This is a genomic window from Pseudooctadecabacter jejudonensis, from assembly GCF_900172275.1.
Classification (GTDB): Bacteria; Pseudomonadota; Alphaproteobacteria; order Rhodobacterales; family Rhodobacteraceae; genus Octadecabacter; species Octadecabacter jejudonensis.
This window is the reverse complement of sequence record NZ_FWFT01000004.1, coordinates 224191-274677: the sequence shown is the minus strand read 5'-3', so window position 1 is coordinate 274677 and position 50487 is coordinate 224191. Positions and strand designations below refer to the sequence as shown.

Sequence of the window (50487 nt, the reverse complement as noted above, 5' to 3'; positions counted from 1 at the left end):
AGCCCAGCAGCGCGCCCAGCTCACCGCCGTGGTAGGCGTAAACTTCGACCACACCGTCAGCAGCAGCGCGGACTGTGCCCAGCTCAACCTGGGTGTCACGGGACTGGCTTTCCACGAAGTTGGAGATATAGCTTTCAGCGGAAGCGATGGAAGCAGTTGCGGCAACGGCGGCGGCGGCGAGTGTAAGTGTCTTGAACATGATATTTCCTTTCGGTGCCCGTCTGGGGCGGTGTATGATGTGCCCCGTTTGTGGGGCGGTGTGTTGGTTGCCCGTGGTAGGGCGGCTTGTGTGTTGCAGCGTGTCTGCTGCGTTTCGATGAGATGAATTTGCGCCTTGCACCGGCCGATTGCGAGTAACGCTTTTTCACGTGCTTCTGTGCGCAAATGCACGGAACCTTATTTTTTGGTGAATACCTGCGAATCCATGCAGGTTTTGCGCAAAGCTGCACAGATCAGCCCCCTTATCTGTGCGCAAACGGACCGCAGTCTGTTGCATTCGATCACAACGCTTGTGAACAGAAAAATTTCGGCCGTGGATTTGTTACACGTCCCTCTCACCCGGGTGAGCAATATGTCTTGTTTTCAAAGGGTTTTGTCACATAGCACACGCGCCCGTTGCCTATTGCTACAGGTACGGGGGTGTTTGGGGCGCGAACGTGGTGTTTTAGGTGATCGCTTCGAGTCGCTCTTTGGACATGTCGCCCGGAACAATGGTGATGGGAATCGTCAGATCACCTGCGGACTTGGTCAATTGCGTGACCAAGGGGCCGGGGCCCTTTTTGTCGGTGCCCGCGCCCAAGACCAGCACGCCGACGTCTGGGTCGGCCTCAACCTGTGCGAGGATCTCTGTCACGGGGACGCCTTCGCGGATCACCAGTTCCGGATCAATGCCTTGTTTGTCGCGCATCCACTTTGCGAAGACTTCGAAGTGCACTTCGATCCGTTCACGGGCTTCGGCGCGCATGATGTCAGCCACCCCGATCCAGTGATTGAATTCATCGGGGGGGATGATCGACAAGACTTCAACCCCGCCGCCGGTCTTGGCCGCCCGCATTGCGGCGAACCGCATGGCGTTCAGGCATTCACGGCTGTCATCCAGAATGACGAGGAATTTGCGCATGTCGTTCTCCCATCAGAGGGCCGTTGGCCCGCCCGTGATTAGCAATGACCAAGTGATCCGCGCCGTGCAACCTATATCTGACGCGGCATCCGCCTGCGCAGGGACCTGATGCAAAGGTTGCAGCCCTGTTGGCCGCAAAAGATCAGGACCTGAAGGACCGCCAGATAAAGGGCCGCGGCGGCACCAATGGCCAGATTGCTGATCCGAACGGTGGCTCGCAACACGCGGGATTTGCCAAGCACCTCAATCGCGCCCCGTGTGCGCGGCCCGATGGCGTCGGTGACACGGGCCAGACGGGCGGCCTCTTGCGGGGTGTCGACAAAGCGCAGCAGGGTCATGGCCTCCGCCACGGATGTGGTGTCGGCCATGCGGCCCAATGATCTGCCCAAACCCGTCAGCTCCTCCATCTTTGCGGTGACGATCAGATCCTGGGGGGCCGCGCGCCCGCGGGCCAGATCGCCCAGCCTGTCCCAGCGCACCGCATCGCCCACCAGCGATGTCAGTCGTGCGGCCAACGCCGGGGTCACCATGCCCAACCGCCGCGCCGCCCGCAGCACCGACGCCCCCGCCTTCACCGAATAGCTGGACCCGCCGGTGGCGAGGACGGCGCCCGTCGCCCCCAGCCCGATGACAGCCAACCCCACATCAAGTCGGTCGATGTCCCCGCCTGACAGGTAATCCACCCCCGCACGGCGCAGGGCATTCACATCGCCCGCAGGCGTCAATTCAAACGGAATGGCACACAGGCTAATCTGGGACAGGGTTTCACAGGCAGTGATGTCCACGGCACAAGCCCCGCAGCCGGTGGTTCGCGCGACAAAGCCCGACGTCGCCGCATCTAGGGCCGCGATATCCTCGATCAGTTCGCGGGGCAGCACGACGCCATGGTCATTGGCCAACCCCAACAACAGATCCAACCGCATCAGATCCTCAGCCAGCAACGCGTCTTGCACCCGTGGCAAAAGCCACGCGCGATCCACGTCGCGGGCCATGGCACGGGTCAGCGTCCGGTCAATCTGTGCTGTGGTGGCCTGAACCATGGGGGCCGAAAACGGCGACTGCGCCAAAAACCACGCGACCGCCGTCAGTGTCAGGACAAATGGCAGCAGATGCAGCCCCGTCAACACCGCCCCCCTCATGCGGAGCGTTTGGCCCACTCCCAATACAGATCACGCGCGCGCCGCGTGATCGGACCCACTTGATAGTGAATGTCGTCAAAGGCGGTGATCGGCGTGACCTTGGCCATGTTGCCACTCAGAAACATCTCATCTGCTGCGCGTGCATCGTCCAACGTCAGGACCTGTTCGTGCACCGTCACGCCATCGGCCCGAAGATTGGCAATATGGCGCGCGCGGGTGATGCCCGCCAGAAAGGTGCCATTCGGGATGGGGGTAAACACCTCCCCGTTTTTGACAAGAAAGACATTGGCCGTGGCGCTTTCGGCCAGATTGCCCATGGCATCGCAGGCCAGCGCATTGCCAAACCCCTTCGCCCTCGCCTCTGCCAACATGCGGGCGTTGTTTGGATAGAGGCAGGCGGCCTTGGCATTGCAGACCGCGTCCTCCATCACGGGACGCCGGAACCGCGTGGTCGTGACGGTGGTGGTCGCGTCTTCGGGGGGCATGGGGATTTCTTCAAGACAAATTGCGAAGCCGGCTTTGTCCTCCCCCGGGACAATGGCGGAATATCCGGTATCGCGGCCCCAGTACATGGGCCGGATGTAAACAGCGCGGTCGCCATAGGGCGCCAACCCCTCACGGATAATGGCGACCATATCTTCGGTGCTCACCCAGGGTGTCAGCATCAAAGCCTCGGCTGATCGATTGACACGCGCGCAGTGCAAATCCAGATCGGGGACCATCCCGCCAACGGCCCGCGCGCCGTCAAACACGCCCGATCCCAACCACATGCCATGATCCGCCGCCCGCATCAGCGGCACATCGCCGTCATGCCACTGGCCTTCGAAATACGTACGAATGTTGGTGCCTGTCGCCATTCTATCCTCCGGAGTTTGGCAAACCCTATCAGGCCCGCGCCAGCGGTCCAGTCAGCCAGACGAAAAAACGCCGAAAGCCAGGGACGGGCTTTCGGCGCTTTGCTATGCCCACACGAGGGACAAGAGTGCGGCACGTGCCGCCATCTAGGCGGCAATAGGTATCAAAATTATGAACGTGAGGCCAAAAGATCGGCCATATCCAGTTGCGCATTCACCATCGCCAAATTTCCCTTCGCATCGCGTGGCCAAAGGGCAGGGTCACGATCCACATAAAGCTCAACCCCGTTGCCGTCTGGGTCGCGCAGATACACAGCTTCGCTCACCCCGTGATCGGCCGCGCCATCCAGCGAAACGCCAGCTTCAAGCACGCGGGTCACCACATCGGCCAAAGCCGCGCGGGTGGGATACAAAAACGCCGCATGATACAGACCGGTGTACCCAGCAGGCGCAGGCGCAGCCCCCTGACTTTCCCAGGTGTTCAGCCCGATATGATGGTGATAGCCGCCCGCACCAAGAAATGCGGCGTGACGCCCCATGCGGGCGGTGACCTCAAACCCAAGAACATCGCGGTAGAACGCAACGGCGCGCTCAAGGTCGGCGACCTTTAAATGAATGTGCCCAACAGTCGGGGCGGCAGTAAGGGTTTCAAGATCTTTCATGGGGCATTCCTTTCACCCCACCGATCTATAGCCAGCAGTTGGTGCACAAAACACCCACCACTGCTCACCCTATGTGCGAAAATGCGCGGACACATCTGCGTGTGCCTTTGCTTCATCTGACCAGACAAACTCCCCCCGGAGGGCCGCTCTCAACACTCGCGCCCCTCACAAGGTCAAATGTCAGACCTCAGCCGCGCAGCAAGCCCACAATATCATAAGTCTTCTCAAGGATCGGCGTCGCAATGGCCCGCGCCTTGTCCGCCCCTTGGGCCAGTTTGCGGTCGATCTCCGCCGGATCATCCATCAGACGTTTCATCTCATCTGAAATCGGGGCGAGCTTCGCGACCGCCAGATCGGCCAGCGCCGGTTTGAACGTGCCCCATCCCGCACCTGCATATTCGGCCACAACCTCAGCCGGTGTCATGTCAGACAGGCCCGAATAAATATCAACAAGGTTCTTCGCCTCAGGCCGTCCCGCCAATCCGTCCAGATCCATGGGGATCCCGTCAGGGTCTGTTTTGGCCTTCTTGAACTTCTTGGCGATGGTGTCCGCATCATCCAGCATGTTGATGCGCTCCATGTCGCTTTCACCGGATTTCGACATCTTCTTGGTGCCGTCGCGCAGGTTCATCACGCGGGTGCCAGGGCCCTCAATGACCGGTTCGGTCACCGGAAAGAAATCAACGCCGAAATCGTTGTTGAACTTGTTGGCAATATCGCGCGTCAACTCAACATGCTGCTTTTGGTCTTCGCCCACGGGCACGTGGGTGGCATGGTAAATCAGGATATCGGCGGCCATCAGCGACGGATAGGCATAAAGCCCCAGCGACGCCTTCTCGGCGTTCTTGCCCGCCTTGTCCTTGAACTGCGTCATGCGGTTCATCCAGCCCACGCGGGCCACGCAGTTGAAAATCCACGCAAGCTCGGTGTGTTCCTTGACCTGTGACTGGTTGAACAGGATCGAATGCTCAGGATCAATACCCGCAGCCAGCAATCCGGCGGCAATCTCACGCGTGCCCCCTTTGAGGCCCTTGGGGTCCTGCCACACGGTGATCGCATGCAGATCCACCGCGCAATAGATCGTCTCCATGTCGGGGCTTTGCATGTCCACCCAGCGTTTGATCGCACCCAGATAGTTGCCCAAAGTCAAACCGCCAGACGGTTTGATGCCGGAGAAAACGCGCGGGGTGAAGGTGCTGGCACTCATGGAACGCTCCAAAGCCTAGATTTCAGGGTGAGGCTGGCTTACCCATGCCCTATTGTCCCGTCAACCAAATGGAACCCGCCTATGCGCGAAGAAAGCCCCTTTAATTCCGTTCCGCCAGTGCCGCTGATTTTGGCTTTGGTACTGGCGGGGATCGAACTGACGCTGTCAGCGGCCGCCATGGGGTATGTCGGCGGGGCCGCGGGCGTGGGCTGGCGGGCGCAGGCCTTTCAGGACTACGCCTTCGCGCCCTCCGTCTGGACGCAGATTTTTGAGCGTGGCGATTGGTCGTTGGATATGGCAGGCCGGTTGATCACCTACACCTTCATCCACGTCAATTTCACCCACGCCCTATGGGCCGTCGTTCTTTTACTGGCACTGGGCAAATTCGTGGGCGAGAAATTCCACCCCCTCAATTTTATCCTGCTGTTTGGGGTGTCCTCAGTGGGGGGCGCTGTGGTCTACGGCGGGCTGTCGTGGCAAAACACAGCACTTGTGGGCGCATACCCTGGGGTCTACGGGCTCATTGGGGCGTATACCTACATGATGTGGCTCGCGCTGGAACGGATCGGGGAAAACCAGCTCAAGGCCTTCCAGCTGATCGGGATCTTGCTGGGGATCATGTTGATCTACTCCATGATCTTCGGATCCTCCCCCACTTGGATCGCCGAGGTCGCAGGCTTCCTGATCGGCCTCTTCGCCTCCCCCCTTCTGGCGCCGGGCGGCTGGGCGGCCTTCGTCACCCGCATGCGCAACCGCAGGTGAGCAATATGGCCCTGACAACAGGATTAAATCACCTTGGGCTGACCGTCCGTGATCTCGATCAGACCACGTCGTTCTTCGTAGACGTCTTGGGTTGGGACGTGACCGCCCGTGACGCCAGCTATCCGCGCACGACGGTCACCGATGGTGTCCTGCGGCTGACGCTGTGGCAGGTCCAAACGGATCAAGCGGCCCCCTTTGATCGCAAAGGCGTGCTGGGCCTGCACCACCTTGCCCTTCAGGTGCCCGACATGAACACGCTCACGTCACTTGCAGATGTGTTGACCAAAACAAAGGGGGTGGTCGTTGAATTCATGCCCGAACCGATGGGGGCCGGACCGCGTGTGCATATGATGTTTGCCGAACCGGGCGGCCTTCGGATTGAGCTGCTCTACAACCCGGCCTGAAACGGCGCGCAACCTTCGCTTCTTTGGGTCAAAAATACCTATTCCGACGGCCCTAAAATTCCGGAATTTTAGGACATGCCACCCGACCGGCGGAGCGAGGATTTGAACTCTGACAGGCGGAACGCCCCCAAAAGCTGCCCCAGCGCGAAATAGCCCGCGATACCCACTACCACGACAAAGGCCAACGCGCCGTAGCGCACCCCCGCGATGCCCAATGCGGGGCCCACCAGCAGCACAGCCACCATCAAAAGCCCGCCCATCAGCAATGCGGCAAAGACAATCCGCCAGAACCGGTACTTGAACCGCGCATCAAACCGCGCAGCGGTTCCCATCGTCCGGCTGCCGCGCCACAGTTGCCACACCATGACCCAGCCTGCGACGGTCGTGGCGATCGCAGCGGCGATATAGCCTATGTAGACCGACAGACCGATCGCCAGAACGGCATTCACACCCATGGCCACCACCGCATAGCCAAAGGGCCGACGCGTGTCCTCACGGGCGAAAAACACCGGCTGCAACGCCTTTTGCATCACAAACGCGGGCAGGCCGAGGCCATAGACCGTCACGGCCAGCGCCGTGGCCGCCGTGTCGTCACTGTCAAAGGCGCCGCGTTCAAACAACACGCTGACCAACGGCAGCGGGATCACAACCAAGGCCACCGCCGCAGGGATCGTCAGCGCCAGCGAAAACTCCGCTGCGCGGTTAAACGCATCGCGTCCGCCCACATCGTCGCCTGCCTGCAATTTGCGCGACAAATCCGGCAGCAACACCACGCCGATAGCGATGCCCACGACACCCAAGGGCAGTTGATAAAGCCGGTCCGCATAGCTGAGCCACGCCACCGCCCCGTCAAAATAACTGGCCACCTGTCGGCCCACCAACAAATTGATTTGCACCACGCCGCCTGCCAGCGCGGCGGGGCCCGCAATGATAAACAATTTGCGCAAGTCCGGCGTCCAGCTGGGCAGGCCAAACCGCAAGCCAAAGCCCGCACGGCGGGCCGCCCACCAGACCAGCGCCAGCTGTACAACACCGCCCACGGGCACGGCCCAAGCCAGATGCGCGCCGGTCCACTCTGCGCCGGTCGATTGGGCGGCGTCCGCCGGCGCGTCTGCCCCGCCCATGGTGCTGATCAACAGGGCGGCCACGAACACCACGTTCAGCAACACAGGGGCCGCCGCCGCTGCCACAAACCGCCCCGTCGCGTTCAAAACACCCGACAACAGGGCCGCCAGCGAGATCAGCAAGATATACGGAAACGCGATCCGCCCATAAAGCACCGCCAGATCAAACCTCTCATCGCCGCGAAACCCAGACGCCATGGCCGTCACCAGCCAGGGCATGGCCAAAATGCAGACAACCGAAAACACCGACAGCGCCACGGCCATGAAGGCAAAGGCATCCTGCGCGAAGGCCTTTGGGTCGTCCCCGCTTTCGACCTTTTTGGAAAACATCGGAACGAAAGCCATATTAAATGCGCCTTCGGCGAAAAACCGGCGGAACATGTTGGGCAGGGAAAACGCAATCAAGAACGCCTGCGCCACCGGCCCCGTGCCCAGATAGCCCGCAATCATGATGTCGCGCACAAAGCCCATGATCCGGCTGAGTAACGTCCAGACGCCCACGGTGAGAAAGCCTGAGATCAGTCGGATGGGTTTCATGTGATTGCCTGTGTCGTTTTGCGCATCTTATCGCGGCCTCCGGGCAATCACTATGCAGAAGTTGTGCACGGGCGAGGGGGAGGATTTTGAGTTTTTTGGGTCAGATGAAGGCAGACGCGTCGCACTGCGAAAACGCCTGTTGGTCAGTCAGCAGGCGGTGGGGTGGCGCCCATGACCTCAATAGTGTCGCCGTGGGTCAACGCGCGCAACTGATCCAGCACCGCTGCGCTGTCATCGTCTACCTGATGGGCGACCTGGACCAATAGATCGCTGGCCTGCTGCCTTAGATCCGCGTCCATGTCGTCACGCCAGACGGCCCAGACGGGATAGGGAAAACGTGGGGCGTCCGCGACAAGATGCATTTTACCCCCGTCAATCATCCGTTTGACATAGCGCGCGGGCAGATAGGCAGAGGCCTGTCGGTTCACGATATACTCCCCCGCCATCGCGCCAAGGGCAAAGGTCAGGCCTGGGTTGGTCAGATGCGGCAAGGCCTGTGCATGAGCGCCTACGAATTCGGGCCCCCAATCCACAAAGACGTAACTGTCGCCCACGGTGTCAAGGGTGACGTCCGGCACGGTCGAGACCAGAACCAGATCTTCGTCGGTTACTTTTTCGGCCTCAAGGCCGGGGCGCAGCTGAGGCATGTAGAGCAAGCCCACCTGCACAACGCCTTCGATGAGAAATCGTGTCAATCGGTCGGGCATGCCCAGTTCTGCGCGAATGCTGAGATCGGGCATATTTTGGCGCAGGGCGTCGATCCACCCAAACCCCAAGCGCGGCCACAGCGAGTATTGCGCGCCAATGGTCAGCGACCGGTCAAAGCCTTCGGGGATGGCGACTTGTTGGCGGGCTTCTTCCCAGACACGGATGATCGAGAGCGCATAACGTTCAAATTCCCGTCCCGCAGGTGTCATTTCGGCCCCCGCGCGGGACCGGGTGAACAAGGGCTTTCCCAAGGTCTCTTCAAGCCGCTGCACGCGCAGGGAGACGGCGGATTGTGTGACGAACAGGCGGTCGGCTGCATTCACGAAAGATCCCGTGGCCGCGACCTCAAGGAAGGTTTTCAAAAGGGCGATATCCATCCGCTAATATATAAGCAAAAGTTGCTTTAAACACAATTATTTTGAATTTCACTAATGTATTGAAAGGCCCTAAATCCAGTTCACCGGCCCATGGTGGGCTGGCTTCGAAAGGAGATCTGACAATGAAAACGACACTGATCAAAGCCCCACTCGCCATTCTGGCCCTCGTGATGATGACCGCTTGTGGCACCGCCCAAGGGATCGCAAGCGACGCGTGGGGTGCGACCAAATTTGTCGCCGGTCAGGTCTCTGGCGAATAACATCCGGCGTTCAGGTCGGGTTCGCGCCCGACATGGTCCCCCGATTGCGCTGGCAGGGAAGCCTGAAAGAGGGGGGCATGCGGCCCGAAGCCATTCCACCCCGCGCACGTCATCCATCCGGTTTGGTGTTTCACCGGACAGCAGGATGGGGGCGGCGCGGGGGACTGCCTCAACCTCCGGCACGCCCGTCGTGCCGGATTTTTTACGTCAGGCCCGCGCCCGTTCCACGCCTTGGGTGATCGCCTCACGCAGTTTGCGTTCGATGGTCTTTTGTTTGCTCTCTGCGTGGAATTTCAGGCCGAACATGTCTTTGACATAGAAGGTGTCGACAACCTGTTCGCCGTAGGTCGCGATGACGGCGCTGGCGATGTAGATGTTCATATTGGCCAAGGTGCGCGTCAAATCGTGCAGCAGGCCGGGGCGGTCGCGGGTATCGACCTCGATGATCGTGTAAATCTCGGAGCCCTCGTTATCAAAGGTGATGTGGGTGGGCACGCGAAACGCCTTTTCGCGTTTCTTCATCTTGTCTTTGTCGGCCAGCTTGTCGCGGGCCACGATGTCGCCCTGCAATGTCTTTTCGATCATCTGACGCAGGCGGGGCAGGCGGGCCTCATCGTAGGGGCTGCCGTCGGCGTCCTGCACCCAAAAGGCGGCTGTGGCAAAGCCGTCTTTGCTGGTGAAGGTGCGGGCGTCCACCACATTGGCCCCCACAAGGCTCAGCGCGCCACACATGCGGCTGAAAATGCCCGGATGGTCGGCCATGGCGAAACACACGCGAGTGGCGTCGCGGTCATCATCCGGGGTCAGCTCTATGCGGACCTCGTCCGTGCCAATGCCGTGCAGCAGGTTGGCGAAATCCACATGGGCTGTCACGTGCAGGCCCTGCCAATAGGGCGCGTAATGTCGCCCGAGTTCGGCGCGGATGTCTTTTTCGGACCAACCTGCCTGTGTCTGGGCGTTGAGGGCCGCGCGCAGATTGCGCCGCGCCTCGACCCCGCGTTCTTCGCGGTTCAGTGCCTCCATCCCGTTTTCAAGCGCGAACTTGGTCTGCCGATAAAGCGCGCGGATCAGAACCGCCTTCCAGTTGTTCCAGGTGCCCGGTCCCACGCCGCGAATGTCGCAGACGGTCAGCACGCACAGCAGGTTCAACCGGTCCACAGATTTCACCGCATTGGCAAAGCCGCGCACCGTGCGTGGATCGGCAATGTCGCGTTTCTGCGCCATGTCGGACATGAACAGATGGTAGCGCACCAGCCATTCGACCGTTTCACACTCCTTTTTGTTCAGCCCCAGCCGCGGTGCCACTTTGCGCGCAATCCGTGCGCCAAGGATCGAATGATCCTCATCACGGCCCTTGCCGATGTCATGCAGCAACAACGCCACATACAGCACCTTGCGGTTGATCCCATTTTTGAGGATTTCGGCAGAGACGGGCAGTTCATCATCCAACTCCGCCCGTTCGATCTGCGCCAGATGGCTGATCGTCTGGATCGTGTGTTCGTCCACGGTGTAGTGGTGATACATGTTGAATTGCATCATCGCGACGATGGGTTCGAATTCGGGGATAAACGCGGCCAGCACCCCCAATTCGTTCATCCGGCGCAGGCCCCGTTCGGGGTTGCCGTGCTTCAACAAGGTATCCAGAAAAATGCGTTGCGCCTCTTTTGAGGCGCGCACGTCATCGTCGATCAGATCAAGGTTGGCCTTGATCAGCCGCATTGCATCAGGGTGCAGCAAGGTGCCCGTGCGCAACGCCTCTTCGAAGATGCGCAGCAGGTTCAATGGATCCTTCAAAAACGTCGCAGGTTTGTCTACCGTCAGACGGTTCTGTTTGATCGCATAGGGCGGTTTGGCGGTTTTGCGGCGGGTGAACAGACGTTGCAACATCGGTTCCGATTTCAGGTGCGCGTCTTCTTGGGCCGTCAAAAAGATCCGCGTCAGTTCGCCAACATCCGTGGCATGGCGAAAGTAATCCTGCATGAAATGTTCGACGGCCCGCCGGCCGGTGTCATCGGCGTAATGCATCCTTGCGGCGACCTCGACCTGCAGATCAAACGTCAACTGGTCTGCGGCACGGCCCGTGATCAGATGCAGATGACACCGCACAGCCCACAAAAATTCATGGGCGTCCTTGAATTCCTCATATTCGGCTTGGGTGAAAACGCGGTGTTTCACCAACTCTGAGGCGTCTTTGACCCCGTGAACGTATTTACCGATCCAATACAGGGATTGCAGATCGCGCAGCCCGCCTTTGCCCTCTTTCACGTTTGGCTCAACCATATATCGTTGGCCACCCTGTTTGCGGTGCCGTTCGGCGCGTTCTTCCAGCTTGGCTTCGATGAAATCAGGCACGGTGCCTGCAAAAAGGTCAGACCGCAGTTTTGTCGTCAGCTCCGCAGCCAAGGCCCGGTCGCCGGTCAGATAACGTTCTTCGACCAGTGACGTGCGGATCGTGTAATCCTCTCGCGCCAGTCGGATACACTCCTTCACCGTGCGGCTGGCATGTCCCACCTTCAGCTTCAGATCCCACAGGATATAGAGCATCGATTCAATCGCGCTTTCCGCCCAGGGGGTGACTTTGTAGGGGGCCAGAAACAGCAGATCGACGTCGGAATGGGGTGCCATTTCCCCGCGTCCTGATCCGCCGACGGCAATCAAGGCCAGCCGCTCCGCCTCTGTGGGGTTGCCCACAGGGTGCAGCAGGGTTGTGGCAAGATGATAGACCTCAATCACCACGGCATCCGTCAGATAGGCATAGGCCCGCGTGGTGGGGGTGGCCTCAAACGGAGATTTGGCAAAAGCCTCAGCGATCCGCGCGCGTCCAGTGACCAAGGCTTCTTTCAGAAGGGCCACGATCTGGCTGCGCGGGGCTTGGTGGTCGGATGTGATCAAATCCGTCAACGCAATGCGAAGCGCCCTGCGGTCGATAATATCGTCCGCAGGGCATATCAGGTCGTCGGGGATGTCCGTCTCTGTCAGGTTAGGATCCGCCTGTTCCAAAAGCCCTTGGCGCGGCCTCAAGGATGGTGATTTCGTTGTTCACGATCGTGGCGATGGCCAAGGCGCGTTGGTTGGACCCGTCAGGGCGCAGCCGGAAGGGGCCTGTCGCACCGGCGAAACCCGCCGCACGTGTCAACGAACCGCGTGTCAGGGCATTGCGGTCGCCCGATGCGGCCAGTGCGCCAATCGCTGCAATCCCATCATACGCGATAGAGGCCAACGGATGCGGGCGGTTGCCGTAGGTTGTTTCATACCGGTTGCGGAACGCGGCCTCGCGGCCCGCATCCCCAATCGCGAACAGGCCATTCTGTAGGCCCGGCAAGTCGCGCGCTTGCGGGGTCGTGTCCCACCGGGTCAGGCCGATCAGCGGCGTGCGGGATGTATCAAGGCCGGACTGGACCAGCGAAGTGGCAAGGATCGGCAGGCCTCCGGCAACATTGTCGGTCGTGAACACCGCCTGCGCGCCATTGCCTTGGGCCGCAGCCGCAATCGCGGGGGACCGTTCAAAAATACCGGCTTGATTGAAGGGGTAGGCCTCAATGCCCACGACAGACCCACCTGCCGACCGGATGGAGGTTGCGATGGCGTCGCGCCCCACCGCGCCGGCCAGATCATCCTGATGGGCGATCATATATTGTGTGATCCCCTGCCGTCCGGCGTAATCCACCAACCGGTCTGAGATGTTGCCGAACGTATTGCCCAGCACAAAGACATTGCCACCCGCCACAGCGGTGTTGTTTGAAAACGCCAGCACATTCACATTGGCCGGTCCCGCGACCAGACCCACCGCATTGGCGCTTTCCGCGTCCAGCGGGCCCAGAATGATCTGCGCCCCGTCCGCCAAAGCCGCCGCTGCCATCTGGCTCGCCTGGGCGGGGTTTCGGGCCGTGTTGTAAACCCGCAGATTCAATTCGGCCCCGTTCAGGTCGGCCATGGCCATGCGCGCGGCGTTCTCAAGGCTGGCGGCAATGGCGTCGAATTCCGCCTGACCTGTGCCACCTGGCACCAGCAGGGCCACTTGAACCGGCGCCGAGGGGTCAATCTGCTGGCCGGAGTTGCCCCCGCCGACGCCGGGAACAGGCAGATCGCAGGCCGCAAGAAAGGCAAGACTGATCAGGGCAAACACACGGGCGGCGGCGCGGCGGATCATCGTATCCGCAAGGCTGGGCAAATAGGCTGACATGGATTAATTCACTCCCTCTGGGCAGCGCAGGTGAACGCTGCAATATTGGCCGTTAGCATAGTGCGCCGGTCGGGAGGGTCTAGGTATGAATCATCGCAACATTCCCCTCTCGGCGGGTCTTTACTTGTGCGCGGTCCCCATTGGCAATGCGCGCGATGTGACGTTGCGCACCCTCGATATCCTTGCAAGTGCCGATGTTGTGGCCGCCGAAGACACGCGCACGGCGCGCAAATTGATGGACATTCACGGCATCAGCATTGGCGATCGTCCGATGGTCGCCTACCACGATCATTCGGGTGAAAACGTGCGTGCACGTCTTATGACGTTGGTGAAAGACGGCAAATCAGTCGCCTATGTCTCTGAGGCCGGAACGCCGCTGGTCGCGGACCCCGGCTATAAACTGGCCGCAGACATGCGCACGGCCGGTCTGCCCCTCACAGCCGCCCCGGGGGCGTCGGCTGTTCTGGCGGCGCTGACCATTTCAGGCCTGCCAAGCGATGCCTTTCACTTTGCCGGATTTTTGCCAAACGCGTCGGCCGCGCGCCGCACATCTCTCGAACATCTACGCGAATTGCAGGCGACAGTGGTGCTCTACGAATCTCCCAAACGCATTGCCGCGTTGGTGTCGGACATCGCACAGACGATGGGCGGCGACCGTCAGATCGTGATCTGCCGCGAGTTGACCAAGAAATTCGAAGACGTCCTGCGCGGCACGGCGGACGACCTGATCGATGTGCTGGCTGACCGCACGTTGAAGGGCGAAATCGTCGTCTTGATCGATCGGGGGGCGGATCAGCAGACCGACATTGCCGACGTTAAAGCCGCTTTAACGACTGCCTTGCTATCCATGCGCATCAAGGACGCCGCCACAGCCGTCGCAGGGGCCACCGGTTTGCCCCGCCGCGACGTGTATCAAATGGCGCTGGATATGAAGAAAGACGATACATGACCCGACAAATACGCGGATCGACAAATTACCATGCAGGCCATGCGGCAGAAGACATTGTTGCCCTGAAATACGCCCGCGCCGGTCAGCCGACTTTGGCGCGCCGTTGGCGGGGGCAATCGGGCGAAATCGATCTGGTCGCGCAAGACGGGGACGCCATCGTGTTCATCGAAGTCAAGAAAAGCCGCACCCATGCCCAAGCCGCTGAACGTCTCAGCGCGCGACAGCTCAATCGCATCTATGGCGCCAGTGTCGAATTTCTGGAAACCCAACCCAAGGGTCAGTTGACCGATATGCGCATTGATCTGGCGCTGGTCGATGGTGCGGGTCGCGTCGACGTGATCGAAAACATCTCGATGGCGGCGTAACTGCGCCATCGCCCATTGCACCGCGACGTCTACGGGTCCATGTCTGTAGGGACTTTTCTGATACGGACAGACCCATGACTTCGCCAAAGCCTTTGACAGTTGCCTTTCAAATGGACCCCATCGGGGGCATCGACATCAACGCCGACAGCTCGTTTCGATTGGCCGAAGAGGCGCAGGCGCGGGGACATCAGCTGTTTTACTACACGCCAGATCAGCTCAGCTACCAAGAGGGGCGGGTTCTGGCCCGCGGGCAGGATCTTGTCGTCCGCCGTGAGGTTGGCAATCATTTCGATGTCGGTGAAATGCGAGAGCAGGATCTGGCAGAGGTTGATGTGATCTGGCTGCGTCAGGATCCCCCCTTTGACATGGGCTATATCACCACGACCCATATCCTTGACCGGATCCATCCGGACACGCTGGTCGTGAATGACCCGTTTTGGGTCCGCAACTATCCGGAAAAACTCCTCGTCCTCGATTTTCCTGACCTCACACCGCCCACCGCCATCGCCCGCGATCTGGGCACCCTCAAGGCGTTCCGCGACCGGCATGGCGATGTGATCCTCAAACCGCTTTACGGGAACGGCGGGGCGGGGGTGTTCAAACTCAGCCAAGGCGACAGCAATCTCGCGTCCCTGCATGAGCTGTTCTCGGGCATCAATCGTGAGCCGTTGATCATGCAAAAGTTTCTGCCTGCCGTCAGCGCGGGCGACAAACGGGTGATCTTGGTCGATGGCCGTCCCGTCGGTGCGATCAACCGCGTTCCGGCCAAGGGTGAGACGCGGTCCAACATGCACGTCGGCGGACGGCCTGAGAAAGTGGCCCTGACCGATCGGGATCGCGAAATTTGTGACCGGATCGGCCCACTGTTGCGCGAAAAGGGGCAGGTTTTCGTCGGCATCGATGTTATTGGCGATTATCTGACCGAAATCAACGTGACCTCGCCCACCGGCATTCAGGAACTGGAACGGTTTGACGACGTCAACATCGCCGCCAAAATCTGGGAGGCGATCGAGGCAAAACGTCCGTGACGCGGCCCTCCTTTCGTCTGCGGGCGCTGCGGTTGGGAATGCGGCTTTTTGAAAAGCCCAAACTGGCCAAACGCGGCACGCCGGAAAGTGCGAACCGGGATTTCGAACGGGCCGCGCCCTATCTTTTCAGCGTGCCCAAGGGCACAGTGGTTCAGGATGAACCCGCCTTTGCGCGCATCACCTGCGGCACAGTGCGGCCCGACGCGGCGATCCTCTATCTGCACGGTGGCGCCTTCGTCACCGGATCGCGCCGCAGTTACCGTGCCATGGCCGCACGACTTGCCAAACGCACGGGCGTCGCGGTCTATTTGCCGGATTACCCCAAATTGCAGCAGGCCCCGTTTCCAGCGGCCCCAGACGCGGTTCAGGCGGCATGGGACGCGCTGCTAGCGCAGGGATTTGCGCCCCATTCCATCGTTCTTGCCGGTGACAGCGCGGGGGGCAACCTGCTGTTTGGGCTGTTGGCCACCCTTTTGCAACGTGGGGAAAAACCGGCAGCTGTGCTGGCATTTTCGCCGTGGACGGACATGACCCTATCGGGCGAAAGCCTGATCTTGAACAAGGACAAAGACCCGCTTTTGCCTGTGTCCCGCATGCAAGAGGCCGTCGATTTGTACCTTGGCCCAGCAGACCGGCGCGATCCTCGCGCCAGCCCGCTGTTCGCGGACTTTCCCGACCCGCCGCCCGCGCTGATCCAAGTGGGTCGCGATGAGGTGCTGTTCAGCGACGCGGCACGTATGGCGGACAAGTTGGGCGGCACATTAGACGTATGGGCCGATGTTTTTCACGTCTGGCAGATGTTTGATGGCCGCCTGCCAGAGGCCAATGCCGCCATGCGCCGCGCCGCAGCCTTCGTTCAAACCTCTTTGGACAGGGCTAAACGGTAACCCACGGCCTCGGCCACGTGGGGTTTGCGCACGGTGTCCGACCCGTCCAGATCGGCGATGGTGCGCGCCACGCGCAGCACGCGGTGATAGCCGCGCGCGCTCAGCCCGAACCGGTCCGCGACCTTCAACAACATGTCTTTGCCCTCGGCGTCCGGTGTCGCCACGTCTTCAAGCGCGCCGCCTTCCAGATCTGCATTGACCCGCATGGACGTGCCCGCGAACCGCGCCGATTGCACGGCGCGACCCGCGGCCACACGCGCGGCGATGTCTGCGGAGGTTTCGCCCGCGGCCGGCAGATCAAGATCCTGCAACGCCACAGGGGGCACTTCGATCCGCAGATCGAAGCGGTCCATCAAGGGCCCCGATATTCGCTGCATGTACTCTTCCCCGCAAATGGGCACGCGAGCACAGGCGCGGGCCGGATCGCTCAGGTAGCCGCATTTGCAGGGGTTCGCGGCGGCCACCAGCATGAAGCGGCACGGATAGCGCACGTGGGCATTGGCCCGCGCCACCACGACCTCACCCGTCTCAATGGGTTGGCGCAGGGTTTCCAGCACGGTGCGCGGGTATTCGGGGAATTCATCCATGAACAACACGCCATTGTGTGCCAGCGAAATTTCCCCCGGTTTGGCGCCACGCCCGCCGCCCACAATCGCGGCCATAGAGGCCGTGTGGTGGGGTTCGCGAAAGGGCCGCGCGCGGTTGATCCCGCCATCGCTGAGCAAACCAGCCAATGAATGGATCATCGACGTCTCCAATGCCTCCGTTGGGGACAGCGGCGGCAGGATGCCGGACAGCCGCGCGGCCAACATGGATTTTCCCGACCCCGGCGTGCCCACCATCAGCGCGTGGTGCCGCCCCGTGGCTGCAATTTCCAACGCGCGTTTGGCTTTCTCCTGGCCTTTGACATCGGCGAAATCGCGGTGGCTTGTGGGGCTTTTAACCTCACCGGGGTGGGCTGTGGGCAGGGGCGCCTGGCCGGTGAAATGCCGCAACGCCTCGGCGAGGGAGGCAGGGGCATAGACGGCCGCAGCCTCAACCCAGGCGGCCTCTGGCCCGCAGGGGGCGGGGCACACCAGCGTTTTGCCTTCTGCGGCGGCGGCCATGGCGGCGGGCAAAGCGCCCAATACGGGCACCAAAGTGCCGTCCAGCGACAATTCCCCAAGGGCCACGGTGTTGGCGCAGGTGTCCTGCGGCACCGTGCCCATAGCCGCCATGAGGGCCAGCGCGATGGGCAAATCGAAATGCGATCCTTCTTTGGGCAGGTCCGCAGGCGACAGGTTGACGGTGATTTTCTTGGCCGGCAGCGCCAGGGACAGCGCACCCAGGGCCGCGCGCACGCGGTCACGCGCCTCTGACACGGCCTTGTCGGGCAGGCCCACGATCGAAAAGGACGGCAACCCAGGCGAGGTCGCGCACTGAACCTCAACCATGCGGGCATCCACGCCCTCAAACGCCACCGTATAGGCCCGCGCAACCATCCTTCACCCCGTCGTTATGGTTAACACCACCCGCGAAGACTGCGATGACAAGGGTTTAGGAAAGGTTAACGCAAGACGAGGCTTCGGGGTGCGCGTCTTCAGGGCATGGGGAACGGAATGCGTGTGTGCGGTTGATCGTATTGGGACAGTTCAACATCACGGTCCAGCCCTTCGGTGCGCCACCGCAGGATCGCAGGGTGGGACAGTTGGGCTTGAACATAGGCCTGCGTCACGTCCGACACAGACAGACCATAGCCCGCAATGCGAATGGCCACGGGTGCGAAATAGGCGTCAGCCAACCCATAGTCGCCAAACAAGAACGGGCCGTCAGATGCTGCCAACGCATCCCCCCACACCGCCTCGATCCGCGCCACATCTGCGCGCACCGCGGCGTCGGGGGCAAACCCATCCCATGCGGTCGCAAGGTTCATCGGACAGGCAGAGCGCAGAGCCATGAAACCGCTGTGCATTTCGCAGATCATGTTCATCGCCTTGGCGCGCTGGGCGGGGCCTGCGGGCAGCAAACCGCGATCTGGGAACGCCTCGGCCAGATGCCACGCGATCGACAGGCTGTCGGTCAACAGGCCGCCATCCGGCGTTTTCACCACAGGCACGGTGCGGTGCCCGCCAAAGGCTGCGACATCGTCATAAAACGCGTCGCCATAAATCAGGGTGTCCTGAACCCGCACAGGGATGTCATGGACAATAAACGGAAGCCATCCCCGCAGGGACCAGCTTGAGTACAGGCGTTGGCCGATAAGTAAATCATAAGTCATAACGGCACGTTAGGGCAGATATGCCTCCTCACGCAAATCGTGATGTGTGGGGCGCTTCATCACGGCAAATGATTGATCCGCGCCACGCCCGGCGTCGGACGCATCTGAATTTCGGTGATCGAAAAGTTGTCGATCCGGTGCGCCAAGGCGCGGTAGGGCGTGATGCCTGCCGCCTTGGCCACCTGAGTTAAAATCGCACCGAAATGCGCCACCGCGATGATATCGCGGCGGGGGTTTTCCGCGATAACGGCGGCGATCTCTGCGCTGACGCGGGCCTCTGCCATGTTCCAGCTTTCTCCGTCGGGGGCTGCCACATCGCCAGGGGTTTCCCAGTAGGCGCGGCTGAGATCCGGCCATTTTTCAGCGACTTGCGCAAAATGCAGCCCGTCCCATGCGCCAAAATCAAACTCTCGCAGACCCGCGCAGTGGGGCAGGCGGGGGCGATCGCCCCCGATGGCTGTGGCCGTGTCGATGGATCGCCTGAGGTCGGAGGACACCACCACGGCGCGCCGGGGCAGGGCTTTGTCGACCCGCGCGATCATCGCGCGATCCGACAAATCTGCGGCCACATCACGGTGGCCGACGAACGTCTTTTCATGGGTGGGCCCATGCCGGACCCAATAGACGACGGTCATATCTGCCCCTTCAGAACCTGCGGCAATCCCACGATCACCTGCACCACTGTGTCCGCCTGCGCCGCTAGTTTCTGGTTCAACCGGCCTTGGGCGTTGCGGAACTGACGGGCCAGCGCGTTGTCTGGCACAACGCCTTGGCCCACCTCATTGGACACCACGATGACCTGTGCGGGGCAGGTGGCAATGGCCCCCAACAGGGCGTCCCCGTCCGCGTCCAGATCACGGTCCGCCAACAGCAGATTGCTTAGCCACAAGGTCGCACAATCGAGCAGGACAACATCGTCCGCCGTGCAAGTCGCAAGCGCCGCGGCGGCCTCCAGCGGGGCCTCCAACGTGCGCCAATCGTCGCCCCGTTGTGCCTGGTGCAAAGAAATTTTTGCACGCATTTCATCATCGAATGCCTGCGCCGTTGCGATATAAACGCGCGGCTTTTTCGTTTGAAAACAAAGGCTTTCCGCGTATGCGGATTTTCCCGACGCAGTGCCACCTATGACAAAAGTAAACGAAGACAAGGGCAATTTCGGAACTTCCTGTGATCCAGATGCTTTCGTGTCACGTAACCACACTAAGACAAAAAGCAAAATACGTTCGGGGAGAAGACCAATGGCGTTTGATGGCCGCTACGACCAAAGTCTTTCACGCACTGCCATGAAGGCGGAGCTTTTGGACGCGGAAACTGAACTGAAACTTGCCTATGCTTGGCGCGATGAGCGATGCGAAGAATCGTTGCACCGCCTGATCACGGCGTACATGCGTCTCGCGATTTCCATGGCGTCGAAATTCAAACGTTATGGCGCCTCCATGAATGACCTGATCCAAGAGGCGTCGCTGGGTCTGATGAAGGCGGCCGACAAATTCGACCCTGACCGCGGCGTGCGTTTTTCGACATATGCCGTGTGGTGGATCAAGGCATCGATTCAGGATCACGTGATGCGCAACTGGTCGATGGTGCGCACCGGGTCCACGTCGTCTCAGAAATCACTGTTCTTCAACATGCGCCGCGTGCAGGCCCGTTTGGAACGTGAAGCCCTGGCGCGGGGTGAAGTCCTCGACCGGCACGAAATGCGCCAGATGATCGCCACGGAAGTGGGTGTGCCCCTGCATGACGTAGAGATGATGGAAGGCCGCCTCAGCGGGTCCGACTTTTCGTTGAACGCGACCCAATCCACCGAAGATGAAGGCCGCGAATGGATTGACGCTCTCGAAGACGATGGCGCGCAGGCCGCCGAAACCGTTGAAAACGATCACGACACGGACACGTTGCGTCAGTGGTTGTTGACAGCACTGACAAGCCTGAATGACCGCGAACAATTCATCGTCCGCGAACGCAAATTGCGGGATGATCCACGGACCCTTGAAAGCCTTGGCGTCGAACTCGGCCTGAGCAAGGAACGCGTTCGCCAGTTGGAGGCCGCAGCCTTTGGTAAGATGCGCAAAAGCCTCGAAGGTCAATCCAAAGAGGTGATGCATTTCCTCGTCTGATACGATTGTTCCCTCGTATCAGTATTAACCGCCCGCCGACCCCCAGTCGGTGGGCGGTTTTCATTCTGGCCCTTTGTGTGCGTACCACCTAATCTGGTGGGCGAAACGAAAGGGACATCATGACAGGCAAAACCATCCTTTTGGTGATCGGCGGTGGCATTGCGGCCTTCAAGTCGCTTGATCTGATCCGACGGTTGCGGGAACGCGGATACCGTGTTGTCCCTGTGCTGACCCCGGCGGCGACTGAATTTGTGACACCGCTCAGCACCTCGGCGCTTGCGGGCGAAAAGGTCTATCAGAATCTGTTCGATCTGAACGATGAGGCCGAGATGGGTCATATTGAACTCAGCCGGGCCGCCGATCTTGTGGTCGTGGCCCCTGCCACGGCAGATTTGATGGCAAAAATGGCCAACGGTCATGCAAACGATCTGGCTTCGACCCTCTTGATGGCGACAGACAAACGGGTCCTGATCGCGCCTGCCATGAACGTCCGCATGTGGGAACATCCAGCAACGCAGCGCAATCTGCGGACTCTACAAAATGATGGTATTTTGACATGCGGCCCAGATCAGGGCGATATGGCGTGTGGTGAATTTGGATTTGGCCGAATGGCGGAGCCGCTGGCGATTGCCGACGCGGTGGATGCCGCCCTTGGGGATGGGCCTTTGCGGGGTAAACATATCCTCGTGACGTCCGGCCCGACCCATGAGCCGATTGATCCTGTCCGCTACATCGCCAACAGATCTTCCGGCGCGCAAGGCACAGCCATCGCGCGCGCACTTTTGAGCCTGGGCGCGCGGGTGACATTTGTGACAGGCCCCGCCGACGTGCCGCCGCCTGTGGGTGCGGATGTGGTCGCCGTCCAGACGGCGGACGAGATGTTGGACGCCGTGCGATCTGCCCAAGATGTGGACGCCGGTGTATTTGCCGCAGCCGTGGCGGATTGGCGCGTGGCGTCAGCCTCGGATCAGAAGATCAAGAAGGACGGCAAGGGCCTGCCGGTTTTGGAATTTGCGGAAAACCCTGACATTCTTGCAACCGTCTGCGCGTCAAAGGCCCGCCCCGCCTTGGTCGTGGGGTTTGCGGCGGAAACCCAAGATGTGATCGCCCACGCGACCGCCAAGCGGGCCCGAAAGGGATGCGACTGGATCGTTGCCAACGACGTTTCACCCGCCACCGGCATCATGGGCGGGACGGAGAACGACGTGGTGCTGATCACCGAAACCGGCGCCGAGGATTGGCCGCGCATGGGCAAGGACGCCGTGGCCGCCCGACTGGCGCAGAAAATAGCCGAAGTTTTGAATGGATAGCGGCCCTCCGGGGGGAGTTTTTCGGGTCAGATGAAGGGGGGGCGTTGGTGATTAACATTCAAGTGGAGTGGATGGACGGGGCGGATCAGGCTTTGGGCCTGCCGTGCTATGAAACTGCAGGTGCGGCGGGGGCTGATCTGCGGGCGAATTTTGAAGACCGTCGCGCGGTGATATTGGACCCCGGGGCGCGGGCTTTGATCCCCACGGGGCTGCGGTTGGCCATTCCTGAGGGCTATGAAGTCCAGATCAGGCCGCGGTCCGGTCTGGCGTTGAAACACGGGATCACCCTGCCCAACAGCCCCGGCACCATCGACAGTGATTATCGAGGGCCGTTGGGTGTGATCGTGCAGAATGGGGGCGCGGATCGGTTTGAGATCACCCATGGGATGCGCATCGCGCAGATGGTGGCCGCCCCGGTGGTGCGGGCTACGTTCCAGATTGGCCCGTTGGACGCCACGACCCGTGGCGCTGGCGGCTTTGGATCCACCGGAACGGAGTAGCGCGCGATGATGGTTGTCCTTGTGTTGGCCGCAAGCCTCTGGGGCATCGGCTGGGCGATGAACCTGCCGCACTCGGCCCGGGTGACGATGGTCGGGCTTTTGCTGATTGCGGTGACCGCCATCCACATTATTCTGCCCGATGGTCACGTGCTGCGCGACACCACCGGCGGAGAGCCTGCGCTGTGGATATTTATCATCTGTGTCAGCCTGATCGTTTGGGGATATTCTTTTTTGCTGTCTCGCGTGCGTCAGCGCGCCAGTGGGGCACCGTCGTTTCATTATGAGGCCCCTGCCGATGCGGGGCCCTTTACCTCAACCGAGCTTGACCGCTACGCCCGCCACATCGTCCTGCGTGAGATCGGCGGGCCGGGGCAAAAGGATCTGAAGGACGCGAAGGTGCTGGTCATCGGGGCAGGGGGGCTGGGCGCGCCTGCCCTGCAATATCTGGGGGCCGCTGGGGTGGGCACGCTGGGTGTGATCGACGACGACGTGGTCGACAATTCCAACCTGCAGCGGCAAGTGATCCATACGGATGCGCGCATCGGCATGCCCAAGGTCCATTCTGCGGCTGAAGGCATCGGCGCGCTAAACCCTTTTGTCACCGTACGCCCTTACCACCGGCGCCTGACCGAAGAGATCGCGCGGGATTTGATCGATGACTATGATCTGGTTCTGGACGGGTCTGACAATTTCGATACGCGCTATCTGGTCAACCGCATCTGCGCCGAGACAAAGACGCCCCTGATCGCCGCCGCCCTGACCCAGTGGGAGGGACAGATCAGCCTCTATGACCCTGCGCACGGCACGCCCTGCTATGAATGTGTTTTCCCCGAACGCCCCGCCGCAGGGCTTGTGCCCAGTTGCGCCGAGGGTGGCGTTTTGGGCCCTTTGCCCGGCGTTCTTGGCGCGATGATGGCGGTGGAGGCCGTGAAGGCCATCACCGGCGCGGGCGAGGGGTTGCGGAACCGCATGCTGATCTATGACGCGCTTTATGCTGAAACGCGCAGCATTTCCGCGAAGCCACGGGCCGAATGTCCCGTCTGCGGTCATTAACCTATTGCCCCTACGGCAGGCCGCGCCATACTCGCCCCATATCAAAAACGGAGCCTGCCATGAAGATGACGTCCCTGATTGCGGCCACAGCCGCACTATTTGCCACGACCGCCCTTGCCGATGGGCATCTGCCCGATCTGGACGGGCGCGAAATTGTTGTAGTGACCGAAAACGCCTATCCGCCGCTGCAATTTATTGACGGCGACGGCAATGCCGTGGGCTGGGAATATGATGCCATGGCCGAGGTGGCCCAGCGGTTGAACGCCACCGTGACCTACGAGAACATCTCATGGGATGCCATGATACCCGCAGTGTCCGAAGGCCAGTTCGATATGGGCATGACGGGCATCACCATCCGCGAAGACCGTGCGGAAATCGTTGATTTCTCAGACAAATACATGACGTCGGAAATGGTCATGCTGGTGCGTGGCGACGAAGACCGGTTCAGCGATGCCGCGTCCTTTGCCGCCGATGACGACCTGTTGGTCGCAGCCCAGCCCGGCACCACGCCGTTCTATGTAGCCGTCTATGACGTGCTGGACGGGGACGAGGCCAATGCCCGCATCCAGTTGTTCGAAACCTTCGGCGCGGGTGTGCAGGCCTTGCGCAACGGCGATGTCGACCTTGTGTTGACCGATGGGACCGCTGGCAACGGCTATGTCGATGCGTCGGATGGCGGCCTCAAGATCGTGGGGGAAAAGCTGGGGACCGAGGATTTCGGGTTCATCTTCCCCCGCGGATCCGACCTTGTTGACCCCATTAACGCGGCCATCGCCGACATGCAGGCCGACGGGACGATTGACGCGCTGAACACCCGTTGGTTCCTTGACTACAAACTGGGCGAATAAGCCCAGAGTTTTGGCGTGATCACGCCCAAACAAGACAGGGATTTTCCCTATTGGCTGCTCATCGTTTTGGCGGTGGGCGGCTATTTCTTTTGGCAGGTGCTGTCGAATGATCTGTATACTCAGGTCCTTGGCACACTGTCGAAAGGCATCCGCATCACCGTCTTTGTCACCCTTGTGGGCTTCGCGCTGGCCAACGCGCTGGGCCTTGGCCTGGCAATGATGTCCATGTCGCGCTGGATTGTCGTGCGGCAGGTGGCGCGGCTTTATGTTGAGGTCGTGCGCGGTGTGCCGATCATCGTGCTGCTGCTGTATGTTGCCTTCGTGCTGGCCCCTGCCTTGGTGGCGCTGTGGAATTGGGCCACGGGCCTGGTGGGGTTTGACCCGATCAGGAACCGCGATTTTTCCATGCTGTGGCGGGCGACCATTGCGCTTACCATCGGCTATTCCGCCTTTATCTCTGAGGTGTTTCGCGCTGGGCTCCAATCCATTGAACGCGGCCAGATTGAGGCGGCCGAGGCGCTGGGCCTGTCGGCGTGGCACCGATTCCGCCACATCACCTTTCCGCAGGCGTTCCGACGGATCCTGCCGCCCTTGGGCAATGATTTCGTCGCGATGGTCAAAGACAGCTCTCTGGTGTCGGTGTTGGGGGTGTTGGATGTCACGCAGGCCGGTAAGGTCACGGCGGCGGGCAATTTTCGGTATTTTGAAACCTATAACATCGTGGCGCTTATTTATCTGACCATGACCATTGGCCTCAGCCTTGTTCTGCGGCGGCTGGAACGGCACCTGCGCGACCGGACGCCCGGCGGGTAGCGCGGATGTGAGTTTTTCTGGTCAGATGAAGGTGGAACGGCGCGCCAAAGTGCATAGGTTGAAGTGCAAAGGAGATCGCCCATGACCAACCCGCTTTTGTCCGACTGGAACACGCCGTTTGATTTGCCCCCCTTTGACCAGATCGAGGATGCGCATTTCGCCCCCGCGGTGGATGCGGCGCTGGATCAGGCCCGCGCCAATATCGCGGCGATTTGTGATGGGTCCGAACCCACGTTCGAGAACACGATTGAGGCCTTGATGTTGGCGGATGCGCCACTGGAAAAGGCGCTGGCGCCGTTTTTCGCACTGGCAGGCGCGGACAGCAATGAGGCCCGCGAGGGGTTGATGCGGGACTTTTCGCCGCTCTTGTCGGCCTATTCGTCCGAGATCACATCAAACGCCGATCTGTTTGCTCGGATTGAGGCGCTGTGGCAGGCCCGCGACACCCTCGATCTGAACGACGAGCAGGCCCGCGTGCTGATGTTGACGCGCCGCAATTTCGTGCGGTCCGGCGCGCAGCTGACAGGTTTTGCCGCCGACCGTCTGGCTGAGGTGAAACAACGTCTAAGCGTTTTGGGCACCCAATTCACGCAGAACCTTCTGGCCGATGAACGCAGCTGGTTCATGCCGCTTGATGACCTCACAGGTCTGCCCGATTTCGTGGTTAATGCCGCGAAGGCCGCGGGCCGGGACAAGGACGCGGGTGGCCCGGTCGTCACCCTGTCGCGGTCCTTGATCGTGCCGTTTTTGCAATTCTGCCCCCGTCGCGATCTGCGCGAAAAGGCCTACACCGCCTGGGTGTCGCGCGGTGCAAACGGCGGTGAGACGGACAACCGTGCGATTGCTGCAGAAATCCTCAGCCTCCGGGCCGAACGCGCCAACCTTTTGGGCTACGACAGCTTTGCCGATTACAAGCTTGAGACCGAGATGGCGGGCACGCCTGGCGCCGTGCGCGACCTGCTGATGCAGGTCTGGACACCCGCCAAGGCCGCCGCCGAAGAGGACGCGCAGGTTTTGCAGGCTATGATGCACACTGATGGCGAAACCGGCCCGCTTGAGGCATGGGATTGGCGCTATTACAGCGAAAAACGCCGTGCCGCCGAACATGATCTGAACGAGGCGGAGCTGAAACCCTACCTGCAACTGGACCGCATGATCGATGCGTCTTTTGCCTGCGCCAACCGCCTGTTCAACCTCGACTTCGCCCCCATAGACGCGCCGCTCTATCACCCCGATTGCCGCGCATGGGAGGTTACACGAAACGGCAAACATGTCGCTGTCTTCATCGGGGATTACTTCGCCCGCGGCTCCAAACGCTCCGGCGCGTGGTGCTCGGCCATGCGCAGCCAGCAAAAACTGGCCGGCGACATCCGCCCTCATGTCATCAACGTGTGCAACTTTGCCAAACCGTCAGAGGGGGAGCCCGCGTTGCTCAGCTACGATGACGCGCGCACTTTGTTTCATGAATTCGGACACGCGCTGCACCAGATGTTGTCCGACGTGACCTATGACATGATCTCGGGCACCTCCGTGGCGCGCGATTTCGTGGAACTGCCCAGCCAGCTTTATGAACACTGGCTCGAGGTGCCCGAGGTGTTGGAAGAATTCGCCACCCATGCCGACACCGGCCAGCCCATGCCGCGCGACCTGCTGGACCGGATGCTGGGGGCCGCAACCTACGATATGGGGTTCTCGACGGTGGAATACGTGGCGTCGGCCCTTGTTGATCTGGCCTTCCACGACACAGAGGACGCGCCCGCAGACCCCATGCAAAAACAGGCCGAAGTGCTTGAGGACATCGGGATGCCCCATGCCATCCGCATGCGCCACGCAACACCGCATTTCGCCCATGTCTTTGCGGGCGACGGCTATTCTTCGGGCTACTACAGCTACATGTGGTCCGAGGTTATGGATGCCGATGCCTTTGAGGCGTTTAAGGAACAAGGCGGCCCGTTTGATCCCGCGATGGCGCAAAAACTGGAAACCCATATCCTGTCCGCAGGCGGATCTGAGGATGCCGCGACGTTGTATCAAAAATTCCGCGGGTCCATGCCCGACGCCACAGCCCTTCTGAAAGGCCGCGGCTTGGCGGCCTGAAAACCGCACCGTGTGGCGGTCTTACGTGGCCAAGATGCGGCCTTGTTCAGTCTACAGGAGGCGCAACGGCGCGGTGTCAGACATTGGCGCGCCAGCCTGTGCGATGGTGTGCTGCGGGCGAACCCTATCCCCGCCCGAAACCGGCCACCGTCTGTTTGGATGCGCGGCTTGGACTTCTTTGGGTCAAAAATACCTCCGCCGGAGGCGCTAAAATTATATAATTTTAGCCCCGCGCCAAAAACATCTGTCAGTCGCGAAGCTCACCGGGGGCCACGCCAAACAACGCGGTTTTTTCCGCCCATCCCCGATACCCCCCAGCACGCAAACGGCACCAGTCCACATCGCATTCGCCTAAATCGGCGATGACACCCAGTTCCAGATGCGCCACTTCCATCGCGGTGTCATCGGGGCGTTGGCGGATGGTCAACATGTCGTGGTCGATGATCACAGTACGGTTGCCGGACAACAGGGAATAATGCACCCAACCGCCCATGCCTTCGCGGTCGACCACGCGGCGCCAGTGGCCGTATTCACCCACCACCCGCAGGGGCATGTCGCGGCGTTGAAACACCCAGTCGATCCGATGGGACAGCGACGGGCCGCGGCGCACGTTGGCCTCATTCGCCTTCAGTGACACATAGCGGGGCATGGGCAAATTGGTGACAGGCCCACGGTCGCCTTGCACAGCCGTGATCGGTGTCACGACAGCCGTTTCGGTCGTCTCTTGCGCCACAGCGCCAGACGCCAATACCAAAGCCAACAGAAAGGAAGCCACGCGTCCTGTCATCATAATACTGCCCTCTACCAGTCCTGTTTCGATTTTCGAAAGCGCGGTTCTTGTGCCGCCGGACCTTTGCAGGCAACCTGCCATGACAGCCCCCATCGGGGCAAGCGAGGGGGCCCTGACCATGAGCAGCAAACGTCTAAGTGTTACCGTGACGCGACGGTTGCCCGATCCCGTGGAAATCCGTCTGCGTGAACTGTTCGATGTGACCCTGCGCGACGACGACACGCCCCTGTCCGAGGCCGCCCTGATCGAGAGCATGCAAACCTGCGATGTTCTGGTGCCCACCGTGACCGATACGATCTCAGCCGCGGTGTTGGGCCAGGCCGGCGCGCGGCTCAAACTGATCGCGAATTACGGTGCAGGCGTGGATCACATCGACGTCCAGACAGCCCGCCAGCGCGGCATCCTTGTGTCCAACACCCCCGGTGTCGTGACAGAAGACACTGCCGATATGACCATGGCCCTCATCCTTGCCGTGACCCGCCGCATCCCCGAAGGTCTGGCGCAGATGCAAAGCGGCGATTGGGACGGTTGGGCGCCCACGGCCATGATGGGGGGGCGCATCGCAGGGCGCCGACTGGGCATCCTGGGCATGGGGCGCATCGGCCAGGCCGTGGCCCGCCGTGCGCGCGCCTTCGGTATGCAAATCCACTACAACAACCGCCGCAGGCTGCGGCTTGAGACCGAAGAGGCGCTGGAGGCCACCTGGTGGGACAGCCTTGATCAGATGGTGGCGCGGATGGATGTGATCTCGGTCAATTGCCCGCATACCCCCGCAACATTCCACCTGATGAACGCGCGGCGTCTGAAGCTGATGAAACCGGACGCCGTCATCGTGAACACGGCCCGGGGGGAGGTGATCGACCAGAACGCCCTGACCCGCATGCTCAGGGCCGGTGAGATCGCAGGAGCAGGCCTTGACGTTTATGAACACGGCCAGGACATCAACCCCCGCCTGCGGGAGCTGTCGAATGTCGTCTTGCTGCCCCACATGGGGTCCGCCACCCGTGAGGGACGGATCGAAATGGGGGAGAAGGTGTTGCTGAACATCAAGACCTTCGATGACGGACACCGCCCACCCGATCTGGTGGTGCCCGCGATGCTTTAGCGGGCGGACCAGTGTTTCATGATGGTCTTGTCGCGCAATTCGACCTTCAGCAGTTTGATATACTGTTTCATTGAATGATCTTCGCCGATATTGATGCCGCGCGGCATCATCACTTGCGTGTTGCCCACACGCCGAAACCCAAGTGATTTCGGGGGCACGCGGCACACGAAATCATCATTGCGCACCACGTTGAGGATTTTGTGTTCATTGGCCAGCCACCCTTGTGTCCGCAGCGGCATGGGCGAGGCAAAGCCAATGGCGGGCACACCCCAAATGCACCCCAAGATCTGCGCCGCCGCCGCCCCCAACGAATGCCCGACAATGAATTTCGGTTTTACGCCGTCCAAAGCATTCGCGATGACCATAGCGTGGCGCGCAAAGCCTTTGTGCCACAGCGCTGCGGCCGCTGCAGTCCCGATACCCGGCCATTTCAGTTTGGCGGCGCTGGCCACAAGATTGGACCGCGTGTAGTCGCGCAATTCGCCGCTGCCGGGAATGACCAAGGTGCGGTCTCGCAACAAATAGGCCTCGACATGACCTTCGTCGATTGTTGTCAAAACCGGCGGCAACCGTGTGCTGCCCTTATAGCTCAGCCGCGCCAATTCCGCTGCGTCCATGAGATTCATCCGTGCCATGCGACCCCTCCGTTTCCCCATCGTGACCTAACGTCACCTGAAGGGGGCCGCGCTGTCCAGTCAGGTAGACCTGACCCAAGGGCGAAACATGGGAAAAAAGGGCAAGACACGACAAGAGTGCCGCAAATTGCAGCACAGTGTCCTACGGGTTTTGGACATGGGCGTTAATGCACGCCCATCGTGGAAAAGCGCATGAAATCGTTGTCTGCCCGGGCGCCTACGGGACGCGGGGTATAGGCGTCTGCGGCCTCGAACCCCGAAAACAGGGTGTCGCTGCTGTCCAGACGGGACGTGATTTCTGGGGGCGAACATGCCCCAAGCGCTGCCGCAGCCACCAAGGCTGCGCATACTTTACGTGTCATACTGCTCTCCTCACGGGGCCATTTTTATGGCTCTCTCGCTATGTATAACTTCAACATAAGTATGCGGTGGGGCCACGCCTAGGGGAATTTCGGGGCGTTTGCACCCCTGTCGCAAAATTGCCGCACACGTCAACCTTTTGTTAACCCTTTCAGAATGCGCGAAAATCCGCGAGACCGGACCGGTTGTCAAAGGAGCAGCCCTGACGGGCTGCGCTTTTATTCTGGAGCCTGTGGCCGGTGTGAGCCCGCCCGGTCAGATGTTGCTGTTTGCGGCAGGTGTCGATGCCTCCGGCGGGAGTTTTTGGGTCAGATGAAGACGGGGCGATCCGCAAGGAGGGTCGGTTTTGGTGTCTTGGGGGTCGGCGTGGTTTCGCATGAGGGGGGCATTTCGGGGCAGTGTTGGCGCAACGATCAAGGAGAGCACGACGATGAAGACGAACGTGAAAGCACTGGTGGTTGGCGGCGGTGCCGTCGGGACCTCGATTGCGTATCATTTGGCCAAGGCCGGTTGGGATGACGTGATGCTGCTGGAACGGGACGAGTTGACGTCAGGCTCCACATGGCATGCGGCGGGCCTGCTGCCCTTGTTCAACATGTCTTATGCGACGACCCATATCCACAAATACTCGGTCGATTTTTACAAGACGCTTGAGGAAGAGACCGGATTGAACGCGGGTTTTGCCGTCGTGGGCAATTTGCGGATGGCGCAGACGAAAGAGCGGATGGACGAATATATGCTCTATGCCTCTACCGCTGAGACCTGCGATGTACCGTTTGAGTGGTTGACGCCTGATGAGATCAAGGCGCGCTGGCCGCTGATTAACACCGAGGACCTTGAGGGTGCGATTTATCACACCGAAGACGGCTATATTAACCCTGCGGATGTGACCATGGCTATGGCCAAGGGTGCGCGGCAACGGGGTGTTATGATTGAACGCAAGTGGCAGGCGGATGCGTTTCACTGGACGGGCGACGCGTGGGAGGTCACCTGCACCAAGATGGTTGAGAAGGGCGGCAATTTGGTGCCCTCGGACGAGCAGATCGTGATTACGGCAGAGCATGTGGTCACCGCGTCCGGCAACCATGCGCAACGCACGGCCAAGATGCTGGGCATCAAGATGCCTGCGATCCCTGTGGAACATCAGTTCATCGTCATGGATCAGGACCCCGCATTGGTTGAGTTTCGTGCGCAGGGCGGTGTGGAACATCCCGTGGTTCGTGATGCCGATGCGCAATCTTATGTGCGCGAAGAACGCGGGGGTTGGATCCTTGGGGTCTATGAAAAGAACGCCCCCGCGGTGTTTGAACACGAAGTGCCGGACAGTTTCCGTGCCGATCTGTTCCAGCTGGATCTGGAACGGATTGAAGAGCAGTATATGGCGATGATCCACCGCATTCCGTCGTGCGAAGACAGCGGGTTGAAGGATGATTTCAACGGGCCGATTTGTTACACACCCGACGGCAACCCGCTGGTGGGACCGGCGCCGGGGTTGCGGAATATGTGGCTGGCGGAGGGGTTCAGCTTTGGGATCACGGCGGCCGGTGGCACGGGGTACTATCTTGCGCAGATGATGGTCGAGGGCGAGGCGGAGATCGACATGGCCTCGCTGGACCCAAAGCGTTACGGCGACTGGATGACCACGGAATTTGCCGCCCGCAAGAACGAGGAATGCTACGACCACGTCTATATTTTGCACCACCCGGATGAGGAACGCCCCGCCTGTCGTCCGTTGCGCACATCGCCCGCCTATGACCGCCAGGCGGCGCGCGGCGCGCAGTTTGGGTTTGTGAACGGATGGGAGAGGCCCAACTATTTTGGCCCGCTGGATGCGCCGGACACTTTTGACCATGACAGCCGCAGTTTTCGCCGCGGCGCGTGGTGGCAACATGCGGTGGAAGAGGCCAAGGCCGTGCGCGAGGGCGTGGGCCTGATCGACGCCACGGCCTTCACCAAACACATCGTCAAAGGCCCTGGTGCTACCGCGTTCCTGGACTGGTTCACCACCAACAAACTGCCCAAAGTGGGCCGCATCAATCTGACCTATGCGCTGACCAGCCACGGCACGACGCGCACGGAATACACCATCGTGCGCCTGAAGGATGACGAATATTACCTTGTGTCCGCAGGCGCCTGGACAGATTACGACGCCGATTTCCTGCGCAAAGCGATTGAGGACAAAGAGCCTGAGTTTGGCCGGATCGACGTGCAAAACGTCACCACCCAGTGGGGCGTGTTTGCCATCGCAGGCCCAAAGGCGCGCGATGTTCTCAACGAGGTGATCGTTGACGCGGATCCGGCAACGGCCCTGTCCAACAAACGGTTCCCGTGGCTTTCGACCCGTCAGATTGAACTGGGCATGTGCCCCGTCAACGCCATTCGCGTGGCCTATACCGGTGAGCTAGGGTGGGAATTGCACCACCCGATTGAGATGCAGAACTACCTCTTTGATCTGCTCGAAAAGGCGGGTGCCAAGCACGATATGAAACTGGTCGGCGCGCGGGCGCAGAACTGGCTGCGGCAAGAAAAATCCTACCGCGCCTTTGGCACCGAATTGGGCCGCGACGCGACGCCCCTTGAGGCGGACCTGCCGCGCTTTGTGGATCTGGGCAAGGACTTCCACGGCAAGGACGCCATGGAAAAGATCGGCGTTCGGTTCAAATGCGTCACCTTCCTGATTGATGGGCCTGCGGATGCCGATCCGTGGGGGCGTGAGGCCCTGATCCACAACGGTCAAAAGGTTGGGCGTTTGACGTCGGGGGGCTATTCCGTGGCCTTCGGCAAATCCATCGGCATGGGGTATCTGCCTGTGGACCTGGCCGAGGTGGGCACCAAAGTGCAGGTGCGCATGTTCCGTGACCTTTGGGACGCCGAAGTCGTGCAAGACAGCCCCTATGACCCCAAGAACGAGGCCATTCGCAAGGACGGCTAAGGCCTGACCCCGCGCGGCGTATCCGCGGCGCGGGTGGGGGGGCGTCAGCGTGACAACCCGAACGCGATCTCAAGACGGGGGGCGATGCGGTCATACCGCCGTCGGTCCACGTCTTTGGTCGTGTAGGCCTGACGGCTTATGTCGACCCAATCGATCAACAGCCGCCCGCGCATGGCGATTTCAAACAGGTGCTGTTTGACGGGCGGTTTGTAGCCTTTGAAAAACATCTCACGGTGTGCTGCGATCAAGCCGGATGGATCCACGTCGCCTGCGCCATAGGGGCGAAACACGTCGACCTTTAGAAAATCAACCGCATCGTAAAGCGCCATCTTCATCCGCGTTTCCGTCAGATCAAAGGCGTAGGTCATGCCCGGCCCCATCATGATGTTCTCGCTGTGAAAATCGCCATGGCACCAGGCGCGGATATCTTTGGTGTTTCCGGTGGTTTCCACCTGTTGGCTCAGCTGCGCGCGGTAGCGTTCGACCAAATCGCGCGGGGCCTGCATCTGGCCTGCGGCCAACCTCTCATCGATCTCGACCAACATCCAGCGGCCATGAAACTGGCCCTTTTTCTTGGGCTTGAAGTCATGCAAGGCGGACAGCCACATGCCCGCACGTCGATACACCTGTCGCGCGGTTTGGTCTTGCTCACGCCCCTGCAACCTTTGCCCGGCCGTCTGATGGGCCAGATAATCCATCACGAAAAACGCGCCCCCAGGCGACAGATAAATCGGTGTGGCCGTGCCCAACTTGTCGTAGTTCGCGAAATGCGCGCTCAGCGCTTCAAGGCCTGCAAATTCGTCTTGCAGACGTCCCGTCTCGGCGGAGGTCGTATCGATCTTCATCGCAAAAACCTCGTCCCCAAGCGCCACCCGAAACACCTGACGTTCGTCAGGCGCCACGGGTGACACGAACACCCGCGACACCTGTGGGGTGCCGGTAAATCGCATGTGATCCGCAAATTCGCGGACCATGGTGTTCACCCGTCGGCCAAGGGCAGAATTCGTATCAAACATGCCGGACAATTGCCCGTCCGTGCCGCAGGGTCAAACCCTGATCGTGCAAAGCGGCCCCCATCTTTCACCCTCAAATGCCACATTTCGGTCCAAAACCTGTCGCCTTGCAGGGTTAACACAGGGTCAACAGGTCAACGAACAGAAGGGCCGAGCAGATGAAATTCCAACCGTCTTTGCAGGCGCTTTCGCCTTGGGTGGCCGCCTTTGGCATCACCCCTGACGCCCGGATCGAAACGCCCACCGGTCTGCGCCGCGCGTCCGATCTGGCCGTCGGTGATCTGGTCACCACCCGCGACGATGGCCCCCAACCCGTCACCGACCTGCGAGAGGCCTTCGCCGCCCCGGCTGAGCGCGCGCACCGTCCCGTTTTGATCCCGAAAGGGGCCATGGGCTTTGGTCTGCCCTACGCCGATCTGGCGATCGGGCCGCAACATCGCGTGGTGTTCGAACACATCCGCGTGCCGTTGATGTTTGGCGAAGACGCCGTTCTGGTGCGGGCCAAATCATTGGTCATCAGCCACGAGGATATCCGCGTGATCGGCGCGGCCGAGGCGCTGATGGCCCCCATCAGTTACATGCAAATCTCTCTGGCCCAGCAGGGCGTGATCTTTGCCGAGGGCCTGCCTGTTGAAACGATCCTGCACGACGGGGAATGCGATTTGCCCTTCGCGACCTTGCGATCATGGGAATTGATGGCGGCGGTGGCCTAAGGCCCCGCCCCCAGATAAGCGGCCCCAAGATCAGACGCCCCAATCAACCGTCAGCCATCGCGGCCCCCAGCATCAGGTCCATAAAGCCGCTTTCGTCCATCATTTCCATCTGAACGCTCAGCATGCCGCAGTCTGTCGAAATCTCGATTGAGCGGTCTTCGCTGATCCCTTCGGGCTGAAATGAACTGATCGCATCAAGATCGTCCATGCTTTCGGCGTTTTCCATGGCAGCAATGGCCTCTTCCATTCCGTCCAGCAGATCTTCGACGCCGCCTGACCCGACCTCGTCTTCATAGGCCGCAAGCATGCAAGTCCCGACGCCACGCATGCGTTCGTCCCACTGCATCTTTGCCAAAACCTCGTCCATCTGGGCCATGCCGTCCGCATCTATCTGCATTTCCTTGGCCATCAGGCCAATCATCACGGCGTTGGCCTGTTCACTGACATTTTCCAGCCGGTCCAACCGATCATCGGCAAGGGCCATGGCGGGCAAAAGTCCGGCCATCACAGCCGCTGTGGCGGCAAACATAAAACGGTTCATCTGTGTTCTCCCATCAAACTTTCCCAAGCTTGCGGGGGATCGGCGCACCAATCAATGGAGGAAAACCCTAACCGCGGTCAAACCGGTCAGGGCGCAGGCGGGCGACCATATCGGCCGCGATCTGTGGCGTCCGGCCCCCGACCAGATCGGCCACCAGCTGACTTGCGGCAGGGGCTGTCTGAAAACCGTAGCCACCTTGTCCTGCCATCCATACGAACGCCGCATCCTGCGGGTCCGGCCCCAGCACCAGATTGCGGTCGGGCGAAAACGTCCGCAGCCCCGCCCAGTTCGACAACATCTGCGTCACCGGTTCGGTCACATGCGCCTCATACCGGGCCAATCCTTCGGCCAAGGTCATGTCGTCGGCCCAAGCATCCATCGGCGGCATGGGCACCTCCTCTGCGGGGGACACGATCAGCGCGCCCGCGTCGGGCTTGGCATACCAATTTTCGCCTGGCCCGAACATCATCGGCCAGCCCAACACGTCGTGCCCGCCGGGGGCCGGGATCCGCGCCATGGACCGGCGCAGCGGTGTGACACCCAAAGGCGCAAGACCCGCCATCTTGGCGACCTCATCCACCCAAGCGCCCGCCGCGTTGACCAGCACCCGCGCATCGAACACCTCCGCTCCCGCTGTCACCTGCCAGCCCGCGCCCGTGCGCGCAATCGCCGTCACTTCGGCGCCCGTGCGCACGTCTCCACCGGCTGACCGGACGTCGCGGGCGAAATCCTGCACCAGTTTGTCTGTGTCCAGATCCCACGCCTCGGCGTGATGACCCACCCGTGTGACCGTGTCATTGAGGATCGGCACCATCGCCCGCGCTTCCTCCACCGTCACCTCATGCATGCGCATGGACACCAGATCCGCCTCAAACGCGGCGCGGGTGTCATCGGTGCCAATCAGCATCAGGCCACGGGGGGACACGACACCGCCGTGCGCCTCAAAATGGTAGGCCTTGCTGGCCTCATTCAGGGCGATGGTGCTGGGCAGGCCATAGCTTTCTTCGAACATCGCAGCCGACCGGCCCGACGCGTGATAGGCCAGCGCGCTTTCGCGTTCCAACAGCACCACGCGGCCCAAGTCCGACAGGCGGGCGCCAACCGAACAGCCCGCGATGCCGCCCCCGATGACCAGAAAATCAATCATGCCTCTTCGATCCGGTCCGTGGCGGGGGGCGGGGCCGGCGACAGGGCCGTGATCTGCGCATAGACTGCCGCCTCCAACGTCATCGCAAGCCCCGCCAAAGACGGCGCCAACTGCTCGGCCGACCGCGCGGACACAATGGGCTGCACCTGCGGCGCGTGGGCGCGCAGCCACGCCACGGCCAAGCTGGCAGGGGCCACACCCATATTCGCTGCGATCTCGGCCAGCCCCACGGCGGCCTCATGCATCCAGGGCTGGCCATAGCGCGCGGCATAGCGGTCATCAAAGGACAACCGCCCGTCCGATCCCGCCACCGCGTATTTGCCCGTCAACAGCCCGCCGCCCAAGGGTGAATAGGCACAAACGGTGATGTCTTGATCCGCCGCCATAGGCAGCAGCTCGACCTCAACCTGACGTTTCACCAGGTTCATCATCGGTTGCACCGCATCAATGCGGGTGCCAAGCGACGCCGCAATCCCTTGCGCCTTCATCACCTGCCAGGCGGCGAAATTGCTGACACCGATGTGGCGGATGGACCCGTCTTGCTGCAATCCGGCCAAAGCCTCAAACGTCACCTCAAGGGGCGTGGTGTCGTCAAACCGGTGCAGATACAGCAGATCAATCGCGTCCCGCTGCAACCTCTCCTGTGACACCTGCACCGAGGCGCGCAGGTTCTCCGGCGTGGCAGGCACATCATAGGCGGCCTTGGTCGCCACAAAAATATCGCCCCGTGCGCCCACCAACGCGCCCAAAATCTCTTCCGATTGGCCGCCGGTGTACAAAGCCGCCGTATCGAAATGTCGGATGCCTGCGCCCAGACAGGCGTCAAACATCTCTGCGGCGGCGGTGGCGTCTGCGGTGCCCCCCCACTGCATGGTCCCGTAAACACCGTGACCCGCAGGGCGTCCGTCTTGTGTGGTGAAATCTGTCATCCGGCCCTCGTGCTTTGCGGGCACTGTAAAACCAGACCGTATCAGGCCACCAGCCCTTTCAAGAGGGGCAGGCCCGACGTTCTATTCAGCCAAAGAGGCCACCGGCACAGCCAAGGACACATGGGCCCCCTTTGCCGTCAATTCACGGGTCAACTTGCCGCCCAACTGGGCCTCAACATTGATCTGCAACAAACGCGATCCAAAGCCCGCCTCATTGACAATCGATTCAACCTCAAGGGGCATTTCTTCCCGCCATGTCAGCGTTAACCGGTCGCTGTCCACATTCCAGGCGACCTCAACCCGGCCCAGGTTTTCCGAAAACGCACCGTATTTGGCTGCATTGGTCGCCAGTTCATGCAGCGACAACGCGAAGGCCACAGCCGCCTTGGGCCCCAGAAAAATCTCATCCCCGCGCACAACGGCCTGACCGCCGGGGTAGGGTGCAAGGATGGTATCGGTCAGGGCGCGCAACGACACTTCGGTATCGGTGCCCGTTGCGTCCGGCAGGATCAGCGAATGGGCCGCAGACAGGGCCTGCAACCGCCCGGTGATGTTGCCGCTCATGTCTTTGATATCGGTTGCTTCACGCGCGGATTGGCGCACCATCCCCGCCACCAGCGCAAAGACGTTTTTCAGACGGTGGTTCATCTCGCTGATCAGCATTTCCCGTTGCTGGGCGATCTTACGCAGGCGCAATTCCGTCTCAATCATGACGCTCAGGTCTTGCAGGGAGGCCATTTCGGCCTCCGTCCACTCATGTGGCTTGTTGTCGATGACACAAAACGACCCAAGTGTTTCGCCATTGGGATCGTGCACCGGAACGCCCAGATACGCGACCACATCCAAATCGCGAATCGCCAGATTGTCGCGCACCCGCGGGTCCTCATATGCGTTGTTGACCACCAGCGGCGCATTGGACGTCACCACATGTTGGCAAAACGAATGCGACAACGGGGTTTCGCGCGCCGCGGCGGTTTCGGCAGGCAGGCCGATCTGCGCCTTAAAGAATTGACGTGTGCCATCCACCAAGGACACAAGGCCCACAGGCCGCCCCGTCAGCTGTGTGGCCAATTTCACGGCGCGGTCGAAAATCGCCTCTTCTGGGCTGTCCATCAGGCCGGAGCTGTCCAGCGCGCCCAGCCGTCGGGGGTGTGTCAGGGATGCACGGTCGGCGTCGGCGGTCTGTCCATCCATCATTACATCCCCTCTGTCCAATTCGACCCAGAATTATATGTCTTTACGCCCGTAAACAATGGGCCTGTTCAGCTGTGACATAGACGCAAAAAAGGCCTGCGCAAGGCAGGCCCTTTCAAATCGTCAGGACGGGCGTGTTTTACTGAGGAATTTCAGCCGTCAGGCCTTCCACGTAGAAGTTCATGCCAGCAATACCGTCATCACCGAAGTCCTCAGCGGTGGCACCCTCGGCCAGCCAGACCGTGCCGTCTTGACGGTTGATCGGGCCAGTGAACGGGTGATAGTCGCCCGCCGTGATCGCATCGATCATCTCTTGGGCAGAGGCGCGGACGTCTTCTGGGATCGCATCGGTCATCTCACCGATTTCCACCATGCCAGTGTCCATGCCGTCCCATGTGGAAACGGATTCCCAAGTGCCATCGATCACAGCTTGCGTGCGTTCGATGTAATAGGGCGCCCAGTTGTCGATGATGGACGACACCCGCGGCAGCGGCGCGAACTCGATCATGTCAGACGCCTGGCCAAAGGTGTAAACCTTGGCCCCCGCCTCATTGGCCGCAGCCGCCGCAGCCTGTGGGGCCGTGGAATCGGTGTGCTGCAAGATCACGTCGGCACCCTGTTCGATCAGCGTCGTGGCCGCATCGGCCTCTTTGGCGGGATCAAACCAAGTGTAGACCCAGATGATTTTGAAATCGACATCCGGGTTCACTTCCTTGGCATGCAGATAGGCTGCGTTGATGCCGCGAATAACCTCAGGGATCGGGAAGGACGCGATATAGCCGATGGTGTTGCTCTCAGTGATCTGACCCGCAATGTGGCCCTGCACAGCGCGGCCCTCATAGAAACGGGCCGAATAGTTGGACACGTTGTCGGCTGTCTTGTAACCCGTCGCATGCTCAAACCGCACATCGGGGAACTGGGCCGCGACATTGATCGTCGGGTCCATGTAGCCAAAAGACGTGGTGAAAATCAGGTCCGCGCCTTCCAGCGCCATCTGCGTCATCACACGCTCAGCATCGGGGCCTTCTGGCACGCTTTCCACGAACACGGTCTCAACCGCATCGCCGAATTCTTCCTGCACGGCCAACAGCCCCTGATGGTGCTCATAGGTCCAGCCGCCGTCACCGATCGGGCCAACGTAAACAAAGCCGACCTTCACAGGCTCGTGCCCGTCTGCCATGGCCATCCCGCCCAGCATCGCTGTTGCGGCTGCCGTCGCCATAAGTGTTCTTCTCAACATAGGTATCCCCCTGTGGATAGTGATTTCGCCTCACCGTGAGGCATGGAACGTCTTGCCAAGTGACCCCGGCGCTCCGCCAGCCGACATAATGACCAAAACGAGAATGGTGGCAATATACGGGCTCATCGAAAGATATTCGACCGGAATGGCAACCCCCGCCGCCTGCAGGTTCAGCTGCAAAACGGTCACCCCGCCAAAAAGATAGGCACCCAGCAAAAGACGCCCGGGCCGCCAGCTGGCGAAAACCACAATGGCCAGGGCAATCCACCCCGCACCGGCGGTCAGCCCCTCCGCATAGGTCGGCACCCGAACGATGGACAGATAGGCCCCGCCCAGCCCCGCACAGGCCCCGCCAAACATGATCGCCAACATGCGCACACGGCGCACCGAATAGCCCAGCCCATGGGCCGCCTCGTGGTTTTCCCCCACCGCGCGCAGGATCAAACCGCCGCGTGTCCGGTTCAAAAACCACCACACCCCCGCGACAATACCCAAGCCCACATAAACCATCGGATCATGTTGAAACACGATCGGCCCAATGACCGGAATGTCGCCCAACACCGGGATATGCCAATCAGGAAAACTTGGCGCCTTGATGCCCAAATACCCCTGTCCCATAAGCGACGCGAGGCCCAACCCAAACAACGTCAGCGCCAGCCCCGTCGCCACCTGGTTCGACAGAAAAAACTGCGTCAAAACCCCAAACAGCACCGCCATGCCCGCACCCCCCAAGGCCGCCACGACAAACCCGACCCAGGCAGAATCGGTGCCCGTCGCCGCCACAAACCCCAGCACAGACCCCACGATCATCATGCCTTCCACGCCCAGGTTCAAAACCCCCGCACGTTCCACCACCAACTCACCGATGGCCGCCAACATGATGGGCGTCGCCGCCACCATCAACGATGCCAAAAGCAGAACGGGATTGACCCCACCGAAATCCATCAGCACCGCTCCCGTTCACATGTGATTAAGGTTAACGCGCCCGCCGTGATCAAACGCCCCGTCTTCATCTGACCCAAAAAACTCGCCCCGCAGGGCCGGTTGGCCAAACGCCCGTCACATCGAAGGATCATCATGCCGCCCCCCTCTCGCGCAGTCGCACGCGGTAGTTGGTCAGCACATCCACAGCCAACAGGAAAAACAGCAACATGCCCTGGAACACCTGAATGGCCGCCCCGGGCAGGCCCAAAGACGATTGCGCCACGTCGCCGCCGATGTACGTCAACGCCATCAAAGTGCCCGCCAGCAAAATGCCCACCGGATGCAACCGCCCCAGGAAGGCCACGATGATCGCCGTGAACCCGTAGCCCACGTTGAAATCAATCGACACGATGCCCGACGGGCCCGCCACTTCGGTCAACCCGGCCAAACCCGCCAAAGCGCCCGAGGCGCCCAGACAAAACAACACCAGCCGTGCAGGGTTCACACCCGAAAAGGCCGCCGCACGGGGGGCTTGCCCCGCCAGCTTGATTTGAAACCCAAGGATGTGTTTGGCAAACAGCACATAGACGAAAATCACCCCGATCAGCGCGATTACCACGCCCCAATGCATGCCGTTCGACTGATCAATCCAGGATGTCGCCGCATCCATGCGCGCCATGTTCCGTGATCCCGGAAAGCCTTGTCCGTCGGGGTTGCGCATCAGACCCAGCGCCATGGACGCCAACAGTTGCTCTGCCACGTAGACCAGCATCAACGACACGAGGATCTCATTCGTCCCGAACCGCACCCGCAACAGCCCGGGGATCATGGCCCAGGCAAATCCGCCCAGTGCACCGGCCAGCAACATGGCCGGAAACACCAGCCAGCGCGCCTCGCTCGGATACAAGGCCAAGGCCACGCCTGCGCCGCACAGCGCACCGATGATGTATTGCCCCTCCGCGCCGATGTTCCAGATGCCCGCCCGAAACCCGATGGACAGCCCCAGCGCAATGGCCACCAGCGGCGCGCCCTTGATCAACAGCTGCGGCAGATAGAAAAAGCTGAACTCGCCAAACAGCGGCTCATAGAAAATCTTGGTCAGGGCCTCGATGGGGTCCTGTCCAAGGGCGGCGAACAATCCAGCCCCTGCAATCATCGTCAAAAGGACAGCCACAATCGGTGAGGCCAGCGTCCATGTCCGGCTCGGCTGGGGGCGTTTTTCAAGGCTCAGCATCGTGTCATTTCCGATCTCATGAACGGCCTTGCCAGCTTGGCTGCCATACGCGTGCCATACGCCAGCCATACGCAAACCATACGCCCAAAATCAGTCAACATGGGCCACCTCCATGTCGTGCGCACCCCCCAGCATCAAACCGATGTCTTCCACCGTCAAACCCAGTGTCGGACGCGGGGCCGACAGCCGCCCTTCGTTGAGGGCGGCAAAGCTGTCCGAAATCTCCATCAGCTCATCAAGGTCTTGGGAAATAACGATAATCGCGGCGCCCTTGGCCGCCAAATCCAGCAGCGCCTGCCGGATCGACGCGGCGGCAGCGGCATCCACGCCCCACGTGGGCTGATTGACGATCAGGACCTGCGGGTCTTGTAGAATTTCCCGTCCGATGACGAATTTCTGCAAATTCCCCCCCGACAACGACCGCGCCGCATTCCCCGACCCCGGCGTGCGCACATCAAACCGTTTGATGATCTCATCCGCAAAGCTCCGCGCGCCGCGCCAGTCCAAAAAACCCTTTCGTGTCAGGTTCTTACGCTTGCGTGCGGTCAGCGCGGCGTTCTCGACCAAGGACATGTCGGGGGCCGCCGCATGACCCATCCGTTCCTCAGGTGCTGCACAGAGTCCCAGGCCCCGCCGCGCATCCGGCTTCAGCTTACCAATATCTTGATCCTTAAAGAAAATTTGACCCCGACCGGCCGTAATCTCCCCCGAAAGGGCGGCCAGCAGTTCATCCTGACCATTGCCCGCCACGCCGCCGATCCCCAACACATCGCCCGCACGCACCTCAAGCGAGATGTCTTTCAGGGACGTGCCAAATTCTGACGGTGATTTAACCGACAACCCTTTGATCTGCATCAGCATATCACCCGCAGGCCGTGCCTCGCGTTCCGGTACATGCAGGCTGCCACCGACCATCATTTCCGCCATGTCCCGCGCGCTCGTTGACTTTGGGTCGCAGGTGCCCACAACGGCGCCCAGCCGCAAAATCGTCGCGTGATCACACAGCGCGCGGATTTCTTCCAGCTTGTGGGAAATATACAAGATCGCCGTGCCCTCATCGCGCAATTTGCGCAGGGTTTCGAAAAGGATATCAACCTCTTGCGGGGTCAGAACACTTGTCGGTTCGTCCATGATCAGAACGCTTGGGTCCTGCAGCAAACAGCGAATAATCTCGACCCGTTGCCGCTCGCCCGCGCTCAGATCGCCCACCGTGCGCGTCGGATCCAACGGAAGCCCGTAGGTTTCAGACACATCCCGAATGCGCTGCGCCAGATCCCGCAAGGGGGGCGGATTTTCCATGCCAAGGGCGACATTTTCGGCCACATCCAGCGCGTCAAACAGCGAAAAATGCTGAAACACCATGGCAATCCCGCTGGCCCGCGCCGTGTGGGGATCACTGGGCGCAAAGGGGCGGCCCGCCAACGTCATGGTGCCACTGTCCGGCTTCACAAGTCCGTAGATCGTCTTGACCAACGTGGACTTTCCAGCGCCGTTTTCACCCAAAAGCGCGTGGACCTCACCCCGTTTCAATTCAAAAGAGACGTCCTTGTTCGCAATGACCCCCGGGTAGGCTTTGGTCAGCCCATCGAGCACCATTAAGGCCTGATCGCCGGTGGCCTGTGTCATCCCGTCTTTTCCCCTATGGCGTGCGTCGCCATGGGAGAGATTAGCGCAGCTGCAACGCCAACAGCAATGGCCTGCGGGTGCTTTCCGAGGGTGGGATCGCCTATTGGACAGGCAATGCGTGTAATTTGTGCATCTTCATGCCCCATAGAGGCGAGTCGCCGTCGAAACCGTGCCCATTTGGTCGCCGAACCAATCAATCCGCAACTCCCGAATCCGTGCCGCAAAAGAGCGTCGCACAAGGCCAAATCAAGGGCGTGGGAATAGGTGACGATGATGTGGTCCGCCGTTTGCGGCGCGCGGTCCACGACACGAAGGGGGTCATGTGCCACAAGGGGCAGAACGCCGCTTGGCAGCGGGGGCATCCGGTCTGATGTGGTGTCGATGACCGTGATGGTGCGGTCCTCGAACGGGGCCATGACATGGGCCAGGGCCCGGCCCACGTGTCCGCCGCCCCAAATCCACAACGGGGGTGCGGTTGGGGCCCGCGTCGTCTCACCCGCTTGAAACATCAAAGTGACGGACCCACCGCAGCACTGGCCCAAATCGGGGCCAAGGGGGAACGTTCGTTCCTGCGTGTCGCGTCCGTCTGCCAACATCTGCCGGGCGATGCGGGCGGCCTCATACTCCAGCGCGCCGCCCCCGATTGTGCCGCTTTGCCCGTGCGGCGTGACCTGCATAGCGGTCCCTTCTTCCCGCGGCACGGACCCACGGGTTTGGGCCACAGTCACTGTGATGACGCCGCTCACCCGCGGGCCCGTCCCACGGCCCGCAGCACCTCTTCGGCTGTTGCGGGGGCTTGCAGATCGGGGAAATGGGGCCCGCAGGCCGAACAGGCGTCGGCCAAGGCAAGGTGGGCCGAGATGCCCAGCATAAACGGCGGCTCCCCAACGGCCTTGGACCGATAGACCGTGCGCGCCGGATTGGCGGCGTTCCAAAGAGCGACGTTGAACACGGCGGGCCGATCCGAACAGGCGGGGATCTTGTAGGTGCTGGGCGCGTGGGTGCGCAACCGGCCGGTGTCATCCCAGACAAGCTCTTCCGTGGTCAGCCAACCGGCCCCTTGCACAAACCCGCCCTCGATCTGGCCGATGTCCAACGCAGGGTTCAGCGACGCGCCCGCATCATGCAAAAGGTCAACACGAAGCAACCGGTTTTCGCCGGTGCGCGTATCAATCACCACCTCCGACACCGCTGCCCCGTAGGCGAAGTAAAAGAACGGGCGTCCTTTGCCTGCAATCCTGTCCCACGCCACATCGGGTGTCTTGTAGAACCCGGTGGCACTCAGACTGACGCGGTTCTCATAGGCGGTTTGCACAGCCTTGGCGAAGGACATCTGCACGCCGCCCACGCGCACGTCCCCGCCGTCAAAGACAACCTCCTCAACCGAGCAACCGTGAAGCTCAGCCAGACAGGCGGCGATCCTGTCGCGGATGGTGCTACAAGCGGCTTGCACGGCCATTCCGTTCAAATCCGACCCGCTTGAGGCCGCCGTGGCAGAGGTGTTGGGCACCTTGCCGGTGTCCGTCGCGGTGATCTTGACCGCCGCGACATTCACCCCAAACCGCGCGGCCGCGACCTGCGCGACCTTCTGAAACAGGCCCTGTCCCATCTCGGTGCCGCCGTGGTTCAGATGGATCGACCCGTCCTGGTAGACATGCACCAACGCCCCCGCCTGATTAAGATGCGTCAAAGTAAAGGAAATCCCGAACTTGACGGGGCTAAACGCGATCCCTTTCTTGAGCGTTTCATTCTGCGCATTCCAACGAGCCAGATCGGCCTTTCGGCGATCATAATCCGCGGTGTCCAGCAATTGATCGGTCATCTCATGCAAAATGAAATCCGTGACCGGCATGGAGTAGGGTGTGGTGTTTTCCGCATCCTCTGGCACCGCAGAATACGCCCCGCCAAAGCGCGCAGACCCGCCGGACCCGCTGGAGGCTCGGACGGCACCACGAGACGCGAGGTCTTCGGTGGACAGCGTCGGCTGTTTCTTTGGGTCAAAAATACCTCCGCCGGAGGCATCCGCACTTTCGGTCATCGCTGCATAGTAATTGATACGCCGCACCTCAGCCCCATCGCGTCCCAGCGCATGGGCCACGTGGTCCATCACCCGTTCAATCCCCAGCATGCCCTGTGGTCCACCGAACCCGCGAAAGGCAGTGGCGCTTTGCATGTTGGTGCGCAGTCGGTGGGATGTGATGCGCGCGGCAGGCAGAAGGTAGGCATTGTCTGCGTGCAACATGGCACGGTCCGCCACGGGCAGCGACAGGTCTTGGGCCCAGCCGCAGCGGGTGTAGTGGGTGAAATCAATCCCGAGGATGCGCCCCTGCGCGTCGTATCCCACATCATAATCGATCCGGAAATCATGACGTTTGCCAGTGATGATCATGTCGTCATCGCGGTCGTAGCGCATTTTGCAGGGGCGGCCCGATTGGGCCGCAACCACAGCGCAGGCCACGGCCAAGGCGTTGCCTTGGCTTTCCTTGCCGCCAAAGCCCCCGCCCATGCGGCGGATTTCAACGCGGACAGCGTGCATGGGAACGCCTAAGGCTTCGGCCACCTTGTGCTGGATTTCGGTCGGGTGCTGCGTTGACGACTGCACCACCATATCGCCGCCTTCTTGTGGCAGGGCGAGGGCGGCTTGACCTTCCAGGTAGAAGTGTTCCTGACCGCCCATTTCAATCCGGCCCTGAAGCCGGTGGGGTGCCTGGGTGAGGGCTGCGTCAACGCGGCCCTTTTCATAGACCCGCGGGCCGTCTTCAAACCGCGCATCGGCGGCCAAAGCGTCTTCGATGGTCAGGATCGGGGTCTCTTCGATATAGGTGATGTTGCCCAACCGCGCGGCCATGCGCGCGGCGCGGTGCGACGTGGCGGCAACCACAAACAGGGGCTGACCCATGTAGTGCACGGGCCCATCGCTGAGCAGAGGTTCATCATGCACGGAGGGCGAGACATCGTTGGCAAAGGGCAAATCATCAGCAGTAAGAACGGCCACCACCCCAGGTGCTGTCTTCACCTCTTCGAGGGTCATCGCTTTGATTTGACCGCGCGCGATCCGGCTGACCCCAAAGGCCAGATGCAGCGTGCCCTGGGGCAGGGGAATGTCGTCCACGTACCGTGCCTGGCCGGTGACATGCAGACGGGCCGCATCGTGGGGGAGGGGTTTTGCAACACTCATGTCCGCACCTCCAACACATCGGTCTGGGCCCCGTTGAGGTCTTCAAAGTATCGGCGCAGCTGACCCTGAGCGGCCTGCATCCTGTAGTCCGCCGAGGCGCGCATGTCGCTGAGAGGGGTAAAGTCTTCTTTCAGGGCCTGCGCCGCGGCCTCAATGGTTTCAGACGCCCAGGCGCGTCCGATAAGGGCGGCCTGTGCTTTGTCTGCACGTTTGGGCGTGCCGGCCATTCCGCCGAAGGCGATGCGGGCGTCTGTGACGGTGCCAGTCTCTACTGTGACATTGAAACAGCCGCAGACGGCCGAAATGTCCTGATCGAACCGTTTGCTGAGTTTGTAGCAGCGCAAAGCGGGGGCCGATTTGGGGATGGTCACGCCTTCGACGAATTCACCGCTCTGTCGGTCCTGTTGTCCGTAGTCGATAAAGAAGTCTTCAATCGGCATGTCACGCCGCGTGTCGCCGTGACGCAAGTGCAGCGTGGCGCCGAGTGCAATCAAGGCGGGCGGGTTGTCCCCGATGGGCGACCCATTGGCGATGTTGCCACCGATTGTGGCCGCATTGCGGACCTGTTCCGATCCGTACCGGCGCACCATCTCTGCATAAGACGGATGCAGGGGGCGCAGGGCGGCCAGAACGTCTGTCATCGTGACCGCCGCGCCGATGCGCAGGTGTTCGCCCAGATCGTCGATTTGTTGCAGGTCGGCGCATTGGTTCAGAAACGCGACCTCGCCCAGATCACGGAAATCCTTGGTCACCCAAAGCCCCACATCGGTGGCCCCCGCGATCAGGGTGCCTTCGGGGTGGGCGAGGCACCAGTCGGCCAGGTCGTCGCTTGTTTGAGGGGCCGGGATTTGAGTTTTTTGGGTCAGATGAAGGGGGGTGTCGCGCATGTGATCGGGCACGGGTGCATCTTCGGCGGCGCGGGCGGCGCGGATGATCGGGGCGTAGCCGGTGCAGCGGCACAAGTTGCCTGCAAGCACGTCATCATGATCGGTGCGGTTTTCTAAATGGCCCGTGGCCATGGAGACCACGAACCCTGGGGTGCAAAACCCGCACTGGCTGCCGTGATGATCCACCATAGCCTGTTGCACCGGATGCAGGGTGCCGTCAGGGGCGGCGAGGCCTTCAACGGTGCGGACGGCTTTGCCGTGCAGTTGGGGCATGAACAGAATGCAGGCATTCAGGGTGCGCGCACCTTTGGCATCCGTCACCATGACGCTGCACGCGCCACAATCGCCTTCGTTGCAGCCTTCTTTGGTCCCTGTGAGTTGGCGATCTTCGCGCAGCCAATCCAAAAGGGTTTGCGTCGGGTGGGTGTCCACCCGGGTGGTCTCTCCGTTCAGAAGAAACGTCACATTCATGGCAGTATCCGCCGCGGTACTGGGTTGGCCAATCCTGCAGGGCCGATGCGGCGTAGACCCTGCCTTGCGCCTATGAAATAGCGATTGGGGGCGTTTGGCAAGAGTGCGCCCGCGCGTCAGCTGGCCTGTTTGGCCGCCAAGGCGTCCAGTTTTGCAAGCCCGCCTGTCCAGCCCGCGCGAAATTCATCGATCATTTCGGGGCCCACGAAGGAGACCACGGCGACGGTGATCGTCGCATCGGTCCCCGTGCCTGCAGGCGTCAGCACGTAGGTGACCAGACCTGCGCCAAGGGCCATGCCGCCGGCGTGGATGGTTTCGGTGTAGGTCACGGTATGGGGTGCGTCGATGTTGTACCAACGCGTCATCACCTCAAACTCAGGGGCCTCTTTGGGGCCGCAGCGGTGGTGTTCGGTGCCGCCGACGGTGAAGTCGGACGATATCGTTTGCAAGACCTGTCCGTCGTCGGGTGCCCCCCAGATTTCGCGGTATTCCGGCGCGGTCATCACGGTGAACATGCGATCGGGTGGCAGGGGGAATTGTCGGTCGAAAGTGAAGGTGTCGGTGGACATGTCAATTGCTCCTGTCGATGTCATGGGCGAGGGCAGAGAGTCGATCAAGGCGGCCTTCCCAGACGCGGCGTTGCCATTCAAGCCAGCCTTGGACGTCCATCAGGGGGCCAGCTTCGATGTGGCAGGTGCGCACCCGACCTTTCTTGACCGAGCGCACAAGGCCGCAGGTTTCAAGAACCTTGAGGTGACGCATCAACGTGGGCAGAGCCATATCGTGCGGGGCTGCGAGGTCGGACACCGTTGCGGGGCCTGTGACCAGCCGTTCAATGATGGCGCGGCGGGTGGGATCGGAAAGGGCCGCGAAGGCGCTGTCAAGTTTGTTAGCCATAACGCTAAGTATTGCCGCCCGTTTGTCCGGTGTCAAGATACTTAGTTATTCAGCTAAGTTTTGAGGCGTGGAAAGTCATAAAGCCACATCATATGCCCCTTTTGCGATCAGGGTGGGCAAGGTACTGTGCCCACATGTCTGACCCCCGATTCATCCATCTGCGCACCCATACCGAATATTCCCTTCTTGAAGGGGCGGTTCCTGTCAAAAAACTCAGTGGTTTGGCGGAGGCTGCGGGCATGCCTGCGGTGGCTGTGACCGACAGCAACAACCTGTTTTGCGCGTTGGAATTTTCGGAATATGCGGCCAAGGCGGGCGTGCAGCCGATCATCGGGTGTCAGGTCGATGTCGCCATGGACGGGGGTGATCCGCGCGGGCGTGCACCGGATCCGGCGCCTGTTGTTTTGCTGGCGCAGTCCGAGACGGGGTATGAGCATTTGATGAAGCTCAATTCGTGCCTTTACGTCGACAAGGGCGGTCAGCTGCCGCAGGTCACGGTGGAGGAATTGGCGCAATATTCAGGTGGATTGATTTGCCTGACAGGCGGGCCGGACGGGCCCATCGGGCGGCTGTTACGCGCGGGCCAGCGCCCCGCGGCTGAAGCCTTGATGACGCGGTTGGCGGCGATTTATCCGGACCGGTTGTATGTGGAGCTGCAACGGCATCCGGTTGATGGCGGTCTGCCCGAAGCGGAACGTTTGTCCGAACGGGGCCATGTGGAAATGGCCTATGCAATGGATTTGCCACTGGTCGCGACCAACGATGTGTATTTCCCAAAGTCCGAGATTTACGAGGCCCATGATGCGCTGATCTGCATCGCGGACGGGGTGTATGTGGATCAGAATGAGCCGCGCCGTCGTCTGACCCCGCAACATTACTTCAAATCGCAAGAGGAAATGGTGACGTTGTTCGCCGACCTGCCGGAGGCTGTGGCGAACACGGTTGAAATCGCCAAGCGGTGCGCCTTCAAGGCCAATAAACGCGATCCGATCCTGCCCAAGTTTGCGGATGATGAGGTGGCGGAGCTGCGCCGTCAGGCCGAACAGGGCCTGCGCGACCGCTTGGCGATTATTCCCCACGCGGCGAGCGTCGAGGAGTATGAGGCGCGGC

At 61.0% G+C, this 50487-nt stretch carries 48 protein-coding genes and 1 pseudogene (1 of these 49 only partly in view); 18 read left to right on the top strand and 31 right to left on the bottom strand.

Going from position 1 to position 50487, the window contains the following annotated elements; translation table 11 throughout:
• The 6 genes and pseudogenes from PSJ8397_RS13475 to trpS all read right to left on the bottom strand — a co-directional run.
• Positions 1-199 (bottom strand): annotated as a pseudogene (locus PSJ8397_RS13475) (hypothetical protein); the annotation flags it as partial.
• Positions 200-664: 465 nt separating this feature from the next.
• Positions 665-1120 (bottom strand): universal stress protein, encoded by a 456-nt coding sequence (locus tag PSJ8397_RS13470; protein ID WP_085865127.1) that lies wholly within the window; start codon positions 1118-1120, stop codon positions 665-667.
• Between the two features lie 71 nt (positions 1121-1191).
• Positions 1192-2259, bottom strand: a complete 1068-nt coding sequence (locus PSJ8397_RS13465) for a hypothetical protein (RefSeq protein ID WP_085865126.1) — start codon at positions 2257-2259, stop codon at positions 1192-1194.
• On the bottom strand, positions 2256-3116 hold the full coding sequence (locus tag PSJ8397_RS13460; protein ID WP_085865125.1) for a branched-chain amino acid aminotransferase: 861 nt from the start codon (positions 3114-3116) through the stop codon (positions 2256-2258). Before PSJ8397_RS13460 ends, PSJ8397_RS13465 begins: the two co-directional genes overlap by 4 nt.
• Before the next feature lie 167 nt (positions 3117-3283).
• Entirely contained in the window at positions 3284-3775 is a 492-nt protein-coding gene (locus PSJ8397_RS13455) for a VOC family protein (RefSeq protein ID WP_085865124.1), read from the bottom strand.
• A gap of 187 nt (positions 3776-3962) precedes the next feature.
• On the bottom strand, positions 3963-4982 hold the full coding sequence (gene trpS / locus PSJ8397_RS13450) for a tryptophan--tRNA ligase (protein WP_085865123.1): 1020 nt from the start codon (positions 4980-4982) through the stop codon (positions 3963-3965).
• Positions 4983-5063: 81 nt separating this feature from the next.
• Between trpS and PSJ8397_RS13445 the strand changes: the two genes are divergently transcribed.
• Both PSJ8397_RS13445 and PSJ8397_RS13440 read left to right on the top strand, forming a co-directional pair.
• Entirely contained in the window at positions 5064-5744 is a 681-nt protein-coding gene (locus tag PSJ8397_RS13445) for a rhomboid family intramembrane serine protease (protein WP_085865122.1), read from the top strand.
• A gap of 5 nt (positions 5745-5749) precedes the next feature.
• Positions 5750-6148, top strand: coding sequence for a VOC family protein (locus PSJ8397_RS13440; RefSeq protein ID WP_085865121.1), 399 nt, complete (start codon positions 5750-5752; stop codon positions 6146-6148).
• A 68-nt stretch (positions 6149-6216) separates the two neighbouring features.
• Here the strand turns inward: PSJ8397_RS13440 and murJ are convergent, their stop codons facing one another.
• Both murJ and PSJ8397_RS13430 read right to left on the bottom strand, forming a co-directional pair.
• Positions 6217-7809: a murein biosynthesis integral membrane protein MurJ gene (gene murJ, locus PSJ8397_RS13435; RefSeq protein ID WP_085865120.1), complete on the bottom strand. Its 1593-nt coding sequence runs from the start codon at positions 7807-7809 to the stop codon at positions 6217-6219.
• A gap of 143 nt (positions 7810-7952) precedes the next feature.
• Positions 7953-8894 carry a LysR family transcriptional regulator gene (locus PSJ8397_RS13430; RefSeq protein ID WP_085865119.1) on the bottom strand — a complete coding sequence of 314 codons (942 nt, stop codon included), beginning with the start codon at positions 8892-8894 and terminating at the stop codon, positions 7953-7955.
• 122 nt (positions 8895-9016) lie between these two features.
• On the opposite strand from PSJ8397_RS13430, the gene PSJ8397_RS17060 reads away from it, so the two are divergent.
• Positions 9017-9154 (top strand): hypothetical protein, encoded by a 138-nt coding sequence (locus PSJ8397_RS17060; RefSeq protein WP_159453152.1) that lies wholly within the window; start codon positions 9017-9019, stop codon positions 9152-9154.
• Between the two features lie 207 nt (positions 9155-9361).
• Here the strand turns inward: PSJ8397_RS17060 and PSJ8397_RS13425 are convergent, their stop codons facing one another.
• The gene (locus PSJ8397_RS13425) at positions 9362-12175 is read right to left on the bottom strand and encodes a [protein-PII] uridylyltransferase (protein WP_235000753.1); all 2814 of its coding nucleotides are present in this window, start codon (positions 12173-12175) and stop codon (positions 9362-9364) included.
• Positions 12135-13337: a penicillin-binding protein activator gene (locus PSJ8397_RS13420; RefSeq protein WP_085865117.1), complete on the bottom strand. Its 1203-nt coding sequence runs from the start codon at positions 13335-13337 to the stop codon at positions 12135-12137. Before PSJ8397_RS13420 ends, PSJ8397_RS13425 begins: the two co-directional genes overlap by 41 nt.
• A gap of 85 nt (positions 13338-13422) precedes the next feature.
• Here PSJ8397_RS13420 and rsmI point away from each other — a divergent pair, with 85 nt between their 5' ends.
• The 4 genes from rsmI (at position 13423) to PSJ8397_RS13400 (ending at position 16566) form a co-directional block, all read left to right on the top strand.
• Positions 13423-14286 carry a 16S rRNA (cytidine(1402)-2'-O)-methyltransferase gene (rsmI, locus tag PSJ8397_RS13415; RefSeq protein ID WP_085865116.1) on the top strand — a complete coding sequence of 288 codons (864 nt, stop codon included), beginning with the start codon at positions 13423-13425 and terminating at the stop codon, positions 14284-14286.
• Positions 14283-14651: a YraN family protein gene (locus tag PSJ8397_RS13410; RefSeq protein WP_407691750.1), complete on the top strand. Its 369-nt coding sequence runs from the start codon at positions 14283-14285 to the stop codon at positions 14649-14651. The genes rsmI and PSJ8397_RS13410 overlap by 4 nt, the downstream gene beginning before the upstream one ends.
• Before the next feature lie 74 nt (positions 14652-14725).
• Positions 14726-15679 carry a glutathione synthase gene (gene gshB, locus PSJ8397_RS13405; RefSeq protein WP_085865115.1) on the top strand — a complete coding sequence of 318 codons (954 nt, stop codon included), beginning with the start codon at positions 14726-14728 and terminating at the stop codon, positions 15677-15679.
• Complete coding sequence (locus tag PSJ8397_RS13400; protein ID WP_235000751.1) at positions 15676-16566, top strand: alpha/beta hydrolase; 891 nt, start codon at positions 15676-15678, stop codon at positions 16564-16566. Before gshB ends, PSJ8397_RS13400 begins: the two co-directional genes overlap by 4 nt.
• On the opposite strand, the gene PSJ8397_RS13395 is transcribed toward PSJ8397_RS13400, so the two are convergent.
• From PSJ8397_RS13395 to cobU, 4 genes are all read right to left on the bottom strand, one after another.
• The gene (locus tag PSJ8397_RS13395; protein WP_085865114.1) at positions 16536-18047 is read right to left on the bottom strand and encodes a YifB family Mg chelatase-like AAA ATPase; all 1512 of its coding nucleotides are present in this window, start codon (positions 18045-18047) and stop codon (positions 16536-16538) included. The genes PSJ8397_RS13400 and PSJ8397_RS13395 overlap by 31 nt on opposite strands.
• A gap of 98 nt (positions 18048-18145) precedes the next feature.
• Complete coding sequence (locus PSJ8397_RS13390; RefSeq protein ID WP_085865113.1) at positions 18146-18823, bottom strand: glutathione S-transferase; 678 nt, start codon at positions 18821-18823, stop codon at positions 18146-18148.
• Positions 18824-18882: 59 nt separating this feature from the next.
• The gene (locus PSJ8397_RS13385; protein ID WP_085865112.1) at positions 18883-19458 is read right to left on the bottom strand and encodes a histidine phosphatase family protein; all 576 of its coding nucleotides are present in this window, start codon (positions 19456-19458) and stop codon (positions 18883-18885) included.
• Complete coding sequence (gene cobU / locus PSJ8397_RS13380) at positions 19455-20024, bottom strand: bifunctional adenosylcobinamide kinase/adenosylcobinamide-phosphate guanylyltransferase (RefSeq protein WP_306372145.1); 570 nt, start codon at positions 20022-20024, stop codon at positions 19455-19457. Before cobU ends, PSJ8397_RS13385 begins: the two co-directional genes overlap by 4 nt.
• Before the next feature lie 37 nt (positions 20025-20061).
• Here cobU and PSJ8397_RS13375 point away from each other — a divergent pair, with 37 nt between their 5' ends.
• The 7 genes from PSJ8397_RS13375 (at position 20062) to PSJ8397_RS13345 (ending at position 27561) form a co-directional block, all read left to right on the top strand.
• Positions 20062-20940, top strand: a complete 879-nt coding sequence (locus PSJ8397_RS13375) for an RNA polymerase factor sigma-32 (protein ID WP_085865110.1) — start codon at positions 20062-20064, stop codon at positions 20938-20940.
• 119 nt (positions 20941-21059) lie between these two features.
• The gene (gene coaBC / locus PSJ8397_RS13370; protein WP_085865109.1) at positions 21060-22250 is read left to right on the top strand and encodes a bifunctional phosphopantothenoylcysteine decarboxylase/phosphopantothenate--cysteine ligase CoaBC; all 1191 of its coding nucleotides are present in this window, start codon (positions 21060-21062) and stop codon (positions 22248-22250) included.
• Positions 22251-22321: 71 nt separating this feature from the next.
• Positions 22322-22750 carry a dUTP diphosphatase gene (gene dut / locus PSJ8397_RS13365; RefSeq protein ID WP_407691753.1) on the top strand — a complete coding sequence of 143 codons (429 nt, stop codon included), beginning with the start codon at positions 22322-22324 and terminating at the stop codon, positions 22748-22750.
• A 6-nt stretch (positions 22751-22756) separates the two neighbouring features.
• Positions 22757-23803: a HesA/MoeB/ThiF family protein gene (locus PSJ8397_RS13360; protein ID WP_085865108.1), complete on the top strand. Its 1047-nt coding sequence runs from the start codon at positions 22757-22759 to the stop codon at positions 23801-23803.
• A 65-nt stretch (positions 23804-23868) separates the two neighbouring features.
• Entirely contained in the window at positions 23869-24651 is a 783-nt protein-coding gene (locus PSJ8397_RS13355; protein ID WP_407691752.1) for a transporter substrate-binding domain-containing protein, read from the top strand.
• Positions 24652-24666: 15 nt separating this feature from the next.
• A complete protein-coding gene (locus PSJ8397_RS13350; RefSeq protein ID WP_143515476.1) occupies positions 24667-25464 on the top strand; it encodes an amino acid ABC transporter permease in 798 nt (265 codons plus the stop codon).
• Between the two features lie 81 nt (positions 25465-25545).
• Complete coding sequence (locus PSJ8397_RS13345; protein ID WP_085865106.1) at positions 25546-27561, top strand: M3 family metallopeptidase; 2016 nt, start codon at positions 25546-25548, stop codon at positions 27559-27561.
• A 247-nt stretch (positions 27562-27808) separates the two neighbouring features.
• On the opposite strand, the gene PSJ8397_RS13340 is transcribed toward PSJ8397_RS13345, so the two are convergent.
• On the bottom strand, positions 27809-28351 hold the full coding sequence (locus PSJ8397_RS13340; protein WP_085865105.1) for an SH3 domain-containing protein: 543 nt from the start codon (positions 28349-28351) through the stop codon (positions 27809-27811).
• Positions 28352-28469: 118 nt separating this feature from the next.
• On the opposite strand from PSJ8397_RS13340, the gene PSJ8397_RS13335 reads away from it, so the two are divergent.
• Positions 28470-29456, top strand: coding sequence for a 2-hydroxyacid dehydrogenase (locus PSJ8397_RS13335; protein ID WP_085865155.1), 987 nt, complete (start codon positions 28470-28472; stop codon positions 29454-29456).
• Here PSJ8397_RS13335 and PSJ8397_RS13330 read toward each other — a convergent pair.
• Together PSJ8397_RS13330 and PSJ8397_RS13325 are read right to left on the bottom strand one after the other, a co-directional pair.
• Entirely contained in the window at positions 29453-30091 is a 639-nt protein-coding gene (locus tag PSJ8397_RS13330) for an alpha/beta hydrolase family protein (protein ID WP_085865104.1), read from the bottom strand. The genes PSJ8397_RS13335 and PSJ8397_RS13330 overlap by 4 nt on opposite strands.
• A gap of 164 nt (positions 30092-30255) precedes the next feature.
• The gene (locus PSJ8397_RS13325; protein WP_085865103.1) at positions 30256-30453 is read right to left on the bottom strand and encodes a hypothetical protein; all 198 of its coding nucleotides are present in this window, start codon (positions 30451-30453) and stop codon (positions 30256-30258) included.
• Between the two features lie 428 nt (positions 30454-30881).
• On the opposite strand from PSJ8397_RS13325, the gene PSJ8397_RS13320 reads away from it, so the two are divergent.
• The gene (locus PSJ8397_RS13320; RefSeq protein WP_085865102.1) at positions 30882-33383 is read left to right on the top strand and encodes a GcvT family protein; all 2502 of its coding nucleotides are present in this window, start codon (positions 30882-30884) and stop codon (positions 33381-33383) included.
• A gap of 44 nt (positions 33384-33427) precedes the next feature.
• Here the strand turns inward: PSJ8397_RS13320 and PSJ8397_RS13315 are convergent, their stop codons facing one another.
• Entirely contained in the window at positions 33428-34399 is a 972-nt protein-coding gene (locus PSJ8397_RS13315; protein WP_085865101.1) for an aminoglycoside phosphotransferase family protein, read from the bottom strand.
• Between the two features lie 155 nt (positions 34400-34554).
• On the opposite strand from PSJ8397_RS13315, the gene PSJ8397_RS13310 reads away from it, so the two are divergent.
• On the top strand, positions 34555-35109 hold the full coding sequence (locus PSJ8397_RS13310) for a Hint domain-containing protein (RefSeq protein ID WP_085865100.1): 555 nt from the start codon (positions 34555-34557) through the stop codon (positions 35107-35109).
• Positions 35110-35152: 43 nt separating this feature from the next.
• Here the strand turns inward: PSJ8397_RS13310 and PSJ8397_RS13305 are convergent, their stop codons facing one another.
• The 13 genes from PSJ8397_RS13305 to PSJ8397_RS13245 form a co-directional block, all read right to left on the bottom strand.
• Positions 35153-35650: a hypothetical protein gene (locus tag PSJ8397_RS13305; RefSeq protein ID WP_085865099.1), complete on the bottom strand. Its 498-nt coding sequence runs from the start codon at positions 35648-35650 to the stop codon at positions 35153-35155.
• 67 nt (positions 35651-35717) lie between these two features.
• Positions 35718-36797, bottom strand: a complete 1080-nt coding sequence (locus PSJ8397_RS13300; RefSeq protein ID WP_085865098.1) for an NAD(P)/FAD-dependent oxidoreductase — start codon at positions 36795-36797, stop codon at positions 35718-35720.
• Positions 36794-37726, bottom strand: a complete 933-nt coding sequence (locus PSJ8397_RS13295) for an aldo/keto reductase (protein WP_085865097.1) — start codon at positions 37724-37726, stop codon at positions 36794-36796. Before PSJ8397_RS13295 ends, PSJ8397_RS13300 begins: the two co-directional genes overlap by 4 nt.
• An 81-nt stretch (positions 37727-37807) precedes the next feature.
• The gene (locus PSJ8397_RS13290; RefSeq protein ID WP_085865096.1) at positions 37808-38923 is read right to left on the bottom strand and encodes a GAF domain-containing protein; all 1116 of its coding nucleotides are present in this window, start codon (positions 38921-38923) and stop codon (positions 37808-37810) included.
• A gap of 136 nt (positions 38924-39059) precedes the next feature.
• Positions 39060-40160, bottom strand: a complete 1101-nt coding sequence (locus tag PSJ8397_RS13285; RefSeq protein WP_085865095.1) for a BMP family ABC transporter substrate-binding protein — start codon at positions 40158-40160, stop codon at positions 39060-39062.
• A 30-nt stretch (positions 40161-40190) separates the two neighbouring features.
• On the bottom strand, positions 40191-41105 hold the full coding sequence (locus tag PSJ8397_RS13280; RefSeq protein ID WP_085865094.1) for an ABC transporter permease: 915 nt from the start codon (positions 41103-41105) through the stop codon (positions 40191-40193).
• 130 nt (positions 41106-41235) lie between these two features.
• Positions 41236-42318 (bottom strand): ABC transporter permease, encoded by a 1083-nt coding sequence (locus tag PSJ8397_RS13275; protein WP_085865154.1) that lies wholly within the window; start codon positions 42316-42318, stop codon positions 41236-41238.
• 90 nt (positions 42319-42408) lie between these two features.
• Positions 42409-43944 (bottom strand): ABC transporter ATP-binding protein, encoded by a 1536-nt coding sequence (locus tag PSJ8397_RS13270; protein ID WP_085865093.1) that lies wholly within the window; start codon positions 43942-43944, stop codon positions 42409-42411.
• Complete coding sequence (gene xdhC / locus PSJ8397_RS13265; RefSeq protein ID WP_235000749.1) at positions 43941-44621, bottom strand: xanthine dehydrogenase accessory protein XdhC; 681 nt, start codon at positions 44619-44621, stop codon at positions 43941-43943. The genes PSJ8397_RS13270 and xdhC overlap by 4 nt, the downstream gene beginning before the upstream one ends.
• A 65-nt stretch (positions 44622-44686) precedes the next feature.
• Positions 44687-47122, bottom strand: coding sequence for a xanthine dehydrogenase molybdopterin binding subunit (gene xdhB, locus PSJ8397_RS13260; RefSeq protein ID WP_085865091.1), 2436 nt, complete (start codon positions 47120-47122; stop codon positions 44687-44689).
• Positions 47119-48480: a xanthine dehydrogenase small subunit gene (xdhA, locus tag PSJ8397_RS13255; protein WP_085865090.1), complete on the bottom strand. Its 1362-nt coding sequence runs from the start codon at positions 48478-48480 to the stop codon at positions 47119-47121. Before xdhA ends, xdhB begins: the two co-directional genes overlap by 4 nt.
• A 116-nt stretch (positions 48481-48596) precedes the next feature.
• Positions 48597-49049 (bottom strand): SRPBCC domain-containing protein, encoded by a 453-nt coding sequence (locus PSJ8397_RS13250; RefSeq protein ID WP_159453151.1) that lies wholly within the window; start codon positions 49047-49049, stop codon positions 48597-48599.
• A 1-nt stretch (position 49050) separates the two neighbouring features.
• A complete protein-coding gene (locus PSJ8397_RS13245; protein ID WP_085865088.1) occupies positions 49051-49377 on the bottom strand; it encodes an ArsR/SmtB family transcription factor in 327 nt (108 codons plus the stop codon).
• Positions 49378-49511: 134 nt separating this feature from the next.
• Between PSJ8397_RS13245 and dnaE the strand changes: the two genes are divergently transcribed.
• Positions 49512-50487: the beginning of a DNA polymerase III subunit alpha gene (dnaE, locus tag PSJ8397_RS13240; RefSeq protein WP_085865087.1), read on the top strand. It continues 2531 nt past the right edge of the window; the window shows 976 of its 3507 coding nt (coding positions 1-976); its start codon is at positions 49512-49514; its stop codon lies off the right edge, out of view.

Coding starts and splice junctions, on each gene's coding strand:
- PSJ8397_RS13470 (WP_085865127.1), bottom strand. CDS start 1,120: ATGCGCAAATTCCTCGTCATTCTGGATGACAGCCGTGAATGCCTGAAC.
- PSJ8397_RS13465 (WP_085865126.1), bottom strand. CDS start 2,259: ATGAGGGGGGCGGTGTTGACGGGGCTGCATCTGCTGCCATTTGTCCTG.
- PSJ8397_RS13460 (WP_085865125.1), bottom strand. CDS start 3,116: ATGGCGACAGGCACCAACATTCGTACGTATTTCGAAGGCCAGTGGCAT.
- PSJ8397_RS13455 (WP_085865124.1), bottom strand. CDS start 3,775: ATGAAAGATCTTGAAACCCTTACTGCCGCCCCGACTGTTGGGCACATT.
- trpS (WP_085865123.1), bottom strand. CDS start 4,982: ATGAGTGCCAGCACCTTCACCCCGCGCGTTTTCTCCGGCATCAAACCG.
- PSJ8397_RS13445 (WP_085865122.1), top strand. CDS start 5,064: ATGCGCGAAGAAAGCCCCTTTAATTCCGTTCCGCCAGTGCCGCTGATT.
- PSJ8397_RS13440 (WP_085865121.1), top strand. CDS start 5,750: ATGGCCCTGACAACAGGATTAAATCACCTTGGGCTGACCGTCCGTGAT.
- murJ (WP_085865120.1), bottom strand. CDS start 7,809: ATGAAACCCATCCGACTGATCTCAGGCTTTCTCACCGTGGGCGTCTGG.
- PSJ8397_RS13430 (WP_085865119.1), bottom strand. CDS start 8,894: ATGGATATCGCCCTTTTGAAAACCTTCCTTGAGGTCGCGGCCACGGGA.
- PSJ8397_RS17060 (WP_159453152.1), top strand. CDS start 9,017: ATGAAAACGACACTGATCAAAGCCCCACTCGCCATTCTGGCCCTCGTG.
- PSJ8397_RS13420 (WP_085865117.1), bottom strand. CDS start 13,337: ATGTCAGCCTATTTGCCCAGCCTTGCGGATACGATGATCCGCCGCGCC.
- rsmI (WP_085865116.1), top strand. CDS start 13,423: ATGAATCATCGCAACATTCCCCTCTCGGCGGGTCTTTACTTGTGCGCG.
- PSJ8397_RS13410 (WP_407691750.1), top strand. CDS start 14,283: ATGACCCGACAAATACGCGGATCGACAAATTACCATGCAGGCCATGCG.
- gshB (WP_085865115.1), top strand. CDS start 14,726: ATGACTTCGCCAAAGCCTTTGACAGTTGCCTTTCAAATGGACCCCATC.
- PSJ8397_RS13395 (WP_085865114.1), bottom strand. CDS start 18,047: ATGGTTGCGCGGGCCTATACGGTGGCGTTTGAGGGCGTGGATGCCCGC.
- PSJ8397_RS13390 (WP_085865113.1), bottom strand. CDS start 18,823: ATGACTTATGATTTACTTATCGGCCAACGCCTGTACTCAAGCTGGTCC.
- PSJ8397_RS13385 (WP_085865112.1), bottom strand. CDS start 19,458: ATGACCGTCGTCTATTGGGTCCGGCATGGGCCCACCCATGAAAAGACG.
- PSJ8397_RS13375 (WP_085865110.1), top strand. CDS start 20,062: ATGGCGTTTGATGGCCGCTACGACCAAAGTCTTTCACGCACTGCCATG.
- coaBC (WP_085865109.1), top strand. CDS start 21,060: ATGACAGGCAAAACCATCCTTTTGGTGATCGGCGGTGGCATTGCGGCC.
- dut (WP_407691753.1), top strand. CDS start 22,322: ATGGACGGGGCGGATCAGGCTTTGGGCCTGCCGTGCTATGAAACTGCA.
- PSJ8397_RS13360 (WP_085865108.1), top strand. CDS start 22,757: ATGATGGTTGTCCTTGTGTTGGCCGCAAGCCTCTGGGGCATCGGCTGG.
- PSJ8397_RS13355 (WP_407691752.1), top strand. CDS start 23,869: ATGACGTCCCTGATTGCGGCCACAGCCGCACTATTTGCCACGACCGCC.
- PSJ8397_RS13345 (WP_085865106.1), top strand. CDS start 25,546: ATGACCAACCCGCTTTTGTCCGACTGGAACACGCCGTTTGATTTGCCC.
- PSJ8397_RS13340 (WP_085865105.1), bottom strand. CDS start 28,351: ATGATGACAGGACGCGTGGCTTCCTTTCTGTTGGCTTTGGTATTGGCG.
- PSJ8397_RS13335 (WP_085865155.1), top strand. CDS start 28,470: ATGAGCAGCAAACGTCTAAGTGTTACCGTGACGCGACGGTTGCCCGAT.
- PSJ8397_RS13330 (WP_085865104.1), bottom strand. CDS start 30,091: ATGGCACGGATGAATCTCATGGACGCAGCGGAATTGGCGCGGCTGAGC.
- PSJ8397_RS13325 (WP_085865103.1), bottom strand. CDS start 30,453: ATGACACGTAAAGTATGCGCAGCCTTGGTGGCTGCGGCAGCGCTTGGG.
- PSJ8397_RS13320 (WP_085865102.1), top strand. CDS start 30,882: ATGAAGACGAACGTGAAAGCACTGGTGGTTGGCGGCGGTGCCGTCGGG.
- PSJ8397_RS13315 (WP_085865101.1), bottom strand. CDS start 34,399: ATGTTTGATACGAATTCTGCCCTTGGCCGACGGGTGAACACCATGGTC.
- PSJ8397_RS13310 (WP_085865100.1), top strand. CDS start 34,555: ATGAAATTCCAACCGTCTTTGCAGGCGCTTTCGCCTTGGGTGGCCGCC.
- PSJ8397_RS13305 (WP_085865099.1), bottom strand. CDS start 35,650: ATGAACCGTTTTATGTTTGCCGCCACAGCGGCTGTGATGGCCGGACTT.
- PSJ8397_RS13300 (WP_085865098.1), bottom strand. CDS start 36,797: ATGATTGATTTTCTGGTCATCGGGGGCGGCATCGCGGGCTGTTCGGTT.
- PSJ8397_RS13295 (WP_085865097.1), bottom strand. CDS start 37,726: ATGACAGATTTCACCACACAAGACGGACGCCCTGCGGGTCACGGTGTT.
- PSJ8397_RS13290 (WP_085865096.1), bottom strand. CDS start 38,923: ATGATGGATGGACAGACCGCCGACGCCGACCGTGCATCCCTGACACAC.
- PSJ8397_RS13285 (WP_085865095.1), bottom strand. CDS start 40,160: ATGTTGAGAAGAACACTTATGGCGACGGCAGCCGCAACAGCGATGCTG.
- PSJ8397_RS13280 (WP_085865094.1), bottom strand. CDS start 41,105: ATGGATTTCGGTGGGGTCAATCCCGTTCTGCTTTTGGCATCGTTGATG.
- PSJ8397_RS13275 (WP_085865154.1), bottom strand. CDS start 42,318: ATGCTGAGCCTTGAAAAACGCCCCCAGCCGAGCCGGACATGGACGCTG.
- PSJ8397_RS13270 (WP_085865093.1), bottom strand. CDS start 43,944: ATGACACAGGCCACCGGCGATCAGGCCTTAATGGTGCTCGATGGGCTG.
- xdhC (WP_235000749.1), bottom strand. CDS start 44,621: ATGCAGGTCACGCCGCACGGGCAAAGCGGCACAATCGGGGGCGGCGCG.
- xdhB (WP_085865091.1), bottom strand. CDS start 47,122: ATGAGTGTTGCAAAACCCCTCCCCCACGATGCGGCCCGTCTGCATGTC.
- xdhA (WP_085865090.1), bottom strand. CDS start 48,480: ATGAATGTGACGTTTCTTCTGAACGGAGAGACCACCCGGGTGGACACC.
- PSJ8397_RS13250 (WP_159453151.1), bottom strand. CDS start 49,049: ATGTCCACCGACACCTTCACTTTCGACCGACAATTCCCCCTGCCACCC.
- PSJ8397_RS13245 (WP_085865088.1), bottom strand. CDS start 49,377: ATGGCTAACAAACTTGACAGCGCCTTCGCGGCCCTTTCCGATCCCACC.